Below are 57671 nucleotides of genomic sequence, written 5' to 3'. Positions count from 1 at the left end.
GACAAACAAATTCTACGTTAGTTTCTGAAACCCGCTACTTGAATGAAACAAGCGATAAACCATTTAATGTGAGTTCTTTTTATCATTACGGAAAATCATTGAAAGAAAAAACATATAATATTATGTTAATGGGAGGGGTGTCCTACAATAAAAATATTGGATATGTTTCCACGGAGAAAGATGATAACATCGGTCAAAAGAACGTCGCCCGGAATATTGTATTAAATCAAGGTCTGATGTTTAGATACAACCCTTCGGAGAATTTGGAAATCAATCCGGGAGTACGCTACCAATTTAATCATACGGAGAATTCATTGACAAATCGTACGACGAATGTTTCTTCTTGGACACCCACATTGATTGGCTCTGTTAACATCACAAAAACAACCATTTTCGGAGCGGATCTATCGAAGCAATTCAATAGTGGTTATGGAGCTGGTATCAATGCAAACCCGTTTGTCATCAATACGTACCTTGAGCAGAAGTTCTTGAGTCAACAACGTGGTACAGTACGTTTACAAGCATTTGACTTATTGAATCAGCAAACGAATGTTTCCCGGACAGTGAGTGAATCTATGATTACGGATAGCCGTACCAACCGTTTGGGACGATATTTTATGATTTTGTTTACATACAAGTTCCAAAAATTCGCCATGGGAAACCCTGAAGGCGAGAACAGATTCCCAGGGGGGATGAGACCTCCGCGCATGTAATTTGAATAATCTTATTGCGATAGGATATAAAAACGGTCATAGTGATTTCGCTATGACCGTTTTGCGTTTAAAAATGCCTAGTTTTGTGACGGCTTCATGTGACCCTACGGTTTGAAGATTGAGCAAAGTGGCAAAAAATGATAGATTATATATTTTTTGTCGGAGAAGATGGTCAAGGTTAGTGGGCGCGCAAAAATAGATAAACTAAAAGAAGCTACAGCAAGTTTGTACTGCATGGAATACGAAATTATTAGACTTTCAAACGGAATACGCGTAGTATTTCAATATCAGAATTTACCGGTTACACATGTATGCATGGTAATCAACGCCGGGTCTCGGGATGAGACTGTGGGGAAGTTCGGTGTTGCCCATTTTATTGAGCATCTACTATTTAAGCGGACGGAAAGACGTTCTACACAGCAGATTATAAATCATTTGGAATCGGTTGGGGGAGATTTGAATGCCTATACAACGAAGGAATATACTTGCGTCCATGCGTCTATACTTCGTCCTTATTTAGATCGTGCATTAGATCTTTTTGAGGACATCTTTTTTCACTCCACTTTCCCCGAAACAGAATTGGATAAGGAGAAGTCTGTAATCGTAGATGAAATGGCTTCTTACTTGGATAGTCCCGAAGAGTCAATCGTTGACGATTTCGAAGACCTTATATTTCAGGGCTCCGGATTGGGACACAATATTCTGGGATTGGAGGATCAGCTCCTTGCATTACAAAAGAACGATATCGACGATTTTATGCGGGGAAATTACGATACCAATGAAATGGTTATCGGTATCACCGGCAATTATAGCCTCAAAGAGGTTGAGAAATTGCTGCACAAGATCTTTGGTGGGGTTCCAGCAAATAGAATTATGCGGATCAGAAATGATGTCAATCCGATTATTGAACAGCATATTGCTGTTGCAAAACCAATTAATCAGGTTCATTACATGCTTGGATCTTTGGCATATGGTTATCGTGATGAGCGTAAGACAGGGCTATTGCTTTTGAACAATATGCTTGGTGGCATGGGAATGGGGTCTATTCTGAATCTGTCTATTCGGGAGAAATATGGAATTGCCTACACGATAGAATCGAACTATACGATATTCTCGGATACAGGTTTGTTTAGTATCTACCTTGGTACAGATGAGGAAAAAGTGGAGAAGGCTAAAAAACTTGTCTTTAAAGAACTTGCTAAGATGTGTGAACAGCCACTTTCCGAGACGAAGATTAAGAAAGCAAAGCAAAAATTCATCGGACAAATTGCCCTAACAGAAGAGAACCGTATGAGCATGATTATATCAGCGGCAAAAAATGTGATGGACTATGATCGTGTTATCTTATTGGATGAAGTCATTGAAAAGATTCAGCACTTGACGAGTACAGAGTTGCTGGAAATAGCACAAGATGTATTTGATCCGAAGAAGATGTTGTCGCTTAGTTTTGTTCCCGAAGATTGAATTTAAGGCCCTACAATATTCCGTAAGAGGTAGTGGATCGATCGGCCAAGAATAGGAATAATAGCTGGCTGAAATGAATTTATATTGCATATAAAAAGCAATTTATCTAAGTTTGCGCTTAGGGGAATTCGTTCTCATCAACCATTGACTGCAAAAGGCAGATTCAATACCTATGGTAGCAGACAAATAAACGAATAAAAAATATAAGGGATGAAAACAGCATATGTATTTCCTGGTCAAGGAGCCCAATTTGTTGGAATGGGGCAGGACCTGTATAACTTAAATGATGAAACGAAAGCTTTGTTCGAACAGGCTAACGATATTTTAGGATTCCGTATTACGGATATTATGTTTTCCGGTACAGACGAGGAGTTGAAACAGACCAAAGTAACCCAACCGGCTATTTTCTTGCATTCGGTCATTTTGGCAAAAGCATTGGGAGAGTCTTTTCAACCGGATATGGTTGCAGGCCACTCATTGGGTGAGTTCTCAGCCTTGGTAGCAGCAGGAGCATTGAGCTTTGGAGATGGCTTGAAATTGGTTGCACAACGCGCCAATGCGATGCAAAAAGCATGTGAGCTTCAGCCTTCAACGATGGCTGCGATATTAGGTCTGGAAGATGCTATAGTGGAAGATATCTGTGCTAAAGTTGATGACGTTGTTGTGGCAGCGAATTATAACTGTCCCGGACAATTGGTGATTTCGGGATCTATTGAAGGGGTGGATAAAGCTTGTGCTTTATTGACCGAGGCTGGTGCTAAGCGCGCATTAAAGCTAAATGTGGGTGGAGCATTTCACTCACCATTGATGGAATCTGCCAAAGTGGAATTGCAAGCGGCTATAGAAGCTGTAGATATTTTGTCGCCTAGCTGTCCGATTTATCAAAATATCGATGCCAAACCACAGACAGATCCAGCGGTTATAAAACAAAATCTGATTGCGCAATTGACTGGCGCTGTACGATGGACGCAGACGGTACAAAATATGTTGGCCGATGGTGCAACAGCTTTTGTAGAAGTTGGCCCAGGCAATGTATTGCAAGGCTTAGTAAAGAAAGTCGACCGTCAGGTGCAGACTTCTGCGGCTTCAGTGACCGCGTAACATAATATTCAGTATAAAAAAGGAATTATTTTGCTGTGCCCTCAAAAAGTGTCCAACTTTTTGAGGGCATTTTTTATGAACGAAAAATCGGAATCACATTAAGAATTACCTGTAAAAATGGATAAGACATAGCGATCAATTTCGGAGATTACTCGGTGCTTCTTCGGTGCTTGTTCGGAGCTCGTTCGGTACTTCTTCGGTTGCAAGCGAAGAAACACCGAACAAGCTCCGATCGATATCCGTTTTTTAACCGAGAGAATGCAGAATCAACTAGGAGCGTAAAAACTATTTGTCCTTAAACATACTATAGTGATCTTTCATGACCTGCAGCACGAAGTCGTTGGGAGTCATTTTTTCAGGATGTTTGACTTCCATAACCGCTTCAAGACGTTGTACCAAAGCTGTTAAAATTCCTACATCTCTTCTGTCAAAAGCTGTTTGATAGATCTCTTTGACCGAATTGGCATCCTTGTCGCTCAATTTGATAACCTGCGGAAATAAAATTGGATGATTGTCAAAAGTCTCTTCGTAGATTGTGTCGCTCAATTTTAAAGTAGGTTTGAGGCTTATAACCGAAGTTTCCGCGGCAATATCTCCAATGCGTTGTCCATTTTTGGATAAAACGATCGAAGTAATGGCGACACCGCCCATCGTCATCCAAATATCTACGATAGATAGGCTCCATCTGGACAAGTATTGATAAAAGTTGGCCCGCGAACCGTCAAGTTTAACGACCTTTATTTTCATGATCTTCTTGCCTACTGTCTGACCGCCAAAGGCAGTTTCGGTAATCAATGTATAAAAAAACGCGGGCAACGTCAATGCCATCATAATACCATAAAAGAGATAAGGATCTCCGCTGGTGCTATTTATACTGTCCAATAGGAAAAAGCAAAAGAAATAATAACAGACTATAATAAAATAATCTATTGCAAAAGCGATCATTCTTGAACCAAGACTGGCAAGATTATATTCGATTTTTACATTTTGTGCTGTATTGATCTCAAGCTTATTCATATGTAAATTATTTGAATTTAATAGCAATATAGCATATCTGGGTCATTTTAGCTCCAATTTGTGCTTTTCAATGATGGATATTTCATATATTTGGTTGAGCCAGTTAAAAAAATTAATGAGAGAAGCATCCTTTGTAGAACGAAATAAAGAAAAATGGGCGTTAATTGAAAATAATTTATCAATTAATATGCAGGTTGATCCAGATGAACTGGCCTCAAATTATATTGAGCTCACCAATGATCTGGCTTATGCACAAACTTTTTACCCTGAAAGTAAGGTGAAGGCTTACCTGAATGAACTGGCTGTGACCGTACATCAGAAAATCTATAAAGATCAAAAAGCTTCCAATAATAAGTTTAAATCTTTTATCAATGAAGAGATACCGCAGGCAATCTGGTCAATCCGTAGACCTTTGTTGTACTCCTTCTTAATTTTTGTTTTGGCTTCAGTCATTGGTTTTGTATCGTCTGTATACGATATGGATTTTATTCGGCTTATTTTAGGTGACTACTATGTCGATTCGACGATAGAAAGTATAAAAGCAGGTGATCCTGCTGCGGTATATGGAAAAGGAAGCAACTTTGGATCAGCGATTTGGATTACGATTAATAATGTGCGGGTTGCTTTTATGGCCTTTGCTGCTGGACTATTTTTCAGTGTAGGGACAGGTTATGTGCTGTTTAGCAATGGTATTATGCTTGGTGCATTTCACCATATGTTTTTCCAGTATGGCGTTATGGGGAAAGCCATGTCGGCGATTTGGATTCATGGTACCATTGAAATCTCGGTAATTATTGTGGCAGGGGGATGTGGACTGGCCATCGGTAATAGCATTCTATTTCCCAAATCGTTTACACGTTTGACATCTTTTGTTCGTACTGCAAAGATTGCGATGAAAGTTTTAGTCAGCACGATTCCTTTTTTTATTATAGCCGGTACATTGGAAGGTTTTGTGACACGGTATTATAATGCGTCAATTTGGTTATGCTTATTGATCATCGTTTTGTCCGTACTGGCTATCCTTTATTTTTATGTTATTAATCCTTATCGACTAGCAAAACGATTTCAATGGAAATAGATTTTGAGTTTCAAAAAGAACGTAAGGTGGGAGACTTTATCCAAAGTTTCATAGATCTTTTTAAATTGATCTATAAGCACTTTGTTTCTACTATTTTTGGTTTATCTGCGGTTCCCCTAGCAGCGATTGCTTTAGTTTACTATTTTCTCTCTACAAAAATCACTTTTTCGGCCAATAGCGATTCTTTTGAGGATATTGATGCTTTTACTTGGGCTGGATTACTCATTTTGGCATTGATTGCTTTGGGATTGTACGTTTATGGTATTTCCATTGAGTATTTTATGCTACTCAAAGAACGTAAAAGCACAGCGTTTTCAGGATCGGAAGTATTCAGCAATTTCAGATCTAACCTCGGTAAATACTTTATGTTTTTGATTGCCATGATATTGGCTTTAATCGTTGTCTTTATCCCACTGGCAATCGTAGCGGCGATTTGTGCATTTATCCCTTTTATTGGAAGTTTTGCCATTGGTATATTGGGCTCGATGGTTGGGATATGGTTGTTTTGCTCTTTTCTATTTTATCGGGAAGGTTATTCGGATCTGGGAAGCTGTTTTACAGATGCCTATGTCATGTTGAGCAAAAAATTGATTCAATACGGTATCGCAACCTACATTGTGAACTTTATTTTTCAAATGGCTGTCATGATGATTTCCATTGTGCCGTTGGTTATCATGGGGCTTTTGTCATTCAACTTCCTTGGAATAGATGCCGCTTTCTTTGACTCATCCTGGGGAAAACTCCTGATGACATTTGGAGGCTTATTTATCACACTATTTACGCTATTTCTTTATATGTCCGGTGTTTTGGCCAATGGTATTATTTATGAAACAGCCAAGGATCTCAAATTTGGAGAACGTATTTATGGCATGATCGAAAAGATAGGAGGAAAAGATGAATAAACTCTTGTCTTTTTTCTGCATTGCCTGTTTGTCGGTTATGTATGCCTGTGATCCCAAGCCAAGGGACACGGACTCCAACAGCGGTAGGATTGATTCACTTAATGTGCAAATAGATTCTACTTTGGTGGGAGCAGATTCTCTCCGCATTGATTCTGCAGTAAAGGCACCCAATGGCCAACAGGAAAAAGACGAAATTGACCTGTGGGACCCAGCATTATTTGATTCGATCCCAAAATATACCGAAGAACGTTCGTTTAAAATGGATCCTTATCAGGATATTATCAAACGTTACGAGACGGACGAATTTGTTTATTCTGAAAATATTAAAGATCGGGTGGGCGTATTGCAACGCATCCTTGCCCGGCTCGCCGATTGGATCGGAAGTATCATGCCCGATAATCCTTATAAATTTCGGGAAGAATTTGGCTATGTATTTGCCTTCTTAGCTGTCATCGCATTAGCGTTTATTCTTTATAAAGTGCTCTACAACAGAAAACAATATTTTGTTAAGCATAGTGAAGAGGAGAGTGAACTGGACGTTTTAGCGTATGTGGAGCGAAACCTGATGAATAGTAACCTGGAACCTTATATTCAGGAGGCTATTGCCCAAAGGAATTATGCATTGGGTATCCGGTACTTACAGCTCTTGAATATTCAGAAACTAGCGCAATCCGATCATATCAAATGGAAGCTGAGCAAAACGAATGCTGAATTTACACAAGAGATTCAAAACGAGGAGCTCCGTCGCGGATTTGCGGAATGTACAAGAATATTTGATTATGTCTGGTTTGGCCAATTTGAATTAACAGAGGACAATTTTAATCAATATCAGCAATTGTTTCACCAATATCAAAAACAAATTAAATGAAGGGATCGGTAAAATTTGGATTGATATTATTGACTGTTGTGTTAGTGTTAATAGCCCTTATCGATGCAACAAGTAAGAAACCGATTATCTGGGATCGGACTTTTGATGCAAAAGATAAAAATCCTTTTGGCGCTTATGTGCTACGTCAAGAACTAAAGCATATCATTGATCAAAAGAACACAACGATTGAGCGACCATTGTATGAATATTTGGACAGTACAAAGAAAACCGACGCTAACTTATTTTTTTATACCTCCTATTTTTCGATGGGTGAAGCAGCGGAAGATAAATTACTGGATTATGTAAACCGGGGTGGGAAAGCAATGATTGTAGCCGAGGATATTGATCCTTACCTGTTGGATTCCCTCGGGTTGAAAACAGATAACTTCTATGGTTTTAAAAAAGGTGTGAATATAAAAAGCCAGCTGCGTGTGCGCTTGATGAACGATAACAATAAAATTCATTATAGTAAATCAGATCTTGGCGAAGTATTCAAAAAACTTCCTAAACATGCGACCATTTTGGGCGCGATTACCTATAAGGAATTTACGTTACCGAACTTCATAGCCGTTCAATTCGGTAAAGGGACATTCTATCTGCACCTGACTCCTGATTTATTTGGAAACTATTACTTGCTGAATTCCGCTTCGCAATATGCCTATGTTGCTAAGTCGTTATCTTATCTAAATGATAAGCCGATCGCTTGGTATGATTTTAAAGCGAATCTGGAGCAATATCGGACACCTTTGCGTGTATTGCTTATGAACGATGGTCTTAGGCAAGCTTGGTATGTTTTGTTGGCGGGGCTAGTCCTTTTGCTTGTGTTTCGAAGTAGACGTGAGCAACGGGCTGTGGCGGTCGTGAGCCCAGAACCGAATCTCTCGAAGGACTTTTGTGGAACCATTGCCACTTTATATTATGAAAATGGCGCACCAGGTAATATGGTCGCAAAAAAAATAGATTACTTCCTGCACGATCTTCGGATGCGGTTTCATTTGGACACGCTGATGTTGCGGGAAGAGGAGTTCAGTGAAGAACTGGCTGAGCGGGCTGGAGTTCCGCTCGTAGAGACACAGTCTTTAATCAGGCTGATTGTTCGTATGCAAGATGCTAAACAACATGATGTGGCTGATCTCAAATTGATTAATGATACAATAGAAGAGTTTAAACATAAAGCAAAAATGATATGAGTGACTTCGATAAATATATATCTTTTGAAAACCGAATAGATGTCTCGGTTTTATTCGATAAAATGGCGCAGGTAAAGTCGGAGGTGAAAAAAGTCATCGTTGGGCAGGATCAATTGATTGACATGCTCTTAATCTCGATCTTGGCCTCAGGGCATTCTTTGATCGAGGGCTTACCCGGGGTGGCGAAAACATTATCCGCAAAATTGATCGCCAAAACGATTCATAGTGAATTCAAGCGGATTCAATTTACACCGGATTTAATGCCCTCGGATGTAACCGGTTCGTCGATACTTGACTTGAAAAGTAATGAATTTGAATTTCGTAGAGGGCCTATTTTTGCAAATATTGTTTTAATCGATGAAATCAATCGTGCTCCGGCAAAGACGCAGGCAGCACTTTTTGAAAGCATGGCGGAGCAACAGGTGTCGGTAGATGGAACAACCTATCAATTGCCGGGGCCGTTTGTTGTTTTTGCGACGCAAAATCCCATCGAACACGAAGGTACTTATCGACTGCCGGAAGCTCAGCTCGACCGTTTCTTGTTTAAGATCAATGTGAACTATCCTGAACTTGAACAGGAATTGGAAATATTGAAGGAGCATCATGCTCAAAAAGCACAAAATAAAGAGGATCAGGTTCAGGCTGTAGTTTCGGCCACAGAAATTTTAGAATTCCAGAAATTGATCAAGTCTATTTTTGTTCACGAGGAGTTGCTAACTTACATTGCTCAAGTTATTATAAAAACACGAACGAATCCAAGTTTGACATTAGGTGCATCACCGCGGGCTTCTATTGCTTTGCTGGAATCAGCAAAGGCTTCAGCTGCGTTGACAGGCCGGGACTTTGTTACTCCTGAAGATATTCGGAGGGTAGCGTCCGCCGTGCTGGGCCACCGTGTCATGTTGACTCCAGAAAGGGAAATGGAAGGATTTACCACCGCCTATGTCATCGACCAAATCATTAATTCTGTAGAAATTCCTAGATAATGAAGAAACTAAAACAGCTCTTTCTAACAAATCAATTCTTCTACTCCCTATTGGGGGTGGCTACACTCTTTACATTTTCTTTTTTCATCAAAGGATTGTTGATTGTGGCCTGGATTGTCTTTTGGATCTGGTTGGCTGTTTTGGCTTTTGATTTTATTGTCTTATTCTCAGGAAAGGGTAAAATTGAAATCACACGGATATATCCTGAAAAATTATCCAACGGAGATGAAAACCCGATGAAGCTTATGGTGAGCTCTTTTTATCCATTTGCAACAAAAGTGGATATTTTGGAGGAGTTCCCGGTACAGCTTCAAATTCGGGACAAGGATTTTGAAGCCACTTTACCCGCCTTTCAGCGCTCAGAAATTTCGTTTTCCTTGCGGCCCACACAAAGGGGAATTTATCAGTTTGGTCGTTGTATGGCTTTGGTTAAGCGTTTCGGATTTTTCAAAAGAAGGTTTGTTACGAATCAGGAACAGGAAATCCCCTGTTATCCATCCTATATTCAGCTTAGAAAATATCAACTGCTTGCAACGAGTAACAGGTTAAATGAACTGGGTATAAAGCGTATTCGACGCATTGGTTCAGCCATGGAATTTGACCATGTTAGAGAGTATGTGCAGGGGGACGATTATAGGCATATGAACTGGAAGGCGTCCGCAAAAGTAAAGAAGCTGATGGTCAATCAATACGAAGAAGAGAAGTCTCAGCCGATCTATTCATTTATTGATTTGGGCCGGGCAATGCGTATGCCATTCAACGGTCTTACCTTATTGGATTATTCCATTAATGCTGCACTTGTTCTTTCCAATGCGACCATCTTAAAGCAGGACCGAGCCGGATTATTAACCTTTTCAAAAGATATCAATGCATTTATAGCGGCAGAAAAGAGGAATAATCAAATGCATAAAATTTCGGAAGCACTATATCAGGTGTCGACCAAATTTGAGGAGTCTGAATTTGGAAGATTATATAGTTATGCCAATGCACATATTAACAAGCGGTCGCTTATTTTTGTCTATACCAATTTTGAGACCTTAGACTCCTTAAAACGTCAGATAAATTATCTGTCGATGTTGAATAGGAGCCACATCATCGTCATCGTTGTTTTTAAAAATGTGGAAATTGAAGAGTTAGCCAAGAGTGCCCCCAAAAAAACCATTGATATTTACAACCAGGTCATTGCTGAAAAGTTTATCTATGAAAAACAGCTTATTGTACAAGAACTGATTCGCAACGGCTTTCAGACTATCTATACAGCGCCCGAAAATCTGACCATCAACTCCATCAATAAATATTTGGAAATTAAGGCACGGGGCCTTATTTAATGATGGAAGTATCTTTCACCATGACTTTTGTCCAGTGATGCTGATATTTTTCGATCGCTTTTAAATGAATCGGATGTGTCTCGTAGCGGGTAATATCTTGAAGGTTTTTGAAAGTGACGATCAACGTATAGTCAAAGCTGTTGTCTACGACAGGTCGCGGGTTTGTATGGGCTGGAATTCCATAGTTAAGTGTTTTGATGACGTCGATTTTACGCAGTTCCTCAAAAAATCCAACAAAATTCTTTTTTTCTTTTTCACTGAGATCTTCTTTTAGCCAAAAATTCACAACGTGGACAATGGTGGTTGGTTGGATATCCTCATCCGATTGAACATTATTTGCCCATGTTGGGGCAGTTACGAGCACCATTGGTGCCAGAAGAAAATTGCGTCTTTTCATGATTGAAACGGTTTAGAACTTTTAAGATACAAAACCTGCGTGATTTTACCAATAGCCTGGGTATAAAAGTCGGTTCAAACTGTTTAAGAATAGAGTGCTGAGAAGGCGCTGTGAAGGGAGGGTATAAAGTTGTATAAAAAAGGGACTATCCAAACTTGGACAGCCCCATTCTATTTTGATGGACGTCTGGCCCTTATAAACCAAACTCTTCTTTTACTTTGTCGATATAATCCAGTTTTTCCCAAGTGAACAGTTCAACTTCGACTTGCTTTTTCTCGCCTGTCGAGCTTTCGAACTCCTTGGTTACTTTTCTTGGTGTTCTTCCCATGTGTCCATAGGCTGCAGTTTCTGAATAAATTGGATTTCTCAGCCCCAAACGGGTTTCAATTCCATATGGCGTCATGTCAAATAAGTGGGCTATTTTTTCCGCAATCTGGCCATCAGTCAGGTTGACTTTGCTCGTGCCGTAGGTATTTACATAGATTCCCATTGGATCTTTTACGCCAATTGCATAGGAAATCTGTACGAGAATTTCATCTGCAACACCCGCTGCCACTAAGTTTTTGGCGATATGACGGGTTGCATAAGCTGCAGAACGGTCTACCTTTGATGGATCTTTTCCTGAGAAAGCACCACCACCATGTGCACCTCGGCCGCCGTAGGTATCGACAATGATCTTACGACCGGTAAGACCGGTGTCTCCATGAGGTCCGCCGATAACAAACTTTCCGGTTGGATTGATGTGAAACTTAATTTCATCGTTAAATAACAACTGAAGTTCGGGTTTCAATTGTGCTTTAACACGTGGAATTAAGATTGTTTTGATGTCATGTGTGATTTTATCCAACATGGCTTGTTCGGTGTCAAAGTCGTCATGTTGCGTAGAGATGACGATGGCGTCAATTCTTTTTGGTTTGTGATCGTCGCTATACTCCAGGGTAACTTGAGATTTTGCATCGGGGCGCAAATATTTAATTTCGTTATTTTCGCGACGCAGCTCGGCCAATTCATAAAGTAAGCGATGCGAAAGGTCCAATGCCAAAGGCATAAAATTTTCGGTTTCGTTATTGGCATAACCGAACATGATACCTTGGTCACCCGCACCCTGCTCCTGTCTTGTCTTGCGGTCTACTCCTTGATTAATATCAGCAGATTGCTCGTGAATCGCCGAAAGGACACCACATGAGTTCGCCTCGAACATATACTCAGATTTGGTATAGCCAATCTTTTGGATTACCGAACGGGCTATTTTTTGAACATCGAGGTATATGTTTGATTTAACTTCCCCAGCAAGGACAACCTGCCCAGTTGTTACCAGCGTTTCAATAGCGACGCGCGAATCTTCGTCCCAAGCTAAAAAATTGTCTATTAATGCATCTGAAATTTGATCCGCAATTTTGTCTGGATGCCCTTCAGAAACAGATTCTGACGTAAATAAATAAGCCATGCTTTACGTAATTTTTAATATTGGATTTGCGCTAGAATGAAATAACAGCAAAGTGATAAGAGCCGTGACAGCGAAGGGTTTTTAGCACTTTTTTACTGTGGTTGCAATCTCCTTGTCGTTGCCTTGTAACGCAACAGCACGCAAATCAGTCCACATTCTATTTTTTGTGCGACAAAGCTACAATACTTTAGGGAGTATTTAAAATCAAATTTATATTTTAACTTTTAAAAGCATGTGAAAACGTGCCGACAGGTATAAAGATTACATTATTTTAAGAAATTGGTAATTTCCGCTATCTTTGGATATGTCAGAACGTAAACAAATATTGTTTGTTATTAATCCTATTTCAGGGGGGAAAAATAAAACTTCTTTTAAAAAGCAAGTGCTCGATGTGCTTGATCTTCAGAAATTTGACCCCACTTTTCAACAGACCGCAAGACCCAACCATGCTTACGAAATTGGTTTGAAAGCCATTGAGGAAGGCTATGATGCTGTCATAGCGGTCGGCGGTGATGGTACGATCAATGAATTGGGCTCTGCTTTGGTTGGATCGGGCATTCCGTTGGGTATTATTCCTGAGGGCTCTGGTAATGGCCTAGCACTTTATTTGGGAGTTCCCATGAATGAGGCTGCCGCTATCCGCCGGATTAATCGTTTTGAATCGATTGAGGTTGATTGTGGTATTATTAATAATAGAAGGTTTTTTAATATAGCTGGTTTGGGCTTTGATGCATCCGTGAGTGAAAATTTTGCCAATGAAAATATTCGTGGACCTCTGGGGTATATGAAGTCAGTTTTTAATGTGCTCAGTAAATACCAGCCGGCGCACTATAAATTGACTATTGATGGAAAGGTATACGAACGACAAGCCTTTATGATCAGTGTGGCAAATTCACCACAGTATGGGAATAATGCCTATATCGCGCCACAAGCCTCCGTTAACGATGGTATTTTGGATGTCTGTATCGTACACAAATTTCCACTTTATATTTTGCCCAAGATGATTTTTCATCTTTTTAATAAATCGGCAGATCAATCCAGCTATGTTGAGATTATTCCAGGGAAGAACATACAGATCGAAGTCGATCAGGTGTCACCGGTCCACGTAGACGGTGAACCCATCGAACTTGGCGATAAACTGGATATTTCCATTATGCCAAAAGCATTAAAGATAATTTGTTAAGATCATGAGTAAAAATAAAAAACAGTCCTACGAGGGCGTTGTATATTCGACAGATGACAGCTTCAGTTATCAGCTGGCTGATTTTTTTCAGGAAGCAGATACTTTACCTGTAAATCAGCAAAATTTAAAAGTGCAGCTTGACCGGAAAATGCGAAAAGGGAAAGTTGTTACGTTAGTAACGGGATTTGTTGGGAAAGAGGAAGACTTGGAAAGTTTAGGTAAATTGTTGAAAACGAAGTGCGGAGTTGGCGGAACCGTGAAGGACGGCGAGGTCATCATTCAAGGCGAGTTTAAACAAAAGATCTATGATTTGTTACTTAAAGAGGGGTATCGCGTGAAATTAGTTGGTGGTTAAACAAGTATATCAGGGATAATTGTGGTAAATCTAACGAGTTGTTTATTAGGGAAATATACCTTTAATGACGCGCGTTTGATTGTTTCAAAACATGAGTAATCACTTACTTTTTGTCGTTTAAAATCCTTGATTTTCTTGCATATCAAAAAAAAAATGGCTTTCATTGTAAAATAATTATTGCGAATAAGCGATTTAGCATAGAGTAATAATGATTATATAACGGGAACTGCTGAGAAAAATAACACGGATTAATGGTGTGTTCAGTTTGAAAAAACAAATTTGATTTTTTTTATGTATTTAAGAGGAATATTTTAAATTTGACATTAAATATTAAATTTGCTTTGCAAAATTGATTTCAAAAGCGACTAAGAGTGCATATAATTTAAACAACATTATATATTTAAACAACAGTAAAAAACTAAAAATTAGAAAAATGGCAAACGCACCTAAAACTGCTGCAAAACAAGAGAGCAACAACGGAGGATCTTTCTTTGCTCAAGCTGCAATCATCATCTGTTTCATCGTGGGTTTCTGTGTATGGAAATTTGTGATGGGTAATCCAACTAACTTCGTTGACAACAATCCTGAAAATGCTCCAAATCCAGGTAACTACTTAGGAATGGTTTACCATGCTGGGGCTATCGTACCTGTTTTGCTTGGTTTATTCTTAATGGTATGGGTTTTCTCAGTAGAACGTTTAATCGTTATTAACAAAGCATCTGGTACAGGAAATGTTGGAAACTTTGTGAGAAAAATCCAAACTTTGATTAATGGTGGAAACATCGACACAGCAATCGCTGAGTGTGACAAACAAAAAGGTTCAGTAGCAAACGTAGTTAAAGCTGGTTTATTGAAATACAAAGCAGTATCAGTAGATCCTAACGTTGACACTGAAAAAGCTACTATCGCAATTCAAAAAGAAATCGAAGAAACTACAGCATTAGAAATGCCAATGTTAGAGAAAAACTTGAACGTTATCGCTACATTAGTTTCTATCGGTACATTATGTGGTCTATTAGGTACAGTAACAGGTATGATCAAAGCGTTCTCGGCATTGGCTACAGGTGGTGCTCCAGATTCAGCTAAATTGGCAAACGGTATCTCTGAGGCCTTGATCAATACAGCAACTGGTATCGCGACTTCAACATTCGCTATTGTATTGTATAACATCTTTACTGCAAAAATCGATAAATTAACTTACTCTATCGACGAAGCTGGTTTCTCAATCGTACAAACATACGCTGCAAACCACAAATAAGAACTATGATGAAAGTTTTTGATTTTATTTTATGGAAATCAAAAATCAAAAGCATCATAGGATAGAAGATTGAGTTTTTAATTTAAAAGGAAGAATTTAAAATGGGTAAAGCAAAAGTAAAAAGAGCCAGTACGTCGATCGACATGACAGCGATGTGTGACGTATCGTTCTTACTGCTTACGTTCTTCGTCTTAACGGCGACAGCGCGCCAACCGGAAGCATTGACGGTGGATACCCCAGCATCGACTACGAAAGATAAGTTACCTGATTCAAATGTAGGTATGATCACAATAGGCGATCAAGGTAAAGTTTTCTTCGGTACGACTGATCAACAGGTTCGCGTAAAAGCATTGGAAAGAATGTCAGCAAAGTATGGCGTTGGCTTTTCACAAGAAGATTATGATCGTTTCAAATTGATGGAAAACTTCGGTGTACCAATGTCTAAGTTAAAAGCATTGTTGGCTTTGGATGGAAGTAAGCGTACAGAAAAAGGTGTGCAAACTGGTATCCCAATTGATAGTACAGAAAATACTTCAAATGAGTTGTATTACTGGGTTCAAAATACCCGTCTAGCAGCTGAGGAAGTAAATAAAGAAAAAGAGGCCGCCGATAAAAATTTCGTGCACCCTGGACCTTTAAAAATGGCTATCAAAGCAGATGCGAATGAAAAATATCCTTCGGTTAATTTAGTTATTGAAACATTGCGTAATCAAAAGCAAAACAAATTTAGTTTCATAACAGGCATGCGTGCTGAGGAGAAATAATTGACGATTTAATAAGAACAAACAATGGCAGAATTAAATCAGGATAGTGGTAAAAAAGGCAAAGGCGGGAAAGTAAGATCCAAGAAGAATGGTGGTAAGGTTGACCTTACAGCCATGGTGGATTTGGCTTTCTTGTTGATCACCTTCTTCATGTTGACCACGTCCTTAAATAAACCGCAGGCAATGGATGTGGCTATGCCAGACAAAAATAAAATTAAGGAGCAACAAAACGATGAATTGCTTACAGCAGATAATCGTTCCCTGACAATTTTATTGGGTTCTGACAATAAGGTCTCTTGGGTATATGGTCAAGTAGCTCGTCCGATCGAAGGTCCAACTGTTGCTGGTTACGGTGCAGATGGGATTCGTAAGGTCTTGATGGAAAAAAAGGCTTATGTACCTCGCGTATCAGGCGGTAAAGACATGATTGTAATCATTCGTCCTAGTGATAAATGTACGCAACGTAATCTTGTTGATATTCTTGATGAGATGAAAATTGTAGACGTAAAACGCTATATGATCGGAAAGATTACACCAGAGGAAGTGGAAGTGTTAAAACGTGACAATATCTATAATGATTAGTTATTAGATTGACACAAAAAACTAAAATAAAAATGATAGGGTCAAAATTAGATATTTTTAAAAAAGAATGGCTTGATGTCGTTTTTCAAGGCCGTAACAAGGAATATGGAGCTTACGAGCTTCGTAAACTTGCGCCTAAAGCGACTAATAGAGGTCTACTCGTCGTTATCGGCTTCGTAGTGCTAGCAAGTCTTCTTCGTCTTTTCGGAGATAAAATTTTTCCGAAAAAGGCAGTTGAAGCACCTCCAGCAGTAACCGAGGTTACTTTGGAAGACCTTGAAGAAATCAAACCACCAGAGCCACCAGAAGAGGAGCCGCTTCCGCAAGAACCGGAAGAAAAACCTCAGCAAGTAGCTATGGATGTGCCAAAAGAGGATTTGGTTCGTTTCCCTGAACCTAAAGTAGCTCCTGCAAACAAAGTTGTGGAAGAAGTTGCTTCTCAGGAAGAGTTGAAGGATCCAAATAAAACGCCAGCACGTATTACTTTGAAAGGTAGCCCGACTGGTACTTCCGTTGCACGTGGTGAGTTTGGCTCGAAGAAACAAGATGGCGCGATCACGGGTGCTGCAAAAGGAGATCCAAATGGTAATGGAGATGAAATTCTTCCATTTAATGCCATCGAGGTTCAACCAACGCCTGTAGGCGGTATGCAAGCATTTATGTCTTGGATTGCTTCAAACTATGAGTATCCGGCTGCAGCAACTGAAAATGGTGTAAATGGTGTCGTTGAAGTATCCTTCGTTGTAGAAAAAGATGGTAGCTTGACAGACATCAATATCAAACGCGATTTGAAATATGGTACTGGAGATGCAGCTGTAAGGTTGCTTAAAAAAGCGAAGAAATGGAAACCTGGTATTCAAAATGGTCGTCCAGTTCGCGTAGCGTACACTTTACCAATTCGATTGAACCTTCAAAATTAGAATGACAAATTTTAATTCGAATAATAGTTCAAATTATAGACAGAAATCGCCTCTGAAGCGGTTTCTGTCTATTTTAGGACTTTTTATGTTTGGCTTTTACTTTGTTTTGGGCCTATTGATTATATTCTGGGATAATTTCCCCATTGAGATTAATCCAACTTACAAAACAATTTTTGGTGTCGTATTGATTCTGTATTCGTTTATGCGGTTTGTACGACTTTGGCAAAATAATTTTAATTGATCGCCTCTTTCTTTTAGCTACAGCCAAAACTCTCTTCAAAAGTTAAACTATTCTTTATTTAAACTGTCTTATTTTATGATGTATCGTATGAGAAAATATAAAATGGTTCTTGTGGTGCTGGGCATCTGTATGGGCGTATTTGTCTCTTGCAAAAATAAAACGAAGAGTGCAAAGGAAGGTGAGGACATTCTTACAGGGAAGCTTCCGGTGATTGTTGATCAGACCGTATTGCCCATTATTCAGGAGTCAGCGGATGTTTTTGAAAGTTCTTATCCAAATTCAAGTTTGGAATTGATGGCGAGACCGGAAATTAGAGCTGTAAATGCATTGCTGTCTGATTCGGCTTATGTGGTTGTATTGACTAGGAAATTGAGCAATGAGGAAGATAGCTATTTTAAGAAGCGCGGTATTCAGCCAAAGATATTTCAAATGGCTTCGGATGCTGTTGTACTGATTAATAATCGTAACAGCGCTGATACTATAATGCCACAAAACGACGTTAAGTCTTTGTTGGAAGGTAACTTAGCTGGACAACGGTTGATCTTTGATAATGCCAATTCGAGTACTCTACGCTATTTGAAAGACTATTTCAAATTGAACAAAATTGATCCGAAGGCTGTTTCTGCAATGAAGGATAGTGAAGATGTCATGAAATATGTCAGCGAGCAAGCGAATACAGTGGGCGTCATTGGCTACAATTGGTATTTAAAGGCTATCGAAAAAAATTCGAATTTATTGGATAAAATTCGTACATTGAGCATCGGAAGTGTGGGTAAGGAGGGCGAAAAGGTCAGTTTTTATAAACCATCTCAATCGACTATTGCTGATGGCTTATATCCTTTTGTCAGACCTGTCTACATTATGAACTATCAGCCGAATATGGGCCTAGGTTTGGGCTTCAGTGCTTTTTTGACAGGTGATCGTGGACAACGCATCGTATTAAAGGCGGGATTGGTTCCTGCCACCATGCCTGGACGGGAGATCATTATTAGAGATGAAAGTTATATTAAATAGATAATAAATAGTACAAAAATAGATTATGACAAACAGCAAATTATTATTTAGTCTTTTATTGGCCGGATCTGTGGGCACAGTAAGTGCACAAAGTTTGAAAGATGCTAGAGCAGCCATCGAGGCTGAGAATTATGGTAAAGCGAAAACTATCCTTCAACAGTTAGTGAGTAAGCAACCTAAGAATGGAGATAATTATTTCTATTTGGGTCAAATTTATTTGGTAAACGACAGAGCGGATTCTGCCGCTGCGATTTTCAACCAAGGTTTGGCTGCTGATCCAAAGGCTACGATCAATAATGTAGGTTTGGGTTATGTTGACTTAATGAAAAAGGATAAAGCAAGCGCTGAATCTAAATTCGCTTTGGCGACAGCAAAATTAGGTAAAAAAGATTACGAGCCATTATTGGAAATCGGTCGTGCTTATATTAATGCTCCTGAGCCTGATTATGCAAAAGCGTTGGAATACCTGACACAGGCGAAAGAGAAAAACAAAAAAGACGTAGCCGTTCCTATCGCATTAGGTGATGCGTATCGTGGTTTAAAAGAAGGTTCATTGGCTTATACAAGCTATGGTGAAGCAACTGATATCGACCCAAATTCAGTACAAGCGAAAGTTGGACAGGCGGTGATCGTACGCGGTGCGCAAGCTTTTGATGAGGCTATCACGCAACTGGAAGCTATCGCAGCAGAAACTCCGGCTTACGCACCTACTTACCGTGAGTTGGCTGAAACATACAACCAATGGTCTAGACTACCGGGCACTTCTGACGAGAAATATGTCGAGTTAAATAAAAAAGGTGTTGAGCAATACAAAAAATATCTAGAAGTTGCAGGCGATAATTCACTGGAAGCTAAAATCCGTTACGCCGATTTCTTGGTATATGCACGTCAATACGACGATTTGAAAGTGGTTTCTGAGGAATTAGCTAAAAATCCTTCTGTAGATCCAAAGATCTACCGTTATTTGGGTTATATCGCCTTCCAAAAAGCGAAAGATTATCCAAAAGCGTTGGATTACTTAAACCAGATGTTCAGCAAAATGGAAAAGGACCGTGTAATTCCATTGGATTATATGTACCTAGGAATGTCTGAAATTGCGGCTAACAGTCCAAAACATGCCGCTGGCGGGGCGGATAGCACAGCAGCCGCGGCTCCGGTATTGACGGCAGAAAATACAGCAAATATTCAAAAAGGTATCGCTGATATTAAGAAAGCAATTGATTTGGACAAAGAGCTCTTGGGTGAAACAGCCGAGTTGGCTTTTGCTAAATATCAGGAGCAAGAATTGCAGACAGCGGCCTCTCTATTCGAGCTAGTTGCTTCTTACAAAGACAATAAAACATATTTGTATGATGCAAATTACTATGCTGGAGAAGCTTACTATCAAATTGGTGCTAAAGAAGATGCCGGTAGTAAAAACGAAGAGCAAGTTGTCGTTAATCAAGAATTGAGAGACAAAGCAATTGCCGATTTGCAAAAATCACAGACTTTCTTATCCGTTATTGAAACGACAGACAATAAAGAAGCACAGGATAAATATCTGATCAATGCGCTTTATTACAAGGCTTTTGCAGCTTTAACTGCGGACAATCTGGAGCAGCCTAAAGGTGATTTCGTAGCATCCTTCCAAAAATTGATTGAAACAATCAATCAACGTGGTGCGCAAGAGAAAAATAAAAATTATTTAATCGATGCGAATACCTATATCGGTCTTTACTATTATGTGAAGCAAGATCTTCCTAAAGCGAAGGAGAGCTTCCAGAAAGTATTGGCAATAGATCCAACGAATGAAGCTGTTAAAGGCTATTTACAAGGGATCAAATAGGCTTAAGTAAAATCATTCTAAATTAGGCGTAGATCGTAATATCTACGCCTTTTTTGTTTTGTTTTTTACCGTGGAATCTCTATATTTAGAGACAGTTACCAATATAAATTGAATTGAGATGGAGCAAGCCAATAGTATGCCGATAGACTACTTGCCGATATTTATACAGCTTCTAGTTGCTGTAGGATTTGGGGTAGGTACCATAATTATTACACATCTTATCGGGCCAAAGGTCCGTACCGAAAACAAACTTGGGGCTTTTGAGTCGGGGATTGAAGTTGTCGGAAATGCCAGGCAGCCTTTCTCCATCAAGTATTTCTTGGTGGCTATCCTGTTTGTGATTTTTGATGTTGAAGTCATTTTCATGTACCCGTGGGCTGTAAACTTCCGGGAGATGGGATTGCAGGGCTTGATTGAGATGTTTATTTTCATGGGATTGCTCTTGTTGGGCTTTATCTATGTGATCAAGAAGAAAGCATTGAATTGGGACTAAACGTCCCGTTGGTCGTTGGCTCCTTGGGTCAATGATACTTAAACCTATAAATCGACTTTTCATGAGTGATATAAAATTGGCAGAAGCTCCTCCGGGAGTAGAAGGCGCAGGTTTTTTTGCGACGAGTTTGGATAAAGCTATCGGTTTGGCCCGGGCTAATTCGCTTTGGCCTTTGCCTTTTGCGACATCCTGTTGTGGTATCGAATTTATGGCAACAATGGGCTCTACTTACGATTTGGCCAGATTCGGCGCTGAACGCCCTAGTTTCTCACCCCGCCAGGCAGATATGCTTTTGGTGATGGGAACGATCGCTAAAAAGATGGCGCCAGTACTAAGGCAAGTCTACGTACAGATGGCAGAACCACGCTGGGTAATCGCTGTAGGGGCCTGTGCATCGAGTGGTGGTATTTTTGATACGTATTCTGTCTTACAGGGTATCGATGAAATCATACCGGTTGATGTGTACGTGCCCGGTTGTCCTCCCCGTCCAGAAGCAATTTTAGATGGTGTATTGCGTCTGCAGGATATTGTAAAGAATGAATCATTGAACCGGAGAAATACGCCCGAATACAAAGCGCTGCTTGAAAAGTACGGAATACATACAAATAAATAGATGATGGAAAACAGTTTTTTATTGGATAAGCTCCAAGGAAATTTTCCGGGAAAGATTACAGAAATTCAAGATGCACACAATCTATTGACCATTGTTGTTGATACGGAAGACGTGATTGATGTACTTCGTTTCTTAAAATCGAATAACGAATTGCAGTTTATTCATCTCACGGATATTACGGCGGTACATTATCCGCATTTAGAAAAGGAATTTGCTGTAGTTTATCATATTCAAAGTCTCGTTCATAATATCCGAATTCGCGTGAAGGTCTTTTTGCATGGACCAAATCCTGAGATTCCAACGGCAACAGTCGTTTGGAGAGGTGCAAATTGGATGGAGCGTGAAACCTTCGATTTTTTTGGTGTCAATTTTATAGGACATCCCGATTTGAGAAGAATTTTGAATGTAGATGATATGGAGGTGTTTCCAATGCGTAAGGAATATCCTTTAGAGGATCCAAATCGCGTAGATAAGAAAGATTTGTATTTCGGCCGTTAATTTATACGATATGAGCGAATTTATAAGCAAGATAACAGCTAATCAACCTGTCTTTGATGATAATGATCCACAGGATGAGTTGATTACCCTAAATATTGGTCCCACACATCCGGCCACGCACGGTGTATTTCAGAATGTCGTGCAAATCGATGGCGAACGAATTGTTAGCGGAGTTTCCACGATTGGTTATATTCACCGTGCATTTGAAAAAATTGCTGAACATCGGCCTTTTTATCAAATCACGCCTTTGACCGACCGTCTGAATTATTGTTCGGCGCCAATCAATAATATGGGCTGGCATATGACGGTAGAAAAGCTGCTCAAGATCGAAATTCCTAAACGGGTACAGTATATGCGGGTTATTGTCATGGAGCTTGCCCGTATTGCTGATCATATTATTTGTAATGGCATTTTAGGTGTGGATACCGGGGCCTTTTCGGGCTTCTTGTATGTGATGCAAGAGCGCGAGTTTATCTATGAAATCTTCGAAGAAATCTGTGGTGCGCGTTTAACGACTAATATTGGCCGTATCGGCGGATTTGAGCGAGATTTCAATGCAATTGCCTTCGAGAAAATACGGGAATTTTTGAAACGCTATCCTCCTGTATTACGGGAGTTCGAAGAAATGTTTGTTCGTAACCGCATTTTTATTGAGCGGACTTCAGGCGTTGCTGCTGTCACAGCGGAAGACGCCTTGGATTATAGCTGGTCTGGTCCTATTTTGCGGGCCGCAGGCGTCGATTATGATGTGCGTGTTCAGAACCCTTATTGTTCCTACGATGAGTTTGATTTCGACGTACCTGTTGGCACGACAGGCGATGTATATGACCGTTTCATGGTTCGAAATGCCGAAATGTGGCAATCACTTCGGATTATAGAGCAGGCATTAGCGAAAATTGAAAAAGAACCTAAAGGTGTTTTCCATGCAGAGGTTCCTGATTTCTATTTACCGCCGAAAGAACAGGTGTATACCAATATGGAAGCTTTAATCTACCATTTTAAAATCGTCATGGGTGAGGTGGACACTCCAAAAGCCGAAGTCTATCATGCGGTCGAAGGTGCAAATGGTGAACTTGGTTTTTATTTGATTCATGATGGAGGACGTTCACCTTATCGTCTTCATTTTAGGAGACCTTCTTTTGTCAATTATCAAATGTTTGCGCCAATGAGCGCAGGGATGCTGATTTCAGATGCCATTATAAATATGAGTAGTCTTAACGTTATAGCTGGAGAATTAGATGCTTAGTGTAAAACAACATAATGAAAATGTAAACTTTTCTCCAGAATTGTTAGCCAAGTTTGGAGAAGTGGTAAGCCGTTACCCCGAAGGAAAGCAGAAATCAGGCTTATTGCCCATTTTACATTTGGTTCAGGCGGAATACGGCTGGGTTAGCGCAGATGCGATGGATAAGGTGGCTGTTTACCTGAATATATTGCCTATTGAGGTGTATGAGGTGGCAACCTTCTATACCATGTTTTTGTTGCAACCTAAAGGGAAATATGTACTGGAGATTTGTCGTACAGGACCTTGTTGTTTGGTCGGTGCAGAGCGTATCATGGGGCATTTAGCGCAAAAGCTGGGGGTAAAGGAAGGCGAGGTTACAGGCGACGGGCTTTTCTCTTGGCGTGGTGTAGAATGTTTGGCCGCCTGTGGTTTTGGACCAGTCTTACAGATCGGACCTGAATATACATTCTATGAGAATCTGACAGAAGATAAGGTCGACGAATTGATTGATAATTTAAAAGCTAAAACAGAATAATATGGCACGTAAACTTTTGTTGACTCATATCGATGTTCCTGGCATCAATACCTTTGAGGTCTATCGACAAAAAGGTGGTTATGTTGCTGTTGAAAAAGTAGTGAAGACCATGTCTCCTGAGGAGGTCGTTGAAGAGGTTAAGAAGTCTGGGTTACGTGGCCGTGGAGGTGCTGGATTCCCGACGGGGATGAAATGGTCCTTTTTGGCTAAGCCTGAAGGCGTGCCACGCTATTTGGTCTGTAATGCCGACGAGTCTGAACCAGGGACATTCAAAGACCGTTATTTGATGACGCACATCCCACATGCGCTCATTGAGGGAATGATTGTATCCAGCTTCGCCTTAGGAGCTCATACATCGTATATCTATGTGCGTGGAGAGATGATGCCACAGATCAGAATTCTGGAGCGTGCTATTGCTGAAGCCAAGGAAAAAGGTTTTTTGGGTAAAAATATTTTAGGTTCGGGCTATGATCTGGAGATCCATGTTCAACCTGGAGGCGGTGCGTATATCTGTGGGGAGGAAACAGCTTTATTAGAGTCCTTAGAAGGTAAGCGAGGTAACCCACGTATTAAGCCTCCTTTTCCGGCAATAGCAGGTTTATATAACTGCCCGACAGTGGTGAATAATGTGGAGTCTATTGCAACCACAGTGCCCATTATCAATTTGGGCGGTGAAGAATATGCTAAAATCGGCGTGGAGCGTAGTACCGGGACAAAATTAATTTCCGCTAGCGGAAATATTGTAAAACCAGGGGTCTATGAGATCGAACTTGGTCTGCCTGTGGAAGAGTTTATTTACTCGGATGAATATTGTGGTGGTATTGCCAATGGGAAACGAATGAAAGCTGTCGTAGCTGGAGGCTCTTCGGTTCCAATCCTACCCGCTAACTTGATCTTGAAAACTGCGGCAGGAAATAGCCGGTTGATGACTTATGAGTCATTGGCGGATGGTGGTTTCCAAACAGGGACAATGCTCGGGTCGGGTGGTTTCATCGTATTTGATGAGGATCAGTGCGTGGTGCGTAATACCTGGAATTTTGCGCGTTTTTATCATCATGAAAGCTGTGGTCAATGTTCGCCTTGTCGTGAAGGAACAGGTTGGATGGAGAAGGTGCTGCATAAGATCGAGAGCGGTCACGGCTCGATGTCAGACATTGATTTGCTGTGGGATGTGCAGCGGAAAATTGAAGGCAATACAATCTGTCCGTTAGGGGATGCGGCAGCATGGCCTGTGGCAGCAGCAATAAGACACTTTAGGGATGAATTTGAATGGCATATCCTTCATCCGGAAGAGTCACAAACACGGAATTATGGACTGGCACATTATGCCGATCCTTTACAACCAATAGTATCATAATAGAAGCTGTAACGATAAATTAATCATATCATGGCAGAAGCGGAAGATATAAAGTTTAAGGTCACCATCGATGGTATACCGGTAGAGGTTGCTCCTGGGACAAGCATATTAAATGCAGCGAGACAAATCGGTGGCGATATAGTTCCTCCGGCAATGTGTTACTACTCCAAACTGGAGGGCAGTGGCGGTAAATGCCGTACCTGTTTGGTCAAAGTCTCCAAGGGGTCTGAAAAGGATCCAAGGCCAATGCCGAAATTGGTGGCTTCTTGTCGTACGACGGTGATGGACGGTATGGAAGTACAAAATATTACTTCGCCAGAGGTGGTGGAAGCAAGAAAGGGCGTTGTTGAAATTTTATTGATCAATCATCCCTTAGATTGCCCGATCTGCGATCAGGCTGGTGAATGTAAATTGCAGGATCTTGGGTATGAACACGGCAGTGCCAATACACGTTACGAATTCGATCGACGGACATTCGAACGCATTGATTTGGGGGACAAGATCCAATTGCATATGAACCGTTGTATCCTATGTTACCGTTGCGTTTATGTCGCCAATCAGTTGACTGATCAACGTGTACATGGCATCTTAGGTCGTGGTGATCATGCCGAGATATCGACCTATATCGAAAATGTAATCGATAATGATTTCTCTGGCAACGTGATTGATGTATGTCCTGTGGGGGCCTTGACAGATAAAACTTTTCGTTTTAAAAATCGGGTGTGGTTTACGAAGCCTGTCGATGCACATCGTGATTGTCCGACATGTTCGGGCAAAGTAACCTTATGGTATAAAGGTGAGGAGGTCATTCGGGTGACAGCACGGAAGGATGAGTTTGGTGAAGTGGAAGAGTTTATCTGTAATACCTGCCGCTTTGATCAGAAAAAAACGAGCGATTGGATCTTAGAGGAACCGACAGAAATCGATCCGCGTTCTGTTATTTCTGCCAATCATTATGAATTATTTAATCCGCCAAAAGTCATTAAGGAAAATCCGATACTTCAGGAACAAAATCGCGAACAGTTGGCTAGAACAGAAAAATTGAAATAATCACAAACATGGAGTGGTCTTTTGTCATAGAGAAATTAATACTGGTGTCTGTTATTTTTGTTATCACCTTGGTGATTGCGATGTATTCGACACTTGCAGAACGAAAAATTGCGGGTTTTATGCAGGATCGCTATGGTCCCGATCGGGCTGGTATCTTTGGGATCTTACAGCCGCTTTGCGATGGTGGTAAGTTCTTTTTTAAGGAAGAAATTATCCCTGCGGGCGCGCATAAAGTACTTTTTATCGTAGGACCTACGATAGCAATTATAACCGCTTGTATCAGTTCGGCCGTGATTCCTTGGGGACAGGAATTGCAAATAGGAGACCGTACGGTTTCTTTGCAAGTTGCGCAAGGTATCAATGTCGGCGTGTTGTATATGTTTGGTGTGATTGCATTGGGTGTATATGGTATTATGCTGGGCGGTTGGGCTTCCAATAATAAGTTCTCGCTTATGGGGGCAATTCGTGCAGCATCACAGAGTATCAGCTATGAAATTGCCATGGGGTTATCACTGATCGCTTTATTGATGGTCACGCGCACATTGACGCTAGAGGAAATTGTTGCGCAGCAGTCGGGTTTTGTCAATTGGAATATCTGGGCACAGCCGTTGGGTTTTATCATTTTTATGGTCTGTGCTTTTGCCGAATGTAATCGGGTTCCTTTCGATTTACCGGAATGTGAGACAGAGCTTGTCGGTGGCTACCATACGGAATATTCTTCCATGAAATTGGGCCTTTATATGTTCTCCGAATACATCAATATGTTTGTTTCTTCGGCGCTCATGGCATCACTTTATTTTGGCGGTTATAATTTCCCTTTTATGAATGATCTGGGATGGTCGGCCAATATGATCACGATCATCGGGGTAGTGGTATTCTTCATTAAAATATTGCTGTTTATCTTTTTCTTTATGTGGGTGCGTTGGACTTTACCACGTTTCCGCTACGATCAATTGATGAATCTGGGCTGGAAGATGCTGATTCCATTGGCCATTGCCAATATTGTACTCACAGGTGTATTTACATTGATTAAAGATACTTATTTCTCATAAGAAAGGACTTTTTATGCAACTAACCAATCGTAAAAAAGTAATTGAACAAAAACCGATGACATTTTCGGAAAGAATCTACTTTCCGGCTATTATCAAAGGTTTGCGCATTACATTAAGGCATTTTTTTAAGAAAATTCCAACCATTAAATATCCGGAGGAAATAAGACCTTATTCGAAAAATTTTAGGGGGCAGCACTCGCTCAAACGTGATGAGGAAGGGCGTGAGCGCTGTACAGCCTGTGGATTATGTGCTTTGTCTTGCCCGGCAGAGGCGATTACAATGACTGCCGCCGAGCGGAAAAAAGGTGAAGAACATCTTTATCGCGAGGAAAAGTATGCGTCGGTATATGAAATCAATATGTTGCGTTGTATTTTCTGTGGTCTATGTGAAGAGGCCTGTCCGAAAGAAGCGATCTATCTGGATGGACCGCATGTGACAGCAGATTATCTCCGTAAGGATTTTATCTATGGAAAAGATAAATTGGTGGAACCAACTTTTGATATTACCAAATTAAAGAGCTAAACCGGGAAATTATGACAGTATTTTATTTTGTAGCCTTCTTGTCTATTTTCTTTGCGCTGCTGACCATTTTTACAAAAAACCCTGTACACAGTGTACTGTATCTGGTCATTACGTTTTTTACGTTTACAATACATTATATTCTTTTGAATGCACAGTTTTTGGCTGTGGTGAATTTCATCGTATATATGGGAGCCATCATGGTGTTGTTTTTATTTGTACTGATGCTGCTCAACCTGAACAAGGATACCGAACCCATGAAATCCAATCTGGTTAAGTTTATGGGCGTTATAGCCGGTTGTTGCCTATTGGTGACTTTCTTCGGGGTATACCGTGTATTTGATATTTCTAATCCCTTGACTGTTGTTAATCCAGAAATCGGGTTGGTTAAGAATCTGGGTAAGGTGTTGTTTAACGAATTTTTGCTTCCTTTTGAGTTATCATCATTATTGTTATTGACGGCAATGATTGGAGCAATATTATTAGCTAAGAAAGAACCTAAACAAATCTAATGGAAACAGTTGTTCAACAGTTGCAGGGGGTGCCAATAAATCATTATCTGATTTTTTGTGCGATTATTTTCGTTATTGGTGTTATCGGTGTTCTTATTCGCCGTAACGTCATCATTATTATGATGTCTATTGAATTGATGCTGAATGCGGTGAATCTTCTTTTAGCTGCTTTTTCAGTACAGCATGGCGATTCGTCCGGACAGGTCTTTGTCTTTTTTATCATGGCATTGGCAGCGGCAGAAGTTGCCGTAGGCCTAGCGATTATTATTATGGTATATCGGAATACGAAGTCTGTGGATATCGATTCCTTAAATAAACTTCGTTGGTAGAACTTAAGAAATAAATACGATGAGTGAATTAGTTTGGTTGATTCCCCTTTTGCCCTTAATCGGGTTTATTGTGAACGGATTGGGTAGGAATGCCTTCTCCAAAGGTATGATAGGTGCTGTTGGCAGCGCTGTAGTGCTTATTTCTTTTGTATGCAGCTGTATTCTTTTCTCCGAAGTCTACCAAGCGAGACAAGCTGGACAAGCAGGTATTATAGAACAACATGTATTTGACTGGATTGCGGTGGGCAATCTCAAGATCGGTCTGTCCTTTTTGGTAGACCCACTAAGTGCCATCATGCTCCTGATCGTTACAGGGATTGGTTTCCTTATCCATGTCTATTCGATTGGTTATATGCATCATGATCATGGATTTGGTAAGTTCTTCGCCTATTTGAATCTCTTTATCTTTTTTATGTTGCTATTGGTATTGGGATCTAATTATCTGGTCATGTTTATCGGCTGGGAAGGTGTAGGGCTATGTTCTTATTTATTGATCGGCTTTTGGTATAAGAATAGTTCGTATGCAAATGCGGCAAAAAAAGCATTTGTGATGAATAGAATAGGCGATTTAGGTTTTCTACTTGCGGTATTTTTAATACTTGGCACTTTTGGATCCTTAGAATTTTCGACTGTATTTCCTGCGGCCAAGAATTTTGCTGTTGGTGATATCACAGTCGTTAGCATTACCATTTTGTTGTTTATTGCTGCAACAGGTAAATCGGCGCAGATACCTTTGTTTACCTGGTTGCCAGATGCCATGGCTGGCCCGACCCCCGTGTCGGCCCTGATTCATGCGGCAACGATGGTTACGGCCGGTATCTATATGATTGCACGTTCCAATGTCCTGTTTGTCCTTTCACCGTTTACCTTGCAGCTCATTTCTGTGATCGCTATTTGTACAGCCCTATTGGCTGCTGCGATAGCATTGACACAAAATGATATTAAGAAAGTATTGGCTTATTCCACCGTTTCACAATTGGGTTATATGTTTCTTGGCCTTGGTGTCGGAGCATTTACGGGAGCGTTTTTCCATGTATTGACGCATGCCTTTTTCAAAGCCTTACTATTCCTGGGGGCCGGCTCTGTTATACATGGTATGAGTGAAGAACAGGATATGCGAAAAATGGGCGGCTTGAAGAAAGCAATGCCTATTACTTATCTGACGATGTTGATGGGGACAATCGCGATTGCAGGAATTCCACCCTTCTCCGGCTTCTTTTCCAAAGACGAAATATTGGCAGGGGCATTTGCTGCGAGTCCAGTTTTATGGGGTCTGGGTTTTATTGGTGCATTAATGACGGCTTTCTATATGTTCAGGATGTTGTTTATGACCTTTTCTGGAACATTCCGTGGTACGGAAGAGCAAAAGCATCATTTGCATGAATCTCCAAAGAGTATGACAGTGCCACTCATCGTATTGGCTATACTTTCTGTGGTTGGAGGAGTGATCAACTTACCAGCTGTTTTGGGTGGTAATCATTGGCTTGAGGATTTCCTGACACCAGTGTTTTCAGAGGGAAAAGCGATAATGCCTGCAACTCATCATTTGGAACACAGTACGGAATATTTACTAATGGGCGTTTCTGTGGTTGGGGTATTGATTATGGTTGCTTTGGCTTTTAATAAATACGTCAAACGACAACAGTTACAGGAAGAGGGCGAAGGTACGCGTGGTTTCTTGGGTAATCTTTCTTACCATAAGTTTTACGTGGATGAGCTCTACGATAGTATCATTGTACGTCCGATCAATTGGCTCTCGGCTTTCTTCGGAAATGTCGTGGATCAACGTGGTATTGACGGTGTTGTTAACGGTGCCGGTAAGGCAACATTTGATACGGGAAAGGTATTGCGGTTGCTCCAGAATGGTAATGTTGGTTTTTATTTATTGATGATGGTAATTGGGGTGATTGCCATTTTCATCTATGGATTGTTGAGTCTTTAATTTTGGTATAATCGATGGATAACTTGTTTTTACTTATTTTATTGCCGTTAATAAGCGCATTGATTCTAACGTTCTTAAAGACCAATGCTGCAAAGTCTATTGCCTTGATTTTATCATTACTATCTTTGGCTTTGACTATTCCGTTCCTCTGTACTTTTGACACAAATGGCGGAATGCAATTTGAACAAAATTGGCTATGGATTTCTTCCTTGCATATTCATTTTCATATCGGCATTGACGGAATTAGCTTGCCGTTGATCTTATTGACGAATGGATTGATGCCTCTAATTATTGCTACAACCTTTAAAAAGGATTATAAAGGAAACTTTTATGCATTAATGGCTTTTATGCAAGCGGGCTTATTGCTCGTGTTTATGGCCTTGGACGCCTTTACTTTTTATGTAGGTTGGGAGATTGCCTTGATTCCGATTTATTTTATTTGTGCACTCTGGGGTGAAGGAGACCGTATTCGCGTCAATTTAAAATTCTTTATTTATACTTTTTTGGGCAGTCTGTTAATGTTGGTCGGTATTCTTTATCTCTATCAACAAGTGCCCAACCGTGATTTTGAATGGACTTCATTTATTGCATTAGATTTGGGGGAAAATACGCAGCGCTGGTTATTTTGGGCATTTTTTGTTGCTTTTGCCATCAAAATACCAATTTTTCCTTTTCATACTTGGCAACCCAATACGTATACAAATGCGCCAGCGGCAGGCACGATGTTGTTGGCAGGTATCATGCTCAAAATGGGGGTTTACGGTTTAATGCGTTGGCTATTGCCTATCGCACCAGCTGGTGTCGCTTTGTACGGGCATTTTGCGATGATCTTATGCGTTATCGGGATCGTTTATGCTTCTGTTATCGCAATTAAACAGGACGATGTGAAGCGATTGATCGCGTATTCGTCAATAGCCCACGTTGGCTTAATTAGTGCCGGTGTCTTCACATGGAATACGAATGGCCTGAGTGGTGCAACTATTCAAATGTTGAATCACGGTATTTCTGTGATCGGGCTTTTTTATGTGTTGGATATTATACAGCAGCGCACACAGACACGTAGTCTCAGAGCGCTTGGCGGAATAGCAAGCAAGGCGCCGCGCTTGGCGATCTTCTTTATGATTATTTGTATGGGGGCAGTGGGTTTACCATTAACGAATGGATTCATTGGGGAGTTTTTGTTATTGAAAGGCGTTTTTCAGTATGGATTTTGGTTTGCCGTTTTCGCGGGGCTAACCTTAATCCTGGGCGCAGTTTATATCCTTAGGCTTTACCAAGGAACGATGTTGGGGGAAACGACCGAAAAAACTGTACAATTTGAAGATGTAAAAGGAACGGAACTTATTGTATTGACAGTCGTCTCCGTCTTGATCCTTTATATTGGTATATTCCCTAATTTCCTATTGAACCTTTCTGCAGGTTCCGTGGAAGTTTTAAGTACATTTTTAGGCAGATAATAGATATATTTAATTGTATGGGTGCAATAATTACACTTTCGATATTAGCATTAGTCGTCCTTTATCTTGGTTTATTCAAGATGAAATCTATGCTACTGCCTGTTTCTATTCTTGGCTTCTTGGTCGCTATTGGTTTTTTATGGAATGACTGGACTTCGACCAGTGGACCGCTCTATAGTGGGATGGTTCATTTTGATCATTTTGCTATTGCTTTCTCAATCTTATGTATCGCAGTTACCTTGTGCATTTTTGTTATCTCAAAGGGATATTTTGATGAGGAGGGGCAAATTGCGGAATACTATTCATTATTAATTTTCTCCCTCACAGGTGCTGTTCTTGTGAATAGTTATCATAATTTTTCAATGCTTTTTTTAGGTATTGAAATTATGTCTGTAGCGCTTTACATTTTGGTGGGTATACGTAAAAGAGACAAAGCATCAAATGAAGCTGCATTAAAATACTTTTTGATGGGGGCTTTCTCTACGGGCTTTCTATTGTTTGGTATTGCCCTTTTGTACGGTGCCACAGGATCATTTGATTTAAGTGAAATCAAAGACTATGTTGTCAATAACCCGCAGACAATTTCGCCTTTGTTTTATGGGGGTATATTGCTTCTCATTGTGGGACTGACGTTCAAAGTGGGCGCTGTTCCCTTTCATTTCTGGACACCAGATGTTTATGATGGGGCTCCGATATTGATTACCAGTTATATGAGCACCGTCGTTAAAGTTGCTTCTTTTGCTGGATTGTTACGTTTATTCAGTTATAGTCTATTGCCTCTGCAAGATTTTTGGACTCCGGTTTTCTTAGTGATCGCCATTCTCACCTTATTTGTTGGAAATATTTCTGCATTAATGCAGTCTTCCTTCAAACGTATGCTTGCTTATTCAAGTGTTTCGCATGCGGGGTATATGTTATTTGCGATTGTAGCAGTTGGATCTACTTCGGCTAATAGTATCTTTGCTTATGGTCTCGCCTATTCGCTGGCAACCATTGTCGCCTTTACGGGATTAATCCTGGTTAAGAAAACGACCGGCTCCGAACATTTTGAAGCTTTCAATGGCTTGGGCAAGAGAAATCCTTTGCTCGCATTTGCCATCACGATAGCAATGCTTTCTCTCGCGGGTATACCACTGACAGCTGGATTTATCGGTAAGTTTATGATGTTTTCTTCTGTTATGGAAAATTATCATATTGTTTTGCTTGTATTGGCTGTAATCAATGCAGGAATTGCCGTGTATTACTACTTGAAGGTTGTTGTTGCGATGTACTTTAGAGACAGTGAAGAATCCTGTGTCAATGTGCAATGGAATTATTCATTTGTATTATTCCTTGCTGTAGTGCTTACCATTTTAATTGGGGTATATCCAGACTGTGTTTTAAAATTAATATAAAGTTTCTGTTAAACCTGTGGATTCTTCAATGGCAATAGGAACCTTCAATAATTAACGTTGTAATTAAAGCAGGTTAAAACTGAAGGTTTCTGTTAAAATACATGTTGTTTATTTAAGCATGGCGATTTAGCTGTGCTTTTTTTATTTTTATTGGTATAACTCTTGCATACAAATTGTATATTGTAAAAAAGAAATCCTATCAATTGGCAGATGGCGTTTAAAGTGTGTGTTAAATCTTTTTCGATTTGTGTTTTAAGTGTGTTACTATTCTTCTTTATTGGCGGAAAAGTAAATGCACAGGGCTTTATTCGTGGAAAGGTTGTCGACGCACAGACCGGAAAAGGCATCTCACGGGTTTCAATCAATTGGCTAGGGGAAGATAGTGGCGGCAGCAGCGATACCCTTGGATATTTCAAGATCCCAGATATCAAAAAATACAAACAACTTATATTTGGAGCAGTGGGGTATGAGCGGCGGACAGTAGATGTTCGGCGTTTACAGGATTCCATACTCACCGTGCATTTAATTGCCTCGAATAATACATTAGAGGAAGTGGTGGTCAATCGAAAAAACAAGAAACCCAAAGACCCCGCTATAGCACTGATCGAACAGGTTATTGCGCATCGGTCACAAAACCATTACACCCGCATTCCTGAGATTCGTTTTGATGAATATGAAAAGACGCAATTCGGTTTTGTGAATCCTGAAGATAAAGCAAAAAAATTTCCAAAGCCCTTTCGCTTTCTTTTCGAAAACATTGATTCGACAGCTTTTCGGGGGCAGACCATTGCACCCTTCTATTTGGAGGAAAACTATGCCAACGTCTATTCTTCCCATAATCCGAATCGCAGTAAAAAACTTATCATCAGTCACAATCAGACCGAATTAAATCCACGGTTTTTTAACAATGATAATTGGCAAACTCGGTTTCAGACCATACTCCGCGATGTTGATCTCTATGATAATACGATTCAGGTCGCGAACAAAGGGGTCTTAAGTCCAATTGCGACGGGGGCTACAGCGTTTTACAGATACAAAATTCAAGATACGATCCAAATTGAAGGGAAGGATTATATTGAGCTCCAATTTGAAGGTAAATCGGCTATCGATCTGCTCTTCTACGGTGACCTTCTGGTCTCAGACGATACAAGGTACGCCGTTCACCGCGCCACACTGAATATCGGACGTACGGCAAATATCAATTGGATAAATGACGTGCAGATAGATCTAAGCTATAGTGAATTTAAAAACGGCAGTATGCTTCCCGTTCGTGCAGATCTGAAAATGTTATTTGGCGGGAGCAAGTCGGACGTATTGTATGGTCGCAGGGAAACCCAATACCTCGGGCATCGTACGGATTCTATTTCGAATGAGAATTTTGCCGGAGTACCTGTTGAAAAAAGGTATCTCCTCCAATCCGCCCCGCATGTACCCATAGTAGGGGTTAGACCAAGCCCGTTAAGCCGTGCAGAAATAGGGGCGTATCAAAAAGTTGATTCGGTACAGCATATGCGTTCTTTTAACCAGTTAGTTGCATTGGGTTATTTGTTGGCAAAGGGATATTACAACGCAGGAAAGGTTGAATTTGGACCATTGGAATATCTTTATAGCCGGAATAATTACGAAGGAAACCGTGTGCGCCTGAGTGGTCGGACGACGCGTTTATTTTCGGAAAAAGCCTACATTGAAGGATATACAGCCTACGGCGATAAGGATAAAGAGCTAAAGTACTACCTGAGTACAGCATTTACTTTAAACGGAGAACGCATTGTTCAGTTTCCAGCTAATTATTTACGCTTTACTGTACAGCATGATGTCATGGAACCCGGACGTGGTTTGGGGTTTTTGAAGGGCGATGGTTTTTTCCGTTCTTTCGGAAAAAACAAGCCTAATAAGTGGCAGTTTAATGATATTTATCGCATTGATCACCTTATCGAGTTCGGTAATCATGTCAGTATAGGATCGGCATTTACACATACACGTAGGCAGCCTCGCGGTGATCTGTTTTATAGCAATAGCCTACCTTCACCTGATACAGTTCGCCAAGTCAATACAAATGATCTACAGCTGATTTTGCGTTGGGCTCCGAATGAAGAATTTACTTATCATAATCTCGACAGAGGAACCGTAGAAAATAAATATCCCATTTTTACCCTGCAATATAATAAAGGCCTGAAAGGATTTTGGGGCGCAGGTTATAATTATGATGCGTTACGGTTCAGTATTTTCAAGCGTTTATTTTTATCTCCGGCGGGGCAGGCCGATTTTGAATTTTCGGGAGGAAGAATTTGGGGAAAACATCTGCCATATACTTTACTGGAACTTCCAGAGGTCAATAGAGATAAGCAAGGACCGTTGGTCAATTTCGACTTGATGGCTACCTCGGAATTTGTCTCAGATCAGTTTTTGAAATTGACGTATTACCACAATTGGAATGGCTTCTTTTTTAATAGAATTCCTTTGTTCAGAAGGTTAAAGTGGCGCGAAGTGACGGGATTTAAGGCTTTTTATGGAAAGTTAAGTGATGTCAACAACCCCTTTGTAACGCCCGAAAATATTCAGTTTGAACCGGACAAAAATGGTATTATCCAAACAAAAGCAGTGCGTAACAAACCATATGTAGAAGGGCTAGTAGGGGTGGATAATATCTTTAAACTGATTAGATTAGAGTATAAAAAGAGATTAAGCTATAGTGGTGGTGAAGGCATACCTTCTGATACCTTTACAGCATCCTTACATTTTAATTTTTAGCAATTATGGTCCAATATTCAAATTTAAACTATGTGATTAAAGATAGCATCGGCTACGTTATCATTAACCGCGAACCCCAGCTGAATGCTTTGAATCAGGAAACCCTTGACGAATTGCAAGATATCTTCATGCATTTCAATGCCGATGACCACGTAAGAGGTATTATCCTGACAGGCGCTGGGCCTAAAGCATTCGCTGCAGGAGCAGACATTAAGGAATTTATGGATTTATCTGTAATTCAGGCACGGTGGCTCAGTGAACGAGGACATATTATTTTTTCGGACCTTATTGAAGGTTCTCCCAAGCCAGTTATTGCCGCAATAAATGGGTATGCTTTAGGCGGAGGGCTGGAGATGGCCTTAGCCTGCCATATTCGTATAGCGTCTGACAATGCAAAAATGGGCCTGCCGGAGGTTTCTTTGGGCCTGATTCCGGGCTATGGTGGTACGCAGCGTCTGCCCAAGTTGATCGGAAAAGGACAGGCTATGCAAATGATTTTAACGGGTGATATGATTGACGCGCAGCGAGCCTATGAACTGGGATTGGTCAATGAGGTGATCGCACAGGATAAACTCATTGACCGGGCGGAGGAAATACTCCATAAGATATTTACGCGTTCTCGCGTTGCAGTGGCAAATGCTATTACTGCTATTAACGCTGCTGAAGATAAACAACAAAACGGGAATAAGGTGGAAATGGATGCTTTCGGACATCTTTTCGGAACAGAAGATTTCAAAGAAGGTGTTTCTGCATTTTTAGCGAAAAGGACACCGAATTTTGAATAATGCCACGGTACTTCGCGAAACGCCATAAGCCGTGTATTGTCAGGTTTGAGTATCGATGAAGAGGTAAAAATAAGACGAAGAAAAGATGTTCGGATTGAGCGCCAATCGTTTTGCGGCAAGTGTTAAGATGGCTCATGAATCTGGATCTGAAAGCTTTGACCGACATTATTTTTGATATTTTTTGCGATATTCCTGTGGCGACATTTTCATCTCCCGTGTAAACGCTTTTGAAAAATGAAAGGGGTCATAAAAGTGAAGTTTGAATGCGATTTCCTTAATCTTAAGTAGTGTGAATTGCAGGTAGGAGCAAGCCCTTTGCATGCGGAGTTGATTGTAATACACCATCGGTGGGTAAGAGGTTTTCTGCTTGAACAAGTTAATAAGATGTGATTTGGAATAGTTGAAATGTGCTGCAATATCGTCCAGATTAATATTGTTCTCCAGATTGTCTTTCATAAATATAATGATATCCTGTATGATATTGTCTACTTGAATTCGGTTGCTTTCTCTAAACTGAGCCTGATATTGAATGGACGCTAAAAAATATTGAAAGCAAAAACTCGTATACTCCAAATTTTCTGGACTATACCCCATTTCCAGGTTTTTGTAGATGCTCTCGAAGAGCTGGATGCGGTTGGCATGTTTGTTTGAATCCGCGTCATCTATATGAATCACTTCGCCCATGATATGTTGAAAAAGAACTGCATCTGTGCCGTCGAAATGAATCCAATAGATGCTCCAGGGATCATTTGATTTTGCGCCATAGCAATGAGCGCTATCTCTCGGGATAATGTATACATCGTTTCTTTTAAGGTTGTGCGTTGTTTCATCCTGTTTTATCCAACCGCTTCCATCTTCGCAATAAATCAGAATATATTCCTTACATCCTTCTTGACGATCACGGTAGTGTTTTTTAGCATTGGGATAATAGCCGATATGTGTGATGTGTAATTTTGATGTGATGTTGTTGCCTTCCAGGTAATTGCATACGGCATAGGGAAGGACAATTGCCTTTTCTCCTTTGAATCCTTCAGCGATGACATCTTCGTTTTGTTTCATAAATCGGGCTTATTTTTGGTTATTCGTATAAAAATAGTAATATTTTACATGTTTATCGTGTTCACTTACATGATTCTCCCCAAGTATTCCATTAATTTTACCTAAGTAAATCTAAATATGTAAACTCTTATGCAAAAGACTGCGACGACCTATCTGCTATTGATCACTTTTGTGGCCGCTATTGGTGGATTTCTATTTGGATATGATTGGGTAGTTATTGGTGGTGCAAAGCCATTTTATGAGGCTTATTTTCATTTGGAATCCGATCCTGCCTTGCAGGGGTGGGCCATGTCTTCGGCGATTGTGGGGAGCTTTGTTGGTGTACTGCTCTCGGGGGGATTGGCCGATCGCTATGGCAGAAAACCGCTGATTTATACTGCTGCAATTTTATTTATAATGTCTGCAGTGGGAACCGGTATGGCGTCCGAACTGGACACTTTTATTATCTATCGGATTTTGGGCGGGATAGGTATCGGTGTAGCCTCCAATTTGGCACCGATGTATATCGCAGAGATCGCCCCCGCAGAAAGTCGAGGGAAATTTGTATCGATCAATCAATTGACCATTGTACTGGGCATCCTTGCAGCACAAGTGGTCAATTGGCTCATTGCAAAGCCGGTTTTAGCCGGAGAATCTATGCTAGAAACCTGGAATGCGCAAGAGGGGTGGAGATGGATGTTTTGGGCCGGAGCGATCCCGGCGGTCATTTTTTTATTGCTACTTTTCCTGATTCCTGAAAGTCCGCGCTGGTTATATACAAAAGGGAAGCACGAACAGGCAAAACGTGTATTTTTACGCATGGGTGGAGATGAGTATGCAGCAGAAAATATACGTTCTATTGCCGAGGCGGCTGAACTAAGTCAGGCTAAATCCCGAAAGAGAAATTTATTTCAGGGGAAGCTGCTACGGTTGTTGTTGCTAGGAAGCTTTATTGCGGTTTTTCAGCAATGGTGTGGGATTAATGTTATTTTTAATTATGCCCAGGAAATCTTTACAGCTGCTGGATATACGGTTTCTGGGATGCTTTTCAATATTATTATCACTGGCGTGATCAATGTCATTTTTACATTCATTGGCATGTACCTGGTTGATCGAATTGGTCGTCGCGCATTGATGCTTTTCGGATCAGCAGGCCTTTTTGTGATTTATATTGCCTTAGGAGCATGTTATTATTTCAATTGCAGCGGCATTTTTGTGCTTCTCCTTGTACTGGCCGGAATTGCGGTGTATGCGATGACCTTGGCTCCTGTAACTTGGGTAATTATCGCCGAAATATTCCCTACCGCTGTAAGGGCGCAGGCCATGGCGATTGCAACATCGTTATTATGGATTGCATGTTTTGTGCTCACCTATACGTTTCCTTTACTGAATCAAAACCTGGGTGCAGCTGGTACATTCTGGCTGTATGGTGGAGTCTGTTTTATCGGTTGTCTGTTTCTATGGAGCCGATTGAAAGAGACCAAAGGAAAAAGCTTAGAAGAAATTGAACAAGAACTGGAAGGATAATTGGCACCCGGATCATCAACGAAATCAACTCGACCTATATAAACCTATTAGCGTATCAAGAAAATGACAGAATTAACTCGTTATCTTATAAAATCAACAGTAGACCAGAAAGGGATTGTAAAAGCATGGGAGGAGCAGGTTGCTATTCCAACATACGAGATTGGAACAATGGAGAAAAATCCCATATTTGCTGAAAAACGCGTATATCAAGGTAGCTCAGGGGTAGTATATCCTTATCCGATCATAGAGAAAATTAGCGATCAGAAGCGAAATAAGATCTATCAAGCGCTATTTCTTGAAAATGAATATATCAAGGTGATGATTCTTCCAGCCTTAGGTGGGCGGGTTCATATGGCTTATGATAAAGTCCGAGAACGACATTTTGTTTATTATAATGAAGTGATCAAGCCGGCTTTGGTAGGGCTTACTGGCCCTTGGATTTCGGGAGGGATTGAATTTAATTGGCCACAGCATCATCGACCGACTACTTTTATGCCAACAGAGCATTTAATCGAATACAACAGCGATGGAAGCATTACGGTTTGGTGCAACGAAATCGAACGTATGTTTCGGATGAAGGCCATGCAGGGATTTACATTGCATCCCGACAAAGCATATCTAGAAATAAAGGTTCAGGTGTATAATCGGACAGCATTGCCACAAACCTTTCTGTGGTGGGCCAATCCGGCTGTTGTTGTGAATGATGACTATTTTTCCGTCTTCCCTCCCGACGTCAATGCCGTTTTTGATCATGGAAAGCGAGAGGTTTCCTCTTTCCCAATTGCTCGGGGGACTTACTACAAGTACGATTACTCAGCTGGTGTTGATATAGCACAATACAAGAATATTCCTGTTCCGACCTCCTATATGGCCATTCAATCGAAATACAATTTCGTTGGCGGCTATGAGGCCGGTGCGACCAATGCGGGGATGTTGCATGTGGCCGATCATCACATTTCACCCGGGAAAAAACAGTGGACCTGGGGAAATGGTGATTTTGGTGTCGCCTGGGATAGAAACTTGACCGATGAAAATGGACCGTATATTGAATTGATGGCCGGTGTATATACCGATAATCAGCCTGATTTTGCTTGGTTACAACCTTATGAAGTGAAATCCTGGTCTCAGTATTTTATGCCTTACGCAGAGGTCGGACAGGTGAAAAATGCAACAAAAGATGTGGTGCTCAATATGGAGGTTAGGGAGCAGACAGCTCACATTGTCTTATATACAACGGGGACGTATGAAGGTATACGTATTTTGTTACGCAATACGGCAGGTAAAATCTATTTGGACGAGCAAGCGGACTGTTCTCCTCGGAATATTTATACCCAAAGTGTTGCTGGATTGGACGGTGATCCAACCGAACTCCTATTGACTGTGTATGATAAAAATAACCATGAAATATTGGTCTACCAGCAAGAGCAGGCAAAGGATGCTAAAGATATGCCCAAACCAGCACAGGCAGCATTGCTACCCGAAGATATTCGTTCCATCGAAGAATTGTTTTTGACGGGACAGCATTTGGAACAGTACCGACATGCAACTTATAATCCATTGGATTATTATAAGGAAGCGCTGCGACGTGAACCGAACGATATCCGATGTAATAATGCAATGGGTGCTTTCTTGTTGCGAAGCGGTAAGATCAATGCGTCGATTCCTTATTTTGAGACCGCTATCGCACGCGCTACGGAGCGTAATCCCAATCCTTATGATGGAGAACCTTATTACAACCTAGGTGTAGCTCTGCAACTATCTGGGGATTTGAATGGAGCTTATGCAGCTTTCTACAAAGCAACCTGGAATGCCGCCTGGAAGGATTCTGGCTATTTTGGTTTGGCACAAATTGATGCGAAGAGAGGCGATTGGAAAGCTGCTTTGGAAAAAATAGATCACTCATTGAGCCGAAACTGGTATCACCACAAAGGACGACAGCTGAAGGCCTCTATTTTAAGAAAACTTGGGGCAAAAGATGCCGCTTTAGCATTTATTCAGGAATCAATGGAATTGGATCCCTTTAATATGGGCTGTCGATTCGAATGGTACCTGTTAAATAAAGAAGAATCCATTTTTTCTCCTATTCTCGATTTAGCGCGGGTTAATATTCATAGTGTGATAGAGTACGCATTGGATTTTGCGCATGCCGGTCTGTATGAAGAGGCATCGTTACTGCTGGAAAAAAACATTGAAGATGTAACCTTAGTTTACCCTATGGTATATTATACGTTAGGTTATTTTGCGACCCAGTTAGGCTTGCATGACAGGGCAAAAACTTACTGTGACCGAGCCATCCTCATGGATCCTACCTATTGTTTCCCAAATCGTTTGGAAGAGATTGCAATTCTCCGACATGCCATCGGTTTAAATGATGCTGACGCAAAGGCCTCGTATTATTTGGGCAATCTTTGGTATGGAAAAAGACAGCATCAGGATGCGGCAGACTGTTGGGAGCATGCGATCCAGTTGGATGGACAGTTTCCTACCGTTTTTCGCAATCTGGCCTTAGCTTATTATAATCGGATAGGCAAGAAGAAAGATGCCGTGACTTTATTGGAGCGGGCATTTTCATTGGATGAAACTGATGCACGTTTACTCATGGAGCTTCATCAGCTCTACAAGAAGGAGGGCCGTCCTTACAAAGAGAGGTTGGCGTTACTCGATCGATATCCGGATTTGGTGACGCTTAGAGATGATCTATTCTTGGAGCGGATCACCCTGTTTAATCTGTTGGGCGAATACGAGCGCGCGAAAACGTTGCTTGCTTCGCGGCAGTTTAAGCCCTGGGAAGGAGGAGAAGGAAAGGTCTCTCGTCAGTACACGATATCTCAGCTGGAATTGGCCAAAAAATCGATACTGCAGAGTGAACTGCAGCAGGCGCTTTCCTTGCTAGAGGCAATTGATTATTACCCACATAATCTTGGTGAAGGTAAGCTGATTACCATGGAGGAAAACGACATTCACTATTATAAAGGGCTTGTCTATCGTTTATTGGGTCGGGAAGAAGAAGCTAAGGTTTATTTCTATAAAGCAACAGAGGGTGCTGATGAACCCCAGCAAGCCCTTTTCTATAATGATCCACAACCAGATAAGATATTCTATCAGGGTTTAGCCTGGCATGAGCTTGGTGATCCAGGGCGAGCTGAACAACGCTTTCAATGCTTAATAGATCATGGAAAGTTATATATTGACAAGCCTTTTAAAATAGATTATTTTGCAGTTTCCTTACCTGATATGGATATTTGGGAGGAAAATCTGGATGATAAGAATAAAATACATTGTCTGTATGTCATGGGATTGGGGTATTTGGGGAATGGGGATCGTGCTCTGGCAATGGATTATTTATCGCAAGTTCAGCAGTTGGATCCCAATCACCAAGGGAGCCAGGCTATCATGCATTCTTTCTTAAGTGAAACTTCTTTAAAGAAATAATTTCGTATGTATCGCTATATCATAGTATTCGTCATTCTATTTCAAAGTTACACGGCCTGGGCAGATGGACTAAATCAGCTTGACCTTGCAGGTGAGTGGAAAGTTCGGCTTGATCCCGAAGATGTCGGTATTGAGCAGGGCTGGGCTGGTAAATCGTTCGAAACATCGATCAAATTACCAGGAACAACAGATGATGCGGGTTTAGGAGCCTTAAATACGTTGACACCTGCTCTTGCCAAACCTCAACTTTCGCATTTAACGCGAGCACATCGTTATGTGGGAGCAGCATGGTATACACGGGAACTTTCAATTCCGGCAGGTTGGGCTGGTAAGGAGATGATCTTAACCCTCGAGCGTGTTCTTTGGGAGTCCATGATTTGGATCGACGGGGTAGCAGTGGTCCAAAAGCAACGTAGCCTTGTCAGTCCGCATGAGTTTGACTTAAGCTCACTTCTGAAAGCTGGGAAGAAACATCGGTTGACAATTCGCGTAGATAACAGAAAAAAACTCCCCATCAGCGTTGATGATATGGCGCATGCTTATACCGATCACACCCAAATTATTTGGAATGGTATTCTTGGAAAGATTGCTATTCAGGCCTATGATGCGGTGCGTCTGAAGTCGGTGTATGCTAGCCCTAATCTAGCGAAGAAGGAAATCAATCTGCAGATCAATCTCCGAAACAAACTAGCAAAGGGCGTTGTGGGTAAACTGAAAATAGCGGTAAAAGACAACATGGGTTCCCTACCACCAGTTGAAAAAACTATTCAGCTCTCGCGGGGGGATTCAACGATCAACCTAAGCTACCTTCTTGGGGATAGACTGAAACTTTGGAGCGAATTTTCGCCGCATTTGTACGACATCGGTGTGGAGTTGAAAGCTGCAGATGCCGTATCAACATTGCGTACCTCAATAGGTATGCGTGAGCTTTCTACTGATGGGACAATGCTAAAAGTCAATGGTGAGCCTTTATTTTTGAGAGGAACATTAGAATGCAGTATTTTCCCGTTAACAGGACATCCGCCAATGGATAAGGCCGGTTGGCGGAAAGTCTTTCGGACAGCGCGCGAATGGGGACTAAATCATCTGCGGTTTCATTCATGGTGTCCTCCGGAGGCGGCCTTTGCTGTTGCCGACGAATTGGGTTTCTATCTTCAGATTGAGTTGCCGATCTGGGAGAATAATATTGGTAAAGATGAGGGCGTGATGAATTTTCTATATGAAGAGGCCGATCGAATAATAGAGACCTATGGAAATCATCCATCCTTTTGCTTTTGGAGTATGGGGAATGAATTGAGTGGTGATTTCAACGCGCTGAATGCTTTAGTAAAACACCTAAAGGAGAAAGACAGACGGCATCTTTATACGGCAACTTCTTTTACATTCCAGCAAGGGCATGGTGTGAAGGAAGAACCCTATGATGATTATCTGATCACCCAGTGGACAGCCAGGGGCTGGGTGCGGGGACAAGGTATATTTAATAGTGAAGCACCTACCTTTAATAAAAATTATAGCAATGCTTTGGAAGGAATTTCGATTCCGGTCGTGACGCATGAAATTGGACAATATGCTGTCTATCCCAATCTCGCCGAAATCAAAAAATATCAAGGTGTTCTAAAACCGCTAAACTTCATTTCTGTAGCAGAAGATCTGAAACAAAAGGGATTATTACATAAGGCCAAAGCATATACGATGTCCTCAGGAAAATTGGCTGCTATTCTATATAAGGAGGAGATGGAAAGAGCATTGAAGACACCCGGTATCAGCGGTTATCAGCTCCTTGATCTTCATGATTTCCCAGGTCAGGGAACGGCGCTGGTAGGATTATTAGATGCTTTTTGGGACAGTAAAGATATACTTCCTGCGGCCGAATTTCGACAATTTAGCGCTCCTGTAGTGCCTTTGCTCCAGTTTGCGAAAGCTGTATATACCAACAATGAAACGTTCGAAGCTTCTATCGATGTGAGTAATTATGGTCAGGCGGTTTTGAAGAATCAGGGGATTAGCTGGTTCCTGAAGGATGGGGGAAAAATAATCGCACAAGGACATTTTCAGTCGACCATTGAAAAGGGGCATCAAGGCCATGTGGGACATTTTGAGGTACCATTACAAGCAATTGGACGGGCGAAGAAATTGACAATTCAACTTAAACTGGAAGGTACATCCTATGAAAATCATTGGAATATTTGGGTATACCCTCAACAGGTCGCAGTTGATTTTGGGGAAGTGAGCTATACGCGCGAACTGGCGGAAGCAATGCGCTTACTGAAAGAAGGGAAAAAGGTGCTTTTAAATCCCGATTGGAAGAAAATAGACGGCATTGAAGGAAAGTTCGTTCCTGTTTTTTGGAGCCCAGTACATTTTCCAAAACAGGCCGGTACCATGGGCCTACTTTGTGACCCTAAACACCCTGTATTTGCCGATTTCCCAACAGATAATCACACAGACTGGCAATGGTGGGATCTCCAAATTAAATCGACTACGCTAATTACGGATCAGATCAAAGGCGGGAATGCAGTTGTAGAGCTCATTGATAACTTTGCTAATAATAGGAGATTAGCCTCTCTTTTTGAAGGGACAGTCGGAGCTGGCAAACTGATGATTGCTTCGTTTGATCTGGAGGCAGATCTAGCCAACAGACCCGTGGCGAAACAGCTGTTAGGCTCTATCTTAACGTATATGAACAGTACAAAGTTTAGGCCCAAAGTAATCGAAAATCCAGCTATGCTATCGCAGGTATTGCGCTACAAAGAAGCACAGGAAAAATCCGAACCTAAAGCGATCTATTAACGATAAGATCGCTTTGGGAAAATTTAACATGCTTGATTTTTTAAAATAAATATGTAGAAATAATTGTTAACTTGGCCTTGTAATCTAATTGTTACCTGAAAAGCACAATGACCAATAAACTGAAGATTGGGAGCTTTAGTTATGAGAAAAGAAAATGATGAAGCCAATTTGATCCAAGCGCTCTCTATAGGGAAGCAGGCTGTTTTACCAAAACTTTACGAACGATATGCAGACCGCATTTTCGATGTATCTTTCCACTTGCTGAAAGATACAGGTTGGAGCGAGGATGTTGTGCAGGAAGTTTTCGTGAAACTGTGGACCAATAGAGAAACTATAAAACAGGATGTGGATCTCTGGCCGTTCCTTTACGTATTGACAAAAAGAGAGTGTTTCAATAAACTAAGAAGCATCAAACGTTCTCATTCGGCGTTTGAGCTTCTATATTACCATATTGAACATCATTCGGATAGGGCCGATGGTTTAATAGAACGAAAGGAACTTGCCGATGAAATTGAAAATTACCTTGCTCAACTACCTGAACAACAAAAACTCGTTTTTACATTAAGCCGAATTGAAGGAATACCCCACAATCAAATTGCAGCGGAACTCAATCTTTCTAAAAACACGGTAAAAAACCATCTTGCCAGAGCATCGAAACATTTAAAACAAGTCCGTTCTGGACGAAATCCGCTATTATCCTTATTTTTCTATTTTTTCTGAAAAGGATTTCATGGATTGATGGAATCCTCCTAACTGGTTATCGATATGCTAAACAGTTGGACTGAAGTTCCATTGAAAATTTTATACCTATAACAATTTCATAAGGATCTAAAAAAAAATAAAAAAAATATTTCTTCGTGTAGTCCTTTTCTGTTTTTGCGGTGTACTGAAATAAATACTTAGAAAGTACGAACCAATTTGACCATGCAAGAAGAAAGACTACGCTATTTGCTAACCCATTATTTTAGGAATACAATCTCTCGTTCGGAATTGAAAGAGATGCTCGATAAATTGGATCAGCTGGAAGAAGCTGAATTCTCCGATCTTTTTGAACGTATGGGCGAAAGAGTTCCTGAACGTTCGGAGCTGTTTAACAGGGATCAGGTTTTAAATCAGATCTCAAGTCGAATAGGCGGACATCATAAAGAGATGGGGGACGGAAAAAAATCAAAGCTGCGTTACATCAGATTGGGGGGGATCGCGGCCGCAATTGTTGTCTTTTGTTTTTCAATTCTGTTTCTGGTCCAACAAAGCGCGAAGCAAACAACTTTTCAACAAGCCGTCTCACCAAGGGAAATCGCCTTGCCAGAAAACGGTGCGCCTATACTTAAACTTTCCAATGGTGATCAATATTCAATTTCAGAAGATCACCCTGAAACCTTGGACAAAAACGGTCTGAGCATCGTTAAGGCAACTGATGGCACAGTAGTATATCAAGTTAAAAATAATGGCGAGGGCAGGTCCGAGCTGAGAACTTTCCTGAGCCCAAAAGGTAGCGCATTGACCGTGAAGTTGGTTGATGGCACGCAAGTTCAACTAAACTCGGGCGCGAGCTTGACCTATCCGACACATTTTGCTGAACATACCCGAACGGTATTCTTGGATGGTGAAGCCTATTTTGATGTCACCCATGACAGTAGTAAACCTTTTATTGTTCAGACGAAACAAACCCAGGTCAAAGTATTGGGAACGCAATTCAATATTGCCTCTGATCTCAGCAAAACTAAAATCCTGACCACTTTAATCAAAGGTAAGGTTGCTGTAAGTGCGGGGCATAATCAGCAGATTTTAAGTCCTGGAATGCAGGCACAAACCAATCTGCTTACGAAACAAATTGCTGTACAGGAAGCCGACCTAAAGGAGGTTCTCGCTTGGCGGGATGGCTTCTTCCGCTTCACAGAAGATAATATTGAGACTGTCTTGCAAAAAGTGGGCGAATGGTATGATATCAAAGAAGTGAAGGTGAATTCATCGTCCACCGATAAATTTACGGGGATGATAAAGCGGACCAAAAAGCTCTCGGATTTACTCCGGCAGCTGGAAAAAATATCCAATTATAAATTTAAAATTCAGGATGGGAGGGTCCTTGTTATGTAACAATGAGACTTTGAGCTAAAAGTAATCGGAAGTGCTCGCAACACTCCCGATCGTAGTTTAGCAATTAAATAAACCTAATTGAGTTATAAACCATTTAACACCAAACCTATACAAATGTATAAAAGGAATAGCAAAAGTTGCTTTTTTACACAAAAATTCTTTGTAAAAGCATTTATCAGGATGAAAGTATGCATACTAATCCTCATCATCTCCATGGTGCATGTTCATGCATCTAGCTTTGGTCAACAAGTGACATTGGATATAAAAAATGGACGTTTGGTGGACGTCCTGGATGAGATTCAAAAACAAACGGGGTACGAGTTTTTGTACAATAACAGTTTGATTAACAAACAAAAAAGAGTGACCATTAAAGCAAATCACAAAAACTTTAAAGAGGTCCTACAAGAGTTTCTGTCGGAAAGAAACCTGACTTACGAATTGAATCTGAACACGGTATTGATTATGGCCAAAGTGGGTTCTCCGCAAGTTGCTTCCAGCACCGCGGTGTTCTTGCAGCGGCGTAGAATAACAGGGGTTGTGTCTGATAGTAAGGGAGCGCCATTGGAAAGTGTTACGGTTGCGGTTAAGGGGACAACTATTGGAACGAAGACCGATGCGCAGGGGCAATTTGCCTTGGAAATTGAAGATCAGCATAAGGTGCTGCAGTTTTCGCTCGTAGGATTTCAGTCGTTTGAGCGGAATATTAGTGCGTCAAATCAGCTGAAGATCACTTTGGAGCCTGCGGTAAGCGATCTGGAGGAAGCTGTAGTTGTTGCTTATGGAAAGCAACGTAAAATCAGCGTAGTGGGTGCAATTAGTAGCGTTTCCCCGCAACAGTTAAAAACTCCCGTTGCTAAGATCAGCAGCGCATTGGCGGGACAGATGGCAGGCGTTGTTACGGTTCAAGGTTCGGGAGAGCCCGGCTCTGCAACGTCATTTTGGATACGTGGGGTGAGCAGTTTTGCAGGTGGGACCGGTCCACTGGTATTGGTGGACGGGATCGAACGTCCCATGGACCTCGTAGACCCCGAGGATGTCGAGTCATTCTCTGTCTTGAAAGATGCAACTGCCACAGCCGTGTATGGCGTAAGAGGAGCAAATGGTATTGTGATCATTACAACAAAAAGGGGAAAGAAAAGTGTTAAACCGAGTATCAATGCACGTGTTGAGCGCGGTATGTTGGAACCTGTTGTCCTACCGAAATTGGCAAATGCTGCTCAATGGTTAGATTATTATAACGATATCAATTTTGAAGCTTCTGGAAAAGCCCCATTGACACAAGAAGAGATAAATAAATATGTGAATAAAGTAGATCCAGATGTCTATCCAAATGTGGATTGGATGCAAGAGATCTTTAAAAAGAGAACATCAAATGAACGTTTGAATGTAAATGTGACTGGAGGAGGAGATTTTATTAAATATTACGTGTCGGGTTCTTATATGAAAGAGAACGGTATCTTTCAGCCTCGAAAGACATCGAATTATGATCCATCTGTGAATTTTGACCGGATTAATTTTAGATCGAATGTTGATATTAGACTGTCTCGATCGACTGAAGTAAACCTAAACCTCTCCAATCAATACGAAACAAAAAACCGATTAGGTGTAAATTTGGGTGATATGTATGATATTGTGCTCCACACCACACCAGTGGCAACACCTACCCAATTTTCAAATGGCGCCTATGCACAGCCACAAGGAGGACAAAATCCCTATTATTCGCTCAATACCACTGGATTTTCGAAGGATTTCTGGAATAATGCGCAGTCGTTGATTGGTATCACGCAAGATTTTTCGGAGTTGATAACTCCCGGTTTAAAAGCGAATGTTAAGTTTTCCTGGGATGCAAAGAACTCTTCGACATTAGACAAAAGAAAGGCACCAACCACCTATTATGTTGACAAAACAAAACCGCGGGACAGCGAAGGGAATCTTATTTTAAAAGATAACGGTAATGGCAGCGATTATCTTGCTTTAGCCGACTATCATTCGGGAGAGCGTGCGACTAATTTTGAAAGTTCCCTGATGTATGACCAGTTGTTTGGTGACAAGCATCGCGTCGGAGGACTATTTTTATTCTCCATGCGCGAGCGGACAAATAACTTTCCAGAACGGGATTATATCGCAGCATTCCCCTATCGCAATACGGGGATTGCTTCACGTTTGACCTATTCCTACCAGGACCGTTACTTTATCGAAGGTAACTTTGGCTACAATGGATCTGAGAACTTTGCGCCAAAGAAACGTTTTGGTTTCTTTCCTTCCTTGGCTATGGGCTATGTTATTAGTAATGAAGCGTTCTTTAAGTCGCTATTGCCTGTCGTTAACTTTCTGAAAATTCGGGGGTCAATTGGTCGGATTGGTAGCGATAAAATCGGTGGTTCACGTCGATTTGCTTACAATTCAGAAATGAAGCTCGATGGAGGCTATTCTTTCGGCATTGGTGGCAAAAATTATCTTCAGGGTATAGCAACCGGTTATCCGGGGAATCCACTGGTTGCCTGGGAAAGTGCATTAAAGCGTAACATCGGGCTTGAGTTAAGCCTTTTCAACAAATTGACCATACAGGCCGATTATTTTGCGGAGAAACGTGATGGAATTTACATTCTTCAGGAAAGTGTGCCTTCCATCGTGGGAATTAATGTAAAACCCTATGTTAATATTGGACAGATGCAAAATAAAGGGGCCGAAGGATCCTTGGAATTTAATCATCGCCAGGGGGAAGTCGGCATACAGGTCCGGGGTAATCTAACTTACAATCGAAATAAAAAATTATTTGATGACAAGCCAATTCCAAGATGGGCATATCAGTCTGAAATAGGACAACGTTGGGGACAGCAGCGCGGATTAATTGCTTTGGGGCTGTTTGAGTCAGAAGAGGAAATCGCGCATAGCCCGATTCAACGCTATGGCGATGTGATACGTCCCGGTGATGTAAAATATCGGGACATCAATGGAGACGGCGAAATTACAGAAGAAGATAAAGTAGCGATAGGTGATACAGATATGCCGCAATGGAATTATGGATTTGGCGCCAGTGTATCTTGGAAGGGATTTGATCTATCGGCTTTTTTCCATGGAGTCGGACAAATATCCCGGATTATAGCGGGAGGACCTCTATATGGTCAGACTGGCAACATCTGGGGCTATGGACAGATCTATTCGGATGTCGCTGATCACCGCTGGAGTGCAGACAACCCTAATCCAAATGCAACTTATCCACGGCTCTCATTTAATATTGCCAATAACTCTCAAGCTTCCACTTTATGGCAACGCGATATGAGCTTTATTCGTTTGAAGAATCTAGAATTGGGCTATACGTTGCCAAAGCAGCTCACGGAAAAATGGAAAATGTCAATCGTGCGTATTTATGCACAAGGCGTAAATGTGTTCACATTCAGTAAGTTCAAGTTGTGGGATCCTGAATTGGAAACAGTTTCAGGAAGCAGCTATCCTCAAATGCGTGTATTTAATGTTGGTTTAAGTGTAACACTTTAATCTGAAAGATAATGATGAAAAAGTATATATACTCGATTTCCTGCCTATTACTGGTATTTTCCCTCGGGGCATGTAGCAAATATCTCGACGTGGATCTAGAAAATCAAATGACTTTAGAAGAGGTTTTTAATAAACGGAAAACCACGGAACAGTATCTGGCTCAGGTGTATGGCTATTTGCCTATAGAACATGATATGTTCAATGGTGAAGGCGGAAATGTTCCGCTGAGTGATGAAGCCTTATTTTCATGGGTAGCCTGGGTTCCATGGCTTAACTTTGCGAATGGGGCATGGGGCGTGACAACCCAGGATTATACAACTTGGGAACAGAATTATAAAGGGATTAATCAGGCAACCATTTTCATTGAAAATATTGATAGAAATGTGGAATTGAGTGCTGCTACTAAAGATATTATGAAAGCCGAAGCCCGTTTTTTAAGAGCCTATTTTTATTATCTGCTTTTAAAAAGATATGGACCTGTATTTGTATGGGGCGATCGTGCTCCCGATAGTAAAATTGATCCAACAACAGTTGATCGTATGTCTTTGCAGACAAATGTGGATTTCATAGTTTCTGAATTTGATAAAGCAAGTGCCGTATTGCCACAGGAAATAACTGATCAAGCCTGGTATGGTCGATTGACAAAAGGGGCTGTGATGGCCGCAAAATCTGAATTACTGCTGTATATGGCTAGGCCGCTATTTAACGGAGCGAAACTTTATATAGGAATAAGGAATAAAAGCGGTGAATTCTTATTTCCACAAACCGCAGATCCCAATAAATGGGAGCTTGCGGCCAAATCTGCCAAGGCGTTGATTGATCTGAATGTGTATGCACTTTACCAAGATAACAAAGAGACGAACTCTTTTCGACGTGCAATTAAATCCTACATGGGTATTTATTTTGATAAGTGGAATTCGGAGATTATTTGGGGAAGATGGTCTGATGACGGCTTCAATTATAACGTCCGTACGGCTCCACCGCGAGTTGTGACGATGGGCTGGGGCGGTTATGCACCTTCGCTAAAACTGGTCGACAGCTATCCGATGGCAAGTTCAGGACGCTACCCGATTACAGGTTACAGTAGCAATGGACAGCCTATAATTGATGAAAAATCAGGATACCAAGAAACGGGATTTACAGATAACTATGTACATCCGTTAGACAATTTTGCCTCCTTTAAGGCGCACAACAGTTGTGTCGGAAGGGATGCACGTTTCTACGCATCCATTTTGGCAAATGGAATGTATTGGACCAATCCAAAACCTCAACCCAGACAGGTGACATTCTTTGACGGCGGAACATCTTCTTATACGAAAACAGGGGACTGCGTAAAGTCAGGTTACTTGTGGCGGAGAATGAGTGATCCAACAAATGATATCGAAGCAGGTAACTGGGGGCAGTTTGCATGGCCATATTATCGTTTGGCTGAGATCTATCTAAACTACGCGGAGGCTTGCAATGAAAAAACTGCTCGTGATGAAGTGGAGGCGTTAAAATATATCAACCTGGTACGTAAACGGAGCGGCTTGAACGACTTGGAAGTTGCTTATCCAGAGGTTCGGGGAAATAAAGAACTCCTGCGGGTATTGCTGCGAAAAGAAAGAATGGTCGAATTGGCATTTGAAGGCCATCGTTACCCCGATCTGAGAACCTGGATGATTGCAGAGGAAGAAATGAATGAGCCCTATTATACCCGTAATGTTGCCGCAACTTCTTATGAATCCTCTTGGGAACGGACCAAAGATGTTTTTCCTGGAAAGCGAAGTTTTCAGGCCAAACATTATTTCTTCCCGATACAGCAAAAGCAACTGAGCGAGATGATCAACATTACACAGAACTATGGATGGTAGTACTTATTAAACAATACTGAAAATGATGAGAAATTATATATCCTATTGTGTTCTCCTGTTGACACTTTTCCTGATGAATGGATGTCAAAAGGATGATCGAATGAACAACATGGTCGACGACACCATTTATTTCAGAGACTTCAAAGAGAATAAAATAACGGTATTTGACTGGGGAAAATTTGATTATAATGTAACTGTTGTTAAGGCTGGAATTGGACAACAGGAAGCAAAGATAAACTTCAAGATTGACGAAGCGTACCTAGCAGCCTATAACGCGCAGCAAGGGACAAATTATAAGCTGCTTCCCACTGATTGCTATAAAATTGCAAATACAACACTAGCCTTTGAAAAAAAGGATTATCTGCAGGATATCGCAATTGCTTTTGATACTGAGCGCATAAAAGTGTTGCAAGGAAAATATAAGGAATTATATGTGCTTCCTTGCCGCATTGAAGCAGAGGGTGGGGTGTTGCATGCACTGAAACCTGAAATGGCAACGACATTGTTGATTCCTAACGTTAAAGACCCATTTTTGGAATTCACTTCACCGGGTCTGCAGCTTGATCAGATCAAACTGAGCCCCACAGGAGCTGAACAGGTCGTAGGAAAAGCGACATTGGTCACCAATTATCCCAATCAATGGAATCTTGACTATGAAATTGAAGTGGATCCCGTGATTTTGGATAATTACAACGGAACGGTATCAGACGATAAGAAGTTGAAATTACTACCAAAAGCGGCCTATCAGCTTTTACCCGCGCCTTATAAAATTGCTGAAAAGGAGAATAAAACGAGTTTTTCATACACTATTCTGAAAAAAGGACTTATTGATGGAACAACCAATTTATTTGGGGAGTATGCGTTGCCTTTACGGATTAAGTCTGTTTCAAAAAATGGTATTAACCCTGATGCTTCCACAATATTGGTTCCAGTGTCCTTTCAACCGCCGGATATCCCCCGTAGTGGCTGGAAAGTAATTGCGGCTTCTTCCGAATGGATTGGCGGAGGTGAAAAGGAAAATATATTGGACGGGAACCCCGATACCTACTGGCATAATGTCTGGATGGGAGGAGAACCCCCATTACCGCATTATGTCATAATAGATTTTGGAAAGGAATATAATGTGATGATGATTGAATTAACAAGAAGGTTATGGAATAATGACTTAAAAGTCGTTGAGTTTTCGACTAGTAATGACAATAAAACATATGTTCCAATAGGGAAGATTGATTTCGGAACAAACAGTCCCAAATCGACTTTGGCCGTGAATGTTCCGACGACAAAAGCCCGTTATTTAAAATGTACGGTAACAGCAAGTAATCGTCCGCCTTCATCTGCTATAGCAGAAGTATATGTCAAAGGATTATAAAATACATCCGAAATTAGCTATAATACAACATCAAGTATAGTCTAATATACAATTTGGCAGATCTGAAAGTCACTCCATTTTCCGGAGTGACTTTTTTGCTTGAAGTGCGACGGTGCTTAATGGCGTAAACCGGAAGTTTCTACTTTCCTTATGCTGGTTTGCTGTTTAGCGAAGCTGAGCTGACCTACTTCGCACAGGGGATGCGACTTGGAAATTTTGAAGAGAAAGGCCACTAGATTAGGTTGTATCCTTTTGAAGGGGATAACACTGGATATGTACTACGCTTTTCAGGAGGCTAGGGAACATAAATGGTATAGGCTTTAAATAAAAAAAGCGACTCTTTTGAAGTCGCTTTTTGTAGCCCGTAGGGGAATCGAACCCCTGTTTCAAGAATGAAAATCTTGCGTCCTAACCCCTAGACGAACGGGCCATATCGTTTTCGATGATGCAAATATAGAAGCTTTTTCAAAAAGCGCAAAAAAAAAGTGCTGTCTGTGTGCTAATTCATTGAAATTGAGAAAAATTATTTTTTTAAAGAACCTATTCTACAGCGTAAGCGAGCATATATTCATTGAACTTCTCGTAATGCACGTCATATAGATGTGTATGTTGATCGCTGTGGAGTTCGAGTTTTAATATGCCCTGCACCTGATAGTCGAATGGTTGTATGGTCATGTTATTCAAGAAGGAGACACCTGCATTTCCCTGAAGTTTATAAATCGCTTCTTTAGCACACCAGCAGGCATAAAGCTGCTCATATCGGTTCTCATCCTGTGCGATGAATGCAAGCTCCGCAGGTTTTAAAAACTTATGTTGGATGCGCTCTACTTTTGTTTTAATGATTTCCATGTCGATACCCACCTCTCCTTTTGTACTGATCATAGCTGCGGCATAATCAAATGAGTGTGAAAGTGAAATTTTTTGGGGGAAATTGGCGAGAAAAGGCTTGCCATTTGCATCAGATGGACAATCTATATAACGGGATGTGTTTAATAAGGTGCGCAACAGCACACGGGTGGCAAGCCAATGTAACCGTCTTTTCCCTTTATTGAAAGACCCTAATTTCGCTTTTTCACGTTCATCCAATTGAAGTTTCGACAGTAAATCGTCGTCCGATTCCTCAATTCGCCAAATTGCAAATTTGGTTTGGCTATCAATTTCACGTAGATACACTAGACTCATACCCAAATTTAAAAAACAAATCGCAGATTTTTGTTTTGAAAAATGAAGTAAAATTAGTGGGAGAACTGTATTTTTGAATTTGTATAGCGTGGCCTGATGCTTTTGCTATTTTGATACACATGATTTTATCTGATAAAAGAATTCTCGAAGAGATTGAAAATGGCAGCATTGTCATTCAACCATTTGATCGTAAATGTTTAGGAACAAATTCCTACGATGTGCATTTGGGGAAATATTTGGCAACGTATGCAGACCGTGTACTTGATGCCAAGAAGCACAATGAAATTCAGCATTTTGAAATCCCGGAAGAAGGTTTCGTCTTGGAGCCCAACACCCTTTATTTAGGTGTTACGCAAGAGTATACCGAAACACATAAGCATGTTCCTTTTTTAGAGGGCAAATCGAGTACTGGTCGCTTAGGGATAGATATCCATGCAACTGCAGGAAAGGGCGATGTCGGTTTCTGTAATACCTGGACCTTGGAAATTTCGGTTGCTCAGCCTGTTCGGGTTTACGCAGGAATGCCAATTGGACAATTGATCTATTTTGCTGTAGAAGGCGATATCGAGACATTTTATAACACCAAAGGCAATGCAAAATACAATGGCAAGACCATCCGTCCGGTGGAGTCGATGATGTGGAAGAATAACTTCTAATGAAAACGGTCGGATGGATTGTATTAGCGACGCTATTGATTGCGCTCATCAGTAGCGTGCTTTATTATTTTGTTCATCCAATGTTTGGTGGAAGTTTCAAGGGAGCTCGGCTTGAACGTATGAAACAGTCCCCCAATTTTAAAAATGGTATTTTTCATAACCTCGAAGTAACGCCATCGTTGAAAGGCGATGTGAATATGGTCTCTTTGTTGTGGGATTTCCTTTTCAACAAGAATCCCCACTTAAAACCGATCAGTGTATTGCCCGCTATGGAATGCGATTTAGCACATCTTCCCGCAGATGATGTGCTGATTTGGTTTGGTCACTCCTCCTATCTATTGAAGTTAGATGGAAAATTAATAGTGGTAGATCCAGTATTCAGCTCAAATGCTTCTCCCATACCAGGTAGCAATAAAGCATTTAAGATGTCGGTCGACTATGCGGCGATGGTTTTTCCGAAAATTGACTATTTGTTTATCTCGCATGATCATTACGATCATCTGGACTATGAGACTGTTGTGAAATTGCGGGATAAAGTCGGTCAGGTGATCTGTGGTCTCGGAGTAGGGGCGCATTTTGAATCTTGGGGATACAAGTCCGATCAGATCATCGAGGGGGATTGGTATGACCAGGTAAAACTGGCGCCCGATTTTCAAGTAACCTTCACCCCCGCAAGGCACTTTTCGGGACGTAGATTTACACGGAATAATACCTTGTGGACATCCTTTGTGTTAAAAACCGCTAAGTACAGCATTTTCTTGGGGGGAGATAGCGGGTATGGTAAGCACTTCAAAACAATAGGTGACCAATTTGGTCCTTTTGATTTAGCGATCTTGGAAAATGGACAGTATAATGACGCCTGGCATTATATACATTCGTTACCTGATGAATGGGCTGCTGAAACGAAGGATCTGAAAGCCCAAGCTGTTTTGCCCGTTCATTCTTCGAAATTCGCGTTGGCGATGCACGATTGGAAAGAGCCCATGGAGAAATTTTACGAGACGGCGAACAAAGAACAGATCACACTGCTTACGCCAAAAATAGGGGAAATGATTCATTTGAATAAATTAGATACCGTATACG

48 protein-coding genes and 1 tRNA gene (2 of these 49 running past the window's edge) are annotated in these 57671 nt (G+C 41.0%); 43 read left to right on the top strand and 6 right to left on the bottom strand.

What is annotated here, in order from left to right:
- The 3 genes from AAH582_RS24280 to fabD all read left to right on the top strand — a co-directional run.
- A protein-coding gene (locus AAH582_RS24280; protein WP_156167579.1) for an outer membrane beta-barrel protein crosses the window boundary here: on the top strand, window positions 1-713 show its 3' portion. The gene continues 2125 nt to the left of window position 1, outside the view; the window shows 713 of its 2838 coding nt (coding positions 2126-2838); its start codon lies beyond the left edge, outside the window; it ends in the stop codon at window positions 711-713.
- Window positions 714-947: 234 nt separating this feature from the next.
- On the top strand, window positions 948-2177 hold the full coding sequence (locus tag AAH582_RS24275; RefSeq protein WP_343322373.1) for a M16 family metallopeptidase: 1230 nt from the start codon (window positions 948-950) through the stop codon (window positions 2175-2177).
- A gap of 210 nt (window positions 2178-2387) precedes the next feature.
- Window positions 2388-3278 carry an ACP S-malonyltransferase gene (fabD, locus tag AAH582_RS24270; protein WP_046673056.1) on the top strand — a complete coding sequence of 297 codons (891 nt, stop codon included), beginning with the start codon at window positions 2388-2390 and terminating at the stop codon, window positions 3276-3278.
- 285 nt (window positions 3279-3563) lie between these two features.
- Here fabD and AAH582_RS24265 read toward each other — a convergent pair whose 3' ends face one another.
- Window positions 3564-4295 (bottom strand): RDD family protein, encoded by a 732-nt coding sequence (locus AAH582_RS24265; RefSeq protein WP_046673057.1) that lies wholly within the window; start codon window positions 4293-4295, stop codon window positions 3564-3566.
- A 115-nt stretch (window positions 4296-4410) separates the two neighbouring features.
- Here AAH582_RS24265 and AAH582_RS24260 point away from each other — a divergent pair, with 115 nt between their 5' ends.
- Genes AAH582_RS24260 through AAH582_RS24235 form a run of 6 tightly spaced genes read left to right on the top strand, consistent with a single transcriptional unit; the run spans window position 4411 to window position 10647 of the window.
- A complete protein-coding gene (locus AAH582_RS24260) occupies window positions 4411-5373 on the top strand; it encodes a stage II sporulation protein M (protein ID WP_046673153.1) in 963 nt (320 codons plus the stop codon).
- The gene (locus tag AAH582_RS24255) at window positions 5364-6275 is read left to right on the top strand and encodes a hypothetical protein (RefSeq protein ID WP_046673058.1); all 912 of its coding nucleotides are present in this window, start codon (window positions 5364-5366) and stop codon (window positions 6273-6275) included. Before AAH582_RS24260 ends, AAH582_RS24255 begins: the two co-directional genes overlap by 10 nt.
- A complete protein-coding gene (locus tag AAH582_RS24250; protein ID WP_343320812.1) occupies window positions 6268-7143 on the top strand; it encodes a DUF4129 domain-containing protein in 876 nt (291 codons plus the stop codon). Before AAH582_RS24255 ends, AAH582_RS24250 begins: the two co-directional genes overlap by 8 nt.
- The gene (locus AAH582_RS24245) at window positions 7140-8333 is read left to right on the top strand and encodes a DUF4350 domain-containing protein (RefSeq protein ID WP_046673060.1); all 1194 of its coding nucleotides are present in this window, start codon (window positions 7140-7142) and stop codon (window positions 8331-8333) included. The genes AAH582_RS24250 and AAH582_RS24245 overlap by 4 nt, the downstream gene beginning before the upstream one ends.
- A complete protein-coding gene (locus AAH582_RS24240; RefSeq protein WP_201639975.1) occupies window positions 8330-9319 on the top strand; it encodes an AAA family ATPase in 990 nt (329 codons plus the stop codon). Before AAH582_RS24245 ends, AAH582_RS24240 begins: the two co-directional genes overlap by 4 nt.
- Complete coding sequence (locus AAH582_RS24235; protein ID WP_343320811.1) at window positions 9319-10647, top strand: DUF58 domain-containing protein; 1329 nt, start codon at window positions 9319-9321, stop codon at window positions 10645-10647. The genes AAH582_RS24240 and AAH582_RS24235 overlap by 1 nt, the downstream gene beginning before the upstream one ends.
- Here the strand turns inward: AAH582_RS24235 and AAH582_RS24230 are convergent.
- A complete protein-coding gene (locus AAH582_RS24230) occupies window positions 10640-11044 on the bottom strand; it encodes a Dabb family protein (RefSeq protein WP_046673063.1) in 405 nt (134 codons plus the stop codon). The two genes, AAH582_RS24235 and AAH582_RS24230, sit on opposite strands and share 8 nt — an antisense overlap.
- Before the next feature lie 193 nt (window positions 11045-11237).
- The gene (metK, locus tag AAH582_RS24225; RefSeq protein ID WP_046673064.1) at window positions 11238-12491 is read right to left on the bottom strand and encodes a methionine adenosyltransferase; all 1254 of its coding nucleotides are present in this window, start codon (window positions 12489-12491) and stop codon (window positions 11238-11240) included.
- A 304-nt stretch (window positions 12492-12795) separates the two neighbouring features.
- Between metK and AAH582_RS24220 the strand changes: the two genes are divergently transcribed.
- The 24 genes from AAH582_RS24220 to AAH582_RS24105 all read left to right on the top strand — a co-directional run bounded on the left by AAH582_RS24220 (window position 12796) and on the right by AAH582_RS24105 (window position 37146).
- Window positions 12796-13674 (top strand): diacylglycerol/lipid kinase family protein, encoded by an 879-nt coding sequence (locus AAH582_RS24220; RefSeq protein WP_046673065.1) that lies wholly within the window; start codon window positions 12796-12798, stop codon window positions 13672-13674.
- Window positions 13675-13678: 4 nt separating this feature from the next.
- Entirely contained in the window at window positions 13679-14029 is a 351-nt protein-coding gene (locus AAH582_RS24215; RefSeq protein ID WP_046673066.1) for a translation initiation factor, read from the top strand.
- Between the two features lie 433 nt (window positions 14030-14462).
- Window positions 14463-15287, top strand: a complete 825-nt coding sequence (locus tag AAH582_RS24210) for a MotA/TolQ/ExbB proton channel family protein (protein WP_046673067.1) — start codon at window positions 14463-14465, stop codon at window positions 15285-15287.
- Window positions 15288-15388: 101 nt separating this feature from the next.
- On the top strand, window positions 15389-16051 hold the full coding sequence (locus AAH582_RS24205; protein WP_046673068.1) for an ExbD/TolR family protein: 663 nt from the start codon (window positions 15389-15391) through the stop codon (window positions 16049-16051).
- A gap of 24 nt (window positions 16052-16075) precedes the next feature.
- A complete protein-coding gene (locus AAH582_RS24200; RefSeq protein ID WP_046673069.1) occupies window positions 16076-16633 on the top strand; it encodes an ExbD/TolR family protein in 558 nt (185 codons plus the stop codon).
- A 32-nt stretch (window positions 16634-16665) separates the two neighbouring features.
- Window positions 16666-17553 carry an energy transducer TonB gene (locus AAH582_RS24195; RefSeq protein WP_046673070.1) on the top strand — a complete coding sequence of 296 codons (888 nt, stop codon included), beginning with the start codon at window positions 16666-16668 and terminating at the stop codon, window positions 17551-17553.
- A gap of 328 nt (window positions 17554-17881) precedes the next feature.
- Complete coding sequence (locus AAH582_RS24190) at window positions 17882-18808, top strand: PstS family phosphate ABC transporter substrate-binding protein (protein WP_231585229.1); 927 nt, start codon at window positions 17882-17884, stop codon at window positions 18806-18808.
- A gap of 25 nt (window positions 18809-18833) precedes the next feature.
- On the top strand, window positions 18834-20633 hold the full coding sequence (locus AAH582_RS24185; RefSeq protein ID WP_070560965.1) for a tetratricopeptide repeat protein: 1800 nt from the start codon (window positions 18834-18836) through the stop codon (window positions 20631-20633).
- A 118-nt stretch (window positions 20634-20751) separates the two neighbouring features.
- Window positions 20752-21126 (top strand): NADH-quinone oxidoreductase subunit A, encoded by a 375-nt coding sequence (locus tag AAH582_RS24180; protein ID WP_046673074.1) that lies wholly within the window; start codon window positions 20752-20754, stop codon window positions 21124-21126.
- A 61-nt stretch (window positions 21127-21187) separates the two neighbouring features.
- A complete protein-coding gene (locus AAH582_RS24175) occupies window positions 21188-21739 on the top strand; it encodes an NADH-quinone oxidoreductase subunit B (RefSeq protein ID WP_046673075.1) in 552 nt (183 codons plus the stop codon).
- On the top strand, window positions 21740-22237 hold the full coding sequence (locus AAH582_RS24170) for an NADH-quinone oxidoreductase subunit C (RefSeq protein WP_376778180.1): 498 nt from the start codon (window positions 21740-21742) through the stop codon (window positions 22235-22237).
- Window positions 22238-22247: 10 nt separating this feature from the next.
- Entirely contained in the window at window positions 22248-23483 is a 1236-nt protein-coding gene (locus AAH582_RS24165) for an NADH-quinone oxidoreductase subunit D (RefSeq protein WP_046673077.1), read from the top strand.
- Window positions 23476-23997, top strand: coding sequence for a complex I 24 kDa subunit family protein (gene nuoE, locus AAH582_RS24160; RefSeq protein WP_046673078.1), 522 nt, complete (start codon window positions 23476-23478; stop codon window positions 23995-23997). The genes AAH582_RS24165 and nuoE overlap by 8 nt, the downstream gene beginning before the upstream one ends.
- 1 nt (window position 23998) lies before the next feature.
- Window positions 23999-25354, top strand: a complete 1356-nt coding sequence (nuoF, locus tag AAH582_RS24155; protein WP_046673079.1) for an NADH-quinone oxidoreductase subunit NuoF — start codon at window positions 23999-24001, stop codon at window positions 25352-25354.
- 30 nt (window positions 25355-25384) lie between these two features.
- The gene (locus AAH582_RS24150; protein ID WP_046673080.1) at window positions 25385-26404 is read left to right on the top strand and encodes a 2Fe-2S iron-sulfur cluster-binding protein; all 1020 of its coding nucleotides are present in this window, start codon (window positions 25385-25387) and stop codon (window positions 26402-26404) included.
- An 8-nt stretch (window positions 26405-26412) separates the two neighbouring features.
- Entirely contained in the window at window positions 26413-27456 is a 1044-nt protein-coding gene (gene nuoH / locus AAH582_RS24145; RefSeq protein ID WP_046673081.1) for an NADH-quinone oxidoreductase subunit NuoH, read from the top strand.
- Between the two features lie 13 nt (window positions 27457-27469).
- Entirely contained in the window at window positions 27470-27979 is a 510-nt protein-coding gene (locus AAH582_RS24140) for a NuoI/complex I 23 kDa subunit family protein (protein ID WP_046673082.1), read from the top strand.
- Between the two features lie 11 nt (window positions 27980-27990).
- Window positions 27991-28488: an NADH-quinone oxidoreductase subunit J family protein gene (locus AAH582_RS24135; RefSeq protein ID WP_046673083.1), complete on the top strand. Its 498-nt coding sequence runs from the start codon at window positions 27991-27993 to the stop codon at window positions 28486-28488.
- Window positions 28488-28817, top strand: coding sequence for an NADH-quinone oxidoreductase subunit NuoK (gene nuoK / locus AAH582_RS24130; protein ID WP_046673084.1), 330 nt, complete (start codon window positions 28488-28490; stop codon window positions 28815-28817). The genes AAH582_RS24135 and nuoK overlap by 1 nt, the downstream gene beginning before the upstream one ends.
- A 19-nt stretch (window positions 28818-28836) precedes the next feature.
- A complete protein-coding gene (gene nuoL, locus AAH582_RS24125) occupies window positions 28837-30759 on the top strand; it encodes an NADH-quinone oxidoreductase subunit L (RefSeq protein ID WP_343320810.1) in 1923 nt (640 codons plus the stop codon).
- A 14-nt stretch (window positions 30760-30773) separates the two neighbouring features.
- Entirely contained in the window at window positions 30774-32216 is a 1443-nt protein-coding gene (locus AAH582_RS24120) for a complex I subunit 4 family protein (RefSeq protein WP_343320809.1), read from the top strand.
- A 17-nt stretch (window positions 32217-32233) separates the two neighbouring features.
- On the top strand, window positions 32234-33610 hold the full coding sequence (locus AAH582_RS24115; protein ID WP_046673087.1) for an NADH-quinone oxidoreductase subunit N: 1377 nt from the start codon (window positions 32234-32236) through the stop codon (window positions 33608-33610).
- Between the two features lie 258 nt (window positions 33611-33868).
- Window positions 33869-36361: a DUF5686 family protein gene (locus AAH582_RS24110; RefSeq protein WP_343320808.1), complete on the top strand. Its 2493-nt coding sequence runs from the start codon at window positions 33869-33871 to the stop codon at window positions 36359-36361.
- A gap of 5 nt (window positions 36362-36366) precedes the next feature.
- Window positions 36367-37146, top strand: a complete 780-nt coding sequence (locus AAH582_RS24105) for an enoyl-CoA hydratase/isomerase family protein (protein ID WP_336830596.1) — start codon at window positions 36367-36369, stop codon at window positions 37144-37146.
- A gap of 165 nt (window positions 37147-37311) precedes the next feature.
- On the opposite strand, the gene AAH582_RS24100 is transcribed toward AAH582_RS24105, so the two are convergent.
- Window positions 37312-38205 carry an AraC family transcriptional regulator gene (locus AAH582_RS24100; protein WP_336830597.1) on the bottom strand — a complete coding sequence of 298 codons (894 nt, stop codon included), beginning with the start codon at window positions 38203-38205 and terminating at the stop codon, window positions 37312-37314.
- Window positions 38206-38334: 129 nt separating this feature from the next.
- On the opposite strand from AAH582_RS24100, the gene AAH582_RS24095 reads away from it, so the two are divergent.
- The 8 genes from AAH582_RS24095 (at window position 38335) to AAH582_RS24060 (ending at window position 54750) form a co-directional block, all read left to right on the top strand.
- Entirely contained in the window at window positions 38335-39711 is a 1377-nt protein-coding gene (locus tag AAH582_RS24095; RefSeq protein ID WP_046673090.1) for a sugar porter family MFS transporter, read from the top strand.
- A gap of 63 nt (window positions 39712-39774) precedes the next feature.
- Window positions 39775-43143, top strand: a complete 3369-nt coding sequence (locus AAH582_RS24090) for a DUF5107 domain-containing protein (RefSeq protein ID WP_343320807.1) — start codon at window positions 39775-39777, stop codon at window positions 43141-43143.
- A gap of 6 nt (window positions 43144-43149) precedes the next feature.
- Window positions 43150-45933 carry a sugar-binding domain-containing protein gene (locus AAH582_RS24085; RefSeq protein WP_343320806.1) on the top strand — a complete coding sequence of 928 codons (2784 nt, stop codon included), beginning with the start codon at window positions 43150-43152 and terminating at the stop codon, window positions 45931-45933.
- Between the two features lie 141 nt (window positions 45934-46074).
- Window positions 46075-46653, top strand: coding sequence for an RNA polymerase sigma factor (locus AAH582_RS24080; protein WP_336830601.1), 579 nt, complete (start codon window positions 46075-46077; stop codon window positions 46651-46653).
- 204 nt (window positions 46654-46857) lie between these two features.
- Window positions 46858-48030 (top strand): FecR family protein, encoded by a 1173-nt coding sequence (locus AAH582_RS24075; RefSeq protein ID WP_343320805.1) that lies wholly within the window; start codon window positions 46858-46860, stop codon window positions 48028-48030.
- Between the two features lie 180 nt (window positions 48031-48210).
- On the top strand, window positions 48211-51528 hold the full coding sequence (locus AAH582_RS24070; protein WP_343320804.1) for a TonB-dependent receptor: 3318 nt from the start codon (window positions 48211-48213) through the stop codon (window positions 51526-51528).
- A gap of 11 nt (window positions 51529-51539) precedes the next feature.
- On the top strand, window positions 51540-53381 hold the full coding sequence (locus AAH582_RS24065; protein ID WP_343320803.1) for a RagB/SusD family nutrient uptake outer membrane protein: 1842 nt from the start codon (window positions 51540-51542) through the stop codon (window positions 53379-53381).
- A gap of 22 nt (window positions 53382-53403) precedes the next feature.
- The gene (locus AAH582_RS24060; RefSeq protein ID WP_286834679.1) at window positions 53404-54750 is read left to right on the top strand and encodes a BT_3987 domain-containing protein; all 1347 of its coding nucleotides are present in this window, start codon (window positions 53404-53406) and stop codon (window positions 54748-54750) included.
- A gap of 358 nt (window positions 54751-55108) precedes the next feature.
- On the opposite strand, the gene AAH582_RS24055 is transcribed toward AAH582_RS24060, so the two are convergent.
- Both AAH582_RS24055 and AAH582_RS24050 read right to left on the bottom strand, forming a co-directional pair.
- Window positions 55109-55180: transfer RNA gene (locus tag AAH582_RS24055), tRNA-Glu, on the bottom strand.
- Between the two features lie 110 nt (window positions 55181-55290).
- The gene (locus tag AAH582_RS24050) at window positions 55291-55932 is read right to left on the bottom strand and encodes a 4'-phosphopantetheinyl transferase family protein (RefSeq protein ID WP_343320802.1); all 642 of its coding nucleotides are present in this window, start codon (window positions 55930-55932) and stop codon (window positions 55291-55293) included.
- Between the two features lie 119 nt (window positions 55933-56051).
- Between AAH582_RS24050 and dcd the strand changes: the two genes are divergently transcribed.
- Window positions 56052-56588 carry a dCTP deaminase gene (gene dcd / locus AAH582_RS24045; RefSeq protein WP_046673098.1) on the top strand — a complete coding sequence of 179 codons (537 nt, stop codon included), beginning with the start codon at window positions 56052-56054 and terminating at the stop codon, window positions 56586-56588.
- Window positions 56588-57671, top strand: the 5' portion of a protein-coding gene (locus AAH582_RS24040) for an MBL fold metallo-hydrolase (RefSeq protein ID WP_343320801.1). 26 nt of this gene lie beyond the right edge of the window; 1084 of the gene's 1110 nt are visible here — the first part of the coding sequence; it begins with the start codon at window positions 56588-56590; its stop codon lies beyond the right edge, outside the window. The genes dcd and AAH582_RS24040 overlap by 1 nt, the downstream gene beginning before the upstream one ends.

Source organism: Sphingobacterium multivorum (assembly GCF_039511225.1).
Lineage (GTDB): Bacteria > Bacteroidota > Bacteroidia > Sphingobacteriales > Sphingobacteriaceae > Sphingobacterium.
Note: the sequence above shows the minus strand (reverse complement) of the source record. Positions and strands in the feature narration are given on the sequence as shown.

Bases quoted from the DNA above. Each gene is read 5' to 3' on its own strand.
- AAH582_RS24275 (WP_343322373.1), top strand. From the start codon at position 948: ATGGAATACGAAATTATTAGACTTTCAAACGGAATACGCGTAGTATTT.
- fabD (WP_046673056.1), top strand. From the start codon at position 2,388: ATGAAAACAGCATATGTATTTCCTGGTCAAGGAGCCCAATTTGTTGGA.
- AAH582_RS24265 (WP_046673057.1), bottom strand. From the start codon at position 4,295: ATGAATAAGCTTGAGATCAATACAGCACAAAATGTAAAAATCGAATAT.
- AAH582_RS24260 (WP_046673153.1), top strand. From the start codon at position 4,411: ATGAGAGAAGCATCCTTTGTAGAACGAAATAAAGAAAAATGGGCGTTA.
- AAH582_RS24255 (WP_046673058.1), top strand. From the start codon at position 5,364: ATGGAAATAGATTTTGAGTTTCAAAAAGAACGTAAGGTGGGAGACTTT.
- AAH582_RS24250 (WP_343320812.1), top strand. From the start codon at position 6,268: ATGAATAAACTCTTGTCTTTTTTCTGCATTGCCTGTTTGTCGGTTATG.
- AAH582_RS24245 (WP_046673060.1), top strand. From the start codon at position 7,140: ATGAAGGGATCGGTAAAATTTGGATTGATATTATTGACTGTTGTGTTA.
- AAH582_RS24240 (WP_201639975.1), top strand. From the start codon at position 8,330: ATGAGTGACTTCGATAAATATATATCTTTTGAAAACCGAATAGATGTC.
- AAH582_RS24235 (WP_343320811.1), top strand. From the start codon at position 9,319: ATGAAGAAACTAAAACAGCTCTTTCTAACAAATCAATTCTTCTACTCC.
- AAH582_RS24230 (WP_046673063.1), bottom strand. From the start codon at position 11,044: ATGAAAAGACGCAATTTTCTTCTGGCACCAATGGTGCTCGTAACTGCC.
- metK (WP_046673064.1), bottom strand. From the start codon at position 12,491: ATGGCTTATTTATTTACGTCAGAATCTGTTTCTGAAGGGCATCCAGAC.
- AAH582_RS24220 (WP_046673065.1), top strand. From the start codon at position 12,796: ATGTCAGAACGTAAACAAATATTGTTTGTTATTAATCCTATTTCAGGG.
- AAH582_RS24215 (WP_046673066.1), top strand. From the start codon at position 13,679: ATGAGTAAAAATAAAAAACAGTCCTACGAGGGCGTTGTATATTCGACA.
- AAH582_RS24210 (WP_046673067.1), top strand. From the start codon at position 14,463: ATGGCAAACGCACCTAAAACTGCTGCAAAACAAGAGAGCAACAACGGA.
- AAH582_RS24205 (WP_046673068.1), top strand. From the start codon at position 15,389: ATGGGTAAAGCAAAAGTAAAAAGAGCCAGTACGTCGATCGACATGACA.
- AAH582_RS24200 (WP_046673069.1), top strand. From the start codon at position 16,076: ATGGCAGAATTAAATCAGGATAGTGGTAAAAAAGGCAAAGGCGGGAAA.
- AAH582_RS24195 (WP_046673070.1), top strand. From the start codon at position 16,666: ATGATAGGGTCAAAATTAGATATTTTTAAAAAAGAATGGCTTGATGTC.
- AAH582_RS24190 (WP_231585229.1), top strand. From the start codon at position 17,882: ATGAGAAAATATAAAATGGTTCTTGTGGTGCTGGGCATCTGTATGGGC.
- AAH582_RS24185 (WP_070560965.1), top strand. From the start codon at position 18,834: ATGACAAACAGCAAATTATTATTTAGTCTTTTATTGGCCGGATCTGTG.
- AAH582_RS24180 (WP_046673074.1), top strand. From the start codon at position 20,752: ATGGAGCAAGCCAATAGTATGCCGATAGACTACTTGCCGATATTTATA.
- AAH582_RS24175 (WP_046673075.1), top strand. From the start codon at position 21,188: ATGAGTGATATAAAATTGGCAGAAGCTCCTCCGGGAGTAGAAGGCGCA.
- AAH582_RS24170 (WP_376778180.1), top strand. From the start codon at position 21,740: ATGATGGAAAACAGTTTTTTATTGGATAAGCTCCAAGGAAATTTTCCG.
- AAH582_RS24165 (WP_046673077.1), top strand. From the start codon at position 22,248: ATGAGCGAATTTATAAGCAAGATAACAGCTAATCAACCTGTCTTTGAT.
- nuoE (WP_046673078.1), top strand. From the start codon at position 23,476: ATGCTTAGTGTAAAACAACATAATGAAAATGTAAACTTTTCTCCAGAA.
- nuoF (WP_046673079.1), top strand. From the start codon at position 23,999: ATGGCACGTAAACTTTTGTTGACTCATATCGATGTTCCTGGCATCAAT.
- AAH582_RS24150 (WP_046673080.1), top strand. From the start codon at position 25,385: ATGGCAGAAGCGGAAGATATAAAGTTTAAGGTCACCATCGATGGTATA.
- nuoH (WP_046673081.1), top strand. From the start codon at position 26,413: ATGGAGTGGTCTTTTGTCATAGAGAAATTAATACTGGTGTCTGTTATT.
- AAH582_RS24140 (WP_046673082.1), top strand. From the start codon at position 27,470: ATGCAACTAACCAATCGTAAAAAAGTAATTGAACAAAAACCGATGACA.
- AAH582_RS24135 (WP_046673083.1), top strand. From the start codon at position 27,991: ATGACAGTATTTTATTTTGTAGCCTTCTTGTCTATTTTCTTTGCGCTG.
- nuoK (WP_046673084.1), top strand. From the start codon at position 28,488: ATGGAAACAGTTGTTCAACAGTTGCAGGGGGTGCCAATAAATCATTAT.
- nuoL (WP_343320810.1), top strand. From the start codon at position 28,837: ATGAGTGAATTAGTTTGGTTGATTCCCCTTTTGCCCTTAATCGGGTTT.
- AAH582_RS24120 (WP_343320809.1), top strand. From the start codon at position 30,774: ATGGATAACTTGTTTTTACTTATTTTATTGCCGTTAATAAGCGCATTG.
- AAH582_RS24115 (WP_046673087.1), top strand. From the start codon at position 32,234: ATGGGTGCAATAATTACACTTTCGATATTAGCATTAGTCGTCCTTTAT.
- AAH582_RS24105 (WP_336830596.1), top strand. From the start codon at position 36,367: ATGGTCCAATATTCAAATTTAAACTATGTGATTAAAGATAGCATCGGC.
- AAH582_RS24100 (WP_336830597.1), bottom strand. From the start codon at position 38,205: ATGAAACAAAACGAAGATGTCATCGCTGAAGGATTCAAAGGAGAAAAG.
- AAH582_RS24095 (WP_046673090.1), top strand. From the start codon at position 38,335: ATGCAAAAGACTGCGACGACCTATCTGCTATTGATCACTTTTGTGGCC.
- AAH582_RS24090 (WP_343320807.1), top strand. From the start codon at position 39,775: ATGACAGAATTAACTCGTTATCTTATAAAATCAACAGTAGACCAGAAA.
- AAH582_RS24085 (WP_343320806.1), top strand. From the start codon at position 43,150: ATGTATCGCTATATCATAGTATTCGTCATTCTATTTCAAAGTTACACG.
- AAH582_RS24080 (WP_336830601.1), top strand. From the start codon at position 46,075: ATGAGAAAAGAAAATGATGAAGCCAATTTGATCCAAGCGCTCTCTATA.
- AAH582_RS24075 (WP_343320805.1), top strand. From the start codon at position 46,858: ATGCAAGAAGAAAGACTACGCTATTTGCTAACCCATTATTTTAGGAAT.
- AAH582_RS24070 (WP_343320804.1), top strand. From the start codon at position 48,211: ATGAAAGTATGCATACTAATCCTCATCATCTCCATGGTGCATGTTCAT.
- AAH582_RS24065 (WP_343320803.1), top strand. From the start codon at position 51,540: ATGATGAAAAAGTATATATACTCGATTTCCTGCCTATTACTGGTATTT.
- AAH582_RS24060 (WP_286834679.1), top strand. From the start codon at position 53,404: ATGATGAGAAATTATATATCCTATTGTGTTCTCCTGTTGACACTTTTC.
- AAH582_RS24050 (WP_343320802.1), bottom strand. From the start codon at position 55,932: ATGAGTCTAGTGTATCTACGTGAAATTGATAGCCAAACCAAATTTGCA.
- dcd (WP_046673098.1), top strand. From the start codon at position 56,052: ATGATTTTATCTGATAAAAGAATTCTCGAAGAGATTGAAAATGGCAGC.